The sequence below is a fragment of the Streptomyces sp. NPDC042100 genome (genome assembly GCF_055582325.1).
The window spans coordinates 755902-810393 of the sequence record NZ_JBVJDK010000001.1 but is presented as its reverse complement, the minus strand read 5'-3'; the positions used below and the strand labels follow the sequence as shown (position 1 = coordinate 810393).

Genomic DNA, 54492 nt, shown 5'->3' with positions numbered 1-54492 from the left:
GAGCATGGCGCTCGATGAGCTGAAGGCCGCCGTCCCGGACTTCGCCAAGGACCTGAAGCTGAACCTCGGCTCGGTCATCGGCAACAGCGACCTGCCGCAGCAGCAGCTGTGGGGCACGGTGCTCGCCTGCGCCATCGCCTCGCGCTCGCCGAAGGTGCTGAAGGAGCTGGAGCCCGAGGCCCAGGCCAACCTGAAGCCCGAGGCGTACCAGGCCGCCAAGTCGGCCGCCGCGATCATGGCGATGAACAACGTCTTCTACCGGACCCGGCACCTGCTGTCGGACCCGGAGTACGGGACGATGCGCGCCGGTCTGCGGATGAACGTCATCGGCAACCCGGGGGTCGACAAGGTCGACTTCGAGCTGTGGTCGCTGGCCGTCTCCGCGATCAACGGCTGCGGCCAGTGCCTGGACTCGCACGAGCAGGTCCTGCGCAAGGCCGGGGTCGAGCGCGAGACGATCCAGGAGGCCGTGAAGATCGCCGCGGTCATCCAGGCGGTCGGCGTCACGCTGGACGCCGAGGCGGTCCTGGCCGAGTAGGTCCGGTCCGCACGCACGACGAGAAGGGCCCCGGGGCGCAGCACGCCCCGGGGCCCTTCCGTCATGCCGTGGACCTGAGCGCCGCCAGCAGCGCGTTCATGTCCTCCAGGAGGTAGGTCCTGGTCGCGGCGGGATCGAGCCGAGGCGGCTCCTTGGGCGGCCCGTCGCCCTCGTGGACCAGCTCCGGAGTGAGCGCCAGCTCGACGACCGCCTGCCCGTCCAGGACGCTCAGCGTCATGTCGCCGGTGGCGCCCTCGTCGCGCAGGTAGGCGAGCTGGCCCGCCCCGGAGACGCGGTCGCCGATCTCCCGGAAGGGATCGTTCATCCGCGCCTCGAACTCGGGCCGGGGGTCGGTGACCCGGTGCAGGGTGTACGAGACGGAGAGCCGGTACGGGACGGGCTCGGCGGCCAGGGTGACCGAGCACTCCGCCCGGAACAGGCCCGGATGGTCCAGGACCATCGGGTTGGTGGCCTCGCCCTTGGGCCCGAAGGCGGCGGTCAGGCCGGGCAGCGCGGCCCGACGGCAGGGCTCGTCCTCGGCCCGGTAGCCCTTGAAGTCGGGCCCGTCGGGCCCGCTCCGCTCGTACGCGAGGAGTCCGGCGCCCCACACCGCCGAGGCGGCGGCGGCCCCGCCGAGCGCCCACAGCCAGGGGCGGCGGGGTCCGCGCGGGCCCCGCTCGGCGGGCAGCGGCTCCAGCGCGGCCGGGTACCCCGTACCGCCGACGAGCTCCGGCTCCGAGATCAACCGTCCACCCGCTCGGCCGCGCCGGGCGCCGGGGTCGGGGCCACGTCGTGGGCGGTGGCCCCGCGCGGCTCGGGCGCGGCCCGCAGGGCCTGCTCGTGGCTGTACGCGCGGAGGTAGCCGACCACTGTGTTGGCGACGGCGACCAGCGGGACGGCGACGACGGCGCCGCCGATGCCCGCGGTGAGTCCGCCGGCGGCGACGGCGAGGACCACCGCGAGGGGGTGCACCCGCACGGCCCGGCCGAGGATGAAGGGCTGGAGGACGTGGCCCTCGATCTGCTGCACGGCGAGCACCACGACGAGCACCATCAGGGCGGTGAACACCCCGTTGGTGACGAGCGCGACGACGACGGCGAGGGCGCCGGAGAGCACCGCGCCGACCATCGGGATGAAGGCGAACAGGAAGATGAAGACGGCGAGCGGCACCGCCATCGGCACGTCGAGGAAGTAGAGCCCGAGGCCGATGAAGACGGCGTCGATCAGGGCGACGAGCACCGTGCCCCGGACGTACGCGGTGAGGGTGATCCAGGCCCTCGGACCGGCTCCGGCGACGCCGGGCCTGGCCTGCGCGGGCACCAGCTTCAGCGTCCACTCCCAGACCTTCTTGCCGTCGTAGAGCAGGAAGAGGGTGGAGAACATGGCGAGCAGGATGCCGGTCATCGCCTCGACGACCACGGTCACGCCCTGGAGCCCGGCGGAGGTGATCTGCTCGGCGTTGGCGCCGATGGTGTCGCTGAGGTTCTTGGCGATGTCGTTGATCTGCGACTCGGTGACGTGGAACGGGCTGTCGAGGAGCCAGCGCTTGAGCTCTTCGATGCCGTCGCGGACCTGGTCGGACAGGTTGTCGATGTTGTCCATCACCTGCCAGACCACGAACCAGCCGACCAGCCCCATCACGACGAAGCCGGAGACGGCGGTGACGGCGGTGGCCAGCCCGTGCGGCAGGCCCTTGCGGCGCAGCAGGACCACGATGGGCTGGAGCAGCGCGGTGATGAGGAGCGCGGCGGCGAAGGCGAGCACGACGAGCTGGACGGAGCTGATCACCTTCATCAGCACCCAGACCGTCCCGGCGAGCACGAGCAGCCGCCAGCCGGCCTCGGCGGCGACCCGCATCCCCCACGGGATCGCGGCCACGGGGTCGGGCCGGGCGGCGACCGCGGGCGCGTAGGCGGGCGGCGCGGGCACGGAGGCGGCGGGGTCGGCGCCGGCGGGCGGCACCGCGACGGGCTCCTTCACGACGGTGACCGCCGGTTCCGGCGGCTTCGGCGGCGGCACGGGGGGCACGGGCGGCACGGGGGGCGGGCCCAGTGGGTCCTCGCGTTCGGCCTCGGCGCGGCGCTCGTCCAGGCGCTCGCCCATCCGGCTGACGCTCGCGCCCAGCCTGTTCAGCCATCCTGGCAGTCTCGACATGCTGTTTCCCTCTCCCCCTCCGAATCCCCCCGAACCTACACGCACGCAGCCCCCCACCGTAGGACGGCGAGGGGCTGCGCGAAGTTGAGAGCGGTGCCGGTACTAGTACCAGCGGTTGGCCTGCCAGAAGGACCAGGCGCCGCACGGGCTGCCGTAGCGGCCGTCCATGTAGCTGAGACCCCACTTGATCTGGGTGGCGGGGTTGGTCTGCCAGTCGGCGCCGGCCGAGGACATCTTGGAGCCGGGGAGCGCCTGGACGAGGCCGTAGGCGCCGGAGCCGGCGTTGACCGCGCGGTAGTTCCACCCGGACTCGTGGTCCACGATGTTGCTGAAGCACTGGAACTGGTCCGCCGGGATCATCTGGCGGGCCATCGCCTTGACCTCGGAGACGCTGTAGGAGCCCTGGGCGGAGAAGCTGCTCGCGTCGCGCAGCGCGGAACGGCTGGCGCGGTCGGCCTCCTCCTTGCGCTCCTTCTCGGCCTTGTCGGCGGCCTTCTTCTTGGCCTCGGCGTCCTTGGCGGCCTGCACGCGGGCGGCTTCCTCGGCGGACTTGCGCACGAGGGAGTCGGCGGCGGCGGCCTGCACGTCGGCCTGCTCCGCGAGGGTGGAGACCTGTACCTTGGCCTGCTCGCCCGCGGGGATCTCCGCGAGGAGCGTGGTGTCGGCCGCGGTGGCCTCGAAGTTGTCGTCGGCGGGCTGCGCGGCGTTGCCCGAGGCGACGCCGACGACGGCGCCGACGGTGGTGACCGCAGTGGCCGAAGCCACCGCGAATCCCCGGACCGAGATCCGGCTCACACGGTTTCCTTCCAGCATCGCCCGCACAGGTGACCAAGCGGGCGAAATCGTGCCCCTGGCGCTGGTCTCCGAACTGCTGGGTCACAGAAGACACGGGCCCGTGGTGCTGTGGGCGGCATACGGCTGACGGCTGTTCAGTTGTGTGGTGCCGCACCCCTGAGGGTGCACGTGTGCCGTATGCGGGGCCTGACGGAAGCAAGACTTTGCCGGACGCCCGTACCGCAAGGCAATTCCGTACCGCGTGTGAAAGCTCACACCCGAACAGGCGCACGGGATTTGGCCGATACGGCGGACAGCAGGGCGCCGCCCGGCTAAGCTCCTGCGCTTCGCCGGGCGGCGCCAACTGGGGTGTGAAACGGGTCAGATCTGCCCGTCCTCCAGCATTTCGGTCACGAGCGCGGCGATCTGCGAGCGCTCGGAGCGGGTGAGCGTGACGTGGGCGAAGAGCGGATGCCCCTTCAACTTCTCGACGACGGCCACGACTCCGTCGTACCGCCCGACCCGCAGGTTGTCGCGCTGGGCGACGTCATGGGTGAGCACCACCCGGGAATTCGCCCCGATCCGGGACAGAACGGTCAGCAGGACGTTCCGCTCCAAGGACTGGGCCTCGTCCACGATGACGAAGGCGTCGTGCAGCGAGCGGCCCCGGATGTGGGTGAGCGGCAGCACCTCCAGCATCCCGCGCCCCAGCACCTCCTCGATCACCTCGCGCCCCGCCACGGACGAGAGGGTGTCGAAGACCGCCTGGGCCCAGGGGCTCATCTTCTCGGCCTCGGTGCCCGGCAGATAGCCGAGCTCCTGGCCGCCGACGGCGTACAGCGGGCGGAAGACCATCACCTTCTGGTGCTGGCGCCGCTCCAGGACCGCCTCCAGGCCCGCGCAGAGCGCGAGCGCCGACTTGCCCGTGCCGGCCCGGCCGCCCATCGAGACGATGCCGACCTCCTGGTCGAGCAGCAGGTCCAGCGCGATCCGCTGCTCGGCGCTGCGGCCCCGGATCCCGAAGGCCTCCCGGTCGCCCCGCACCAGCCGGATGCCGCCGTCGGCGGTGACCCGGCCCAGCGCCTTGCCGCGCTCGGACTGGAGCACGAGACCGGTGTGCACGGGCAGCTCGGCCGCCTCGGGCACGTACAGCCGCTCCTGGTCGTACAGGATGTCGACCTGGTCCGCCGAGAGGGCCAGCTCGGACATGCCGGTCCAGCCGGAGTCCGTGATGGCGAGCTCGGCCCGGTACTCCTCGGCGAGCAGCCCGACCGAGGACGCCTTGATCCGCAGCGGCAGGTCCTTGGAGACGACCGTGACGTCGTACCCCTCCGCCTGGAGGTTGCGCGCGACCGCGAGGATCCGGGAGTCGTTGTCCCCCAGCCGGTAGCCGGCCGGGAGGACGCCGGGGTCGGAGTGGTTGAGTTCGACGCGGAGCGTCCCGCCCACGTCCCCGATGGGGAGGGGGGCGTCGAGGCGGCCGTACCGGACCCGGAAGTCGTCCAGGTGGCGCAGGGCCTGCCGGGCGAAGTAGCCGAGCTCGGGGTGGTGCCTCTTGGCCTCCAGCTCGGTGACCACGACGATCGGGAGCACGACCTCGTGCTCCTCGAAGCGGGTCATCGCGCTGGGGTCGGCCAGCAGGACGCTGGTGTCGAGAACATAGGTGCGCCTGTCGGACAAGCGGCGCTTCGTGCTGGTCACCACGGAAGGACAGACCCCCTTCGAGCACCCCTGTGAGGTCGGGGTGCGACGGCTCCGCCCGCGGGGGAACCGCCGTCGCTGCGGAATGGGACCGGGCTCAGGCCGCGATGCGCGGGCCGAGCTCCGGCCCTCCGCTTCGTCCGTACAGACACTGCACGGTCGTCCTGGTGCAAAGGGCCTCCCGGGTGGCGGTCTCCGTGCCGCTCACTTCACCAGGGATATGCCCTCGAACACACGCCGTCATGCCGAGGCATATGACGGCGTGTTCATGAACAAGGGGTGACCGGAGACACCGGAGGGACCGGGGGTGTCCGGGAGGTCCGGGGATGCCCGCGGGGCGCCGGGGCGCCGGGGGTCAGGAGCCGAAGCGCCGGTGCCGCGCCGCGTAGTCGCGCAGCGCGCGCAGGAAGTCGACCTTGCGGAAGGCCGGCCAGTGCACTTCGCAGAAGTAGTACTCGGAGTGCGCGCTCTGCCACAGCATGAATCCGGACAGGCGCTGCTCGCCGCTGGTGCGGATCACCAGGTCCGGATCGGGCTGGCCGCGCGTGTAGAGGTGCTCGGAGATGTGCTCGACGTCGACGATCTCGGCGAGCTCCTCGAAGCTGGTGCCCTTCTCCGCGTGCTCCAGGAGCAGCGAGCGGACCGCGTCCGCGATCTCCTGGCGGCCGCCGTAGCCCACGGCGACGTTCACGAGTATCCCCGTGTTGTCGTGGGTGGCCTGCTCGGCCTCCTTCAGCACGGACTGGGTGCGGGCGGGCAGGAGGTCCATGGTGCCGACGTGGTGCACCCGCCAGCGGCCGTCGGAGGCGAGCGCGCGGACCGCGTCCTCGATGATCGAGAGCAGCGGGACGAGCTGCTCCTCGGGACGGTTCAGGTTGTCGGTGGACAGCATCCAGAGGGTGACGACCTCGACGTCCGTCTCGGAGCACCAGCCGAGCAGTTCCCTGATCTTGTCCGCGCCCGCCTTGTGACCCTGCTCGGGGGTGCCGCCGGCGGCCTTGGCCCAGCGGCGGTTGCCGTCGAGGATGACACCGATGTGCTTGGGCACCTGGGCGTGGTCGAGTCGGCCTTCCACCCGGCGTGCGTACAGTCCGTACACCAGGTCGCGCAGGTTCACCGTTCTTTACCCCTCCATGAGCGTCGGCCCCCCGAAGCCGCCACATTACTGCGCACCGGTCACGGCCTCCCAGCCCGGGACTGTCACAAGTCCGTGATAAGCAGAGATACGTGACTGATTCCCCTCTGTACCGCGCCTCCTCGACCCGCTACGACGCCATGGAGTACCGGCGCACCGGCCGCAGCGGGCTCAAGCTGCCCGCCGTCTCGCTCGGCCTGTGGCACAACTTCGGCGACGACCGCACCCTCGGCTCCCAGCGGGCGATCCTGCGCCGCGCCTTCGACCTGGGTGTCACCCACTTCGACCTGGCGAACAACTACGGCCCGCCGCCCGGCTCCGCCGAGCTCAACTTCGGCAAGATCTTCGCGCAGGACTTCGCGCCCTACCGGGACGAGCTGATCGTCTCGACCAAGGCGGGCTACGAGATGCACCCCGGCCCGTACGGCGAGTGGGGCTCCCGCAAGTACCTGATGTCGTCGCTCGACGCGTCGCTCAAGCGGATGGGCCTCGACTACGTCGACATCTTCTACTCGCACCGCTTCGACCCGGAGACCCCGCTGGAGGAGACGATGGGGGCGCTCGCCTCCGCCGTCCAGCAGGGCAAGGCGCTGTACGTGGGCGTCTCCTCGTACACGAGCGAGCAGACCGCCGAGGCGGCGCGGATCCTCAAGGAGATGGGCGTCCCGGCCCTGATCCACCAGCCCTCGTACTCCATGATCAACCGCTGGACCGAGGAGGACGGGCTCCTCGACACGCTGGAGGCGGCCGGCATGGGCTGCATCTCCTTCGTGCCGCTGGCCCAGGGCCTGCTCACCAACAAGTACCTGAAGGGCATCCCGGAGGGCTCCCGGGCCACCCAGGGCAAGTCGCTCGACCCGAACCTGCTCTCCGACGAGGTGCTGCGCCGGCTGCGCGGTCTCGCGGACATCGCCGGGCGGCGCGGGCAGTCGCTGGCGCAGCTCGCGCTGTCGTGGGTGCTGCGGGACCCGCGGATGACCTCGGCGCTGATCGGCGCGTCGAGCGTGGCGCAGCTGGAGGAGAACGTGGCGGCGCTGGCCGCGGCTCCGCTGTCGGCGGCGGAGCTGGAGGAGATCGACTCCTTCGCGGTCGACACCGAGGGCGCCAACATCTGGGCCGGCCGGGGCTGACGCGCCCCGAGGGGCGCGGGAGAAGAAAAACGGGCCGGTCCGTGGGGGGGATACGGACCGGCCCGAGGGGGGGTTTCCACCATAACCCTTCATTAGTCGTGCTGCGCGCCACCCGCGCCGACCGGAGTGTCGCGGATTCGCCGGAGGCCAAGCGGCACAAGGGCTCCGGGGGTGCGTGGCGGGTTTGCGCCCGGCGTGGCGGCGGAATCGGTACCTCCGACGGGGGACCCCCGCGCCGGATCGCCCGGTTGACGCGGCGCCGCAGGTCAGGACGGGGTGCGGGGGGCCCTCGTCCGGTGCAGCAGGGTGATGCCGTCACGGCGGGCGACCAGCTCGTAACCGTGCAGGCGCTGGGCGTCGCGCAGCTCCGCGAGCTGCTGGGGCAGCGGGTAGGGCCAGTGGCCGGGCTTGTACGGCCAGGACTCGGGGGTCTCGCTGTCGTGGACGATCCACTCGGCGGTCGGCGGCGGGACCTCGCGGGGGTAGTCGTAGAGCCGCCCGCCGACCGGGAAGGTCGGGAAGAGGACCACCGCGCAGCGGGCGGTGAGCTGGGGCGCGAGCCGGTTGGAGGCGGCGACGGTGGCGCCGTCGGGGATCTCGGCGAGCAGCGCGCGGGCGGCCCGTACGTGCGCGGTGGTGTGCCAGGTGGCCCGCTGGGCGAGCTGGGCCAGCGGGAACGAGGGCAGCAGCACCGCCGTCACGGCGAGCACGGTGGCGAGCGGGGCGCGGCGGCGGCGCGGGTCGGGCTCGCGGGCGAGGACGTCGACGAGGGCGGCGAAGACGACGGGCATCAGGATCGCGCTGTAGTGGAAGGCGGTCCCCCAGTGGAAGCCGTTCTCCGAGGCCATCCGCCAGCCGAGGGTGGGCAGCGCGATCAGTGCGAGCGGGGAGCGCAGCGCGAGGAGCGCGGAGGGGGCGAAGACGAGCACGAGGGTGGTGGCCTTCGTCTCCGGACGCAGCAGGTCGAGCGGGGCGTGCGCGAGGGCGCCGAGGAGCGAGCCGTGCGCCGCCGCGAGGTTGCCGCCGTGGGCGTAGCCGCCTGCCGGGGCGAGGGCCGGCAGCACCCTCGTGATCTCCAGGAACGAGCCGAGCAGGCCCGCGGCGGCGGTGGCGAGGCCGAGCCGGAGCACGCCTCGGTCGGCGCGGCCCTTGAGGACGAGGTAGCCGCCGACGGCGGCGAGGGTGAGGCCGAGGTCCTCCTTGACCAGGAGGAGCGGCGCCGTCCAGCCGACGGCGGCCCGCCAGCGGCGGGCGCCGAGCGCCTCCAGGCCGAAGGCGAGCAGCGGCACGGCGAGGCTGACCTCGTGGAAGTCGAAGGCGGCGGCGGAGGCGACGCCCCAGCTCAGTCCGTAGCCGGCGGCGACGCAGTGGGCGGCGCGGCGGCCGAGCGCGCGCAGGGCCCAGCGGGCGAGCGGGACGACGGCGAGCGCGAGGAGCGCGGACTGGGCGACGAGCAGGGTGAGGGGGGAGGGGAGGAGCCGGTAGAGCGGGGCGAGGGCGGCGAGCAGGGGGTGGAAGTGGTCGCCGAGGAGGTTGAAGCCCTCGCCGCGCAAGGGGGCGACGGGGGCGCGGAGTTCGGCGTAGGCGCGGACGGCCTGTTCGAAGATGCCGAGGTCGTAGCCGGTGGTGCGCAGGAGCTGGTGGCGGCGGACCGCGACGGTCGAGTAGAGCAGGCACAGGCCGAGGGCCCAGGCCCAGGGCAGGACGCCGGGGCGCCGGTACCAGGGGGTGGGGGCGGGCGGGGCCGCCCCCTGCGTGGCTGATGCCGGTTTTTCGACGATTGTCCGCATATGGGGTGATGCTAGGGCGGCCCGTTCAGGGGGTGGCGGTGAACGCGCCGAGGAGCAGGCCGAGGAGGGCGCCGCCGAGCATGAAGGGCCCGAAGGGGATCGCCGAGCCCCGGCCCGCGCGCCGGGCGAGGACGAGCCCGAGGCCGTACAGCGAGCCGAGCAGGAAGCCCGCGAAGGCGCCCGTGAACAGCACGCCCCAGCCGTACCAGCCGAGCGCGGCGCCGAGCGGCACGGCCAGCTTCACGTCGCCGAAGCCGAGCCCGGCCGGATGGGTCAGGTGGAGCAGCAGATAGCCGCCGCCGAGCACCAGCGCGCCCAGCAGGGCGTGGCGCCAGGACCCGGCCGCGCACGGCAGCAGGGCGGCGGCCCCGAGCAGCGGTGGGAGCGCCGCCGCGAGCGGCAGGGTCAGCGGGTCGGGCAGCCGGTGCGCCCGCGCGTCCACCCAGGCCAGCAGGGTGCCGAAGGGGGCCGCCAGCAGCCAGACCGCGAGCTCCGGCCGGGGCCCGCCGGCGGCCGCCGCGAGCGCCGCGCAGACCAGCGCCGTGACCAGGGGTGCGACGGACGGCGCCCGGGTGGTGGCGCAGCCGGCCCGGCCCGGTCCGCCCAGCCAGCCGCGGGCCGGACCGGCGAAGGGGTGCCCGGCGGGGCAGCGGTCCCGCCACGGCTCCCCGGCGGGGACGGCGAGCCGGTACGCGGCCCGGGGCACGAGGAGGCCCGCCGCCGCGCCCCACAGGGCGGCGGCGACGACGAAGGCGAGCGAGACGGGGTCCACCCGCCGACCCTAGAACTAGGGTCGGCGCCATGGGGAGACCAGAGGGACCGGGAGGACGGCGGCTTCGGCTGCCGGGCCGGGTGTGGCGGGACGGGGCGGCGACGCTGGGGACGCCGGGCGGGGCGGTGCCGCTGGAGATCGCCGCCTCCTACCGCGCGCGGCGGCGCGGGCTGCTCGGCCGGGACGGGATCGCGGGGGCGCTGTTCATCACCCCGACCAACAGCGTGCACACCTTCGGGATGCGCTTCCCCCTCGACGTCGCCTATCTGGACCGCTCGCTGACCGTCCTCGCCGTGGTCGCCATGCGGCCGGGCCGGCTCGGCATGATCCGCCCGCGCGGACGGCACGTCCTGGAGGCGGAGGCGGGCGCGATGACGGCGTGGGGGCTGCGCCCGGGGGTGCGGGTCACGGTGGACCGGACCCCAGCAGGGTGAAGGCCCCGTAGACCGCGGAGGCCAGCGCGAGCAGGGCGAGCACCGGGACGGCGGTCCGGGCGCGCAGCCGGGCCAGGGCCGCCGCGGGCGGCAGCAGCAGCCCGAACGCGGGCATCATCAGGCGCGGCCGGGAGCCGAAGTAGGCGGCGCCGACCAGGGAGATCAGGACGACGGTGGCCGTGTAGACGAGCAGCGGGAGCGGCTGCCGCTGCCGCACGCACAGGACGAGCAGCCAGCCCAGCAGGGCGAGCGCGGCGCACAGGCCGAGGGCGGCGGGCCAGGGCAGCCCGGCGATGAAGCGGGCCAGAGCGACGCCGCCGTCGATGGAGTTGCCCCAGGCGGCCTGCACCTCGAAGTAGGCGGTGGCGCTGCCCTGCCGGACGCCGGCGTAGACGATGTACGCGAGCCAGCCGAGCGGCGCCAGCAGCGCGCCCGCGAGGACCGGGGCCCGCAGCCGCCGCTCCCGTACGACCGTGACCAGGGCGGTGATCCCGATCGCGGCGATCAGCGCGGCGGCGGTCGGCCGGGTCAGGCCCGCGAGCACGCACAGCGCGCCCGCGAGGATCCAGCGCCCGCGCAGCACGGCGAGCACCGACCAGGCGGCGAGCGCGGTGAACAGCGTCTCCGTGTACGCCATCGACTGCACGAACGCCGTCGGGTACACCCCCCACAGCACCGCGAGCACCAGACCGGCGCGCCTCCCGGCCACGTGGGCGCCGACCTCGTGGATGCCCCAGGCGGCGGCGAGCGAGGCGGTCCAGGAGACCAGCAGCCCGGCGGTGGGCACGTCGACGGGCAGCACGGCGGCGACGGCCCGTTCGAGGGCCGGGAAGAGCGGGAAGAACGCCAGATCGGAATGGACGGCGCCGTCGGGGAGGGTGACCTGGTAGCCGTAGCCGTGCTCGGCGATCCGGGCGTACCAGACCGCGTCCCAGCGCCCCGAGAGCCGGTGCGGCCCGTCCTTGCCGGTGGCCGCCGCGACGACGGCGAGCACGGCGAGGCCGAGCAGACGGGTGGCGGCGTAGGCGCCCAGGGCGGCCCAGGGCGGCCCCTGGCGGGGCGGGGCGGGGGTGCTGCGGGACATGCGGTCGATTATGTCCGCAGCATCCGGCGGGACCGGCCCGGCGCCGGTCGGGCCCGGCCCGGGGCGGTCGGGGCTGGCCCGGGGCGGTCGGGCCCGGCCCGGGGCGGTCCCGGGGCGGTCGGGGCGGTCCCGGGGCGGTCGGCTCAGCCAGGCGGGCGGAGCCGGAGGTACTTCGCCGAGAGCACCGGGCCGAGCTGCCCCGCGATCTCGTGGCCGGGCTCCGGCGGCTTGGGCAGGTCGCCCAGGAACGAGGTGACGATCACCTCGTCGATGCCGAGGACGCCCCGGCGGCACTGCTCCTCCAGGAAGTCCAGAGTCCGGCGCCAGCGGTCCTGGTCCGCGAGGAAGGAGCTGACCGTGCCCTGGACCACGTCCCAGAAGAAGACGTGCGGCAGGACACCGCCCTGGCTGAAGACGTGCGACTCGTACGCGTCACGGAACTCGGGGATCCGGTCGACGAGGTCGCTGACCAATTGGACACTCGGTGTCGTGGTCGTCATGGGCTGCCCATTTCGGACTTCGAAAGCGCTCTGTAGTTGATGCTCTTCCGACCAGGATGCTCCTCCTGAAGTGCCCCGTCCCGTCACTTTTGCGCTTTCCTGACGACGTCTTATGCACGGTTTTCCACAGGGGGTGCGAAAGATCCCCCATCCGTGGATCCTTGCGCGTATGTACGAGTTGGCGAGGCTCGCGAGGGGCGGGACGCTCCTCTCGGTGTGGGCGCTCGCGGCCGGCTGGCCGCGGGCGCGACTGGCCGCGCGGCTGCGCGGGGAGGGCTGGCAGCGGATCTGCCGGGGCGCCTGGGCGGTCCCGGGGAAGGAGGTGGACCGGTGGGTGCGGGCCGGGGCGGTCCAGCTGCTCCGGCCGGAGCTGGTGTGCAGCCACCGGACGGCGGCGGCGCTGCACCGCATCGAGCTCCCGGCGCCCGGCCGGGGCGGTACGGGTGGGGCGCTCGGTCCTGACGGGGCGGAGCCGCTGGAGTTCACCGGGCCCGGAGGCGGCTCCACGGGTGGCCGGATACGTGTGCACGGGACCGCCTGCCTGACGGACCGTGACCGGGCGGTGCGGCGCGGGCTGCGGGTGACGAGCCCGGCGAGGACGGTCGCCGACCTGATACGCGCCGCCGCCACGCGCGAGGAGGCGCTGATGGTCGCGGACTCGGCGCTCTCCCGCCGCCGGGTGGGCGGCCGGTGCCGGGATCCGCTCGTGGACCGGGAGGCGCTGGCGGCGGCGCTCGCGGTGCCCCACCGCCCGGGCGGCCCTCGGGCCCGGCGCTGGCTGCCGCTGGCCGAGCCGGGCGCGGGCTCGCCCGCCGAGACGGTCGCCCGGCTGCGGCTGCGGGACGCGGGCCTGTTCCCCGAGGTGCAGCCGGTGCTCCGGGCGCCCGGCGGGCAGGCGCTGCGCCCGGACTTCTACTTCCGCGCCGAGGGGCTGGCCGTGGAGATCGAGGGCTTCGCCTTCCACGGCACCCGGGAGGCGCACGAGCGGGACGTGCGGCGGTTCAACGCGCTGGGGGGCTGCCCGGGGGTGCGGCGGGTGCTGCGCTTCACGGCACGGGAGGTGTTCGAGCGCCCGGACCGGATGACGGCCTCGGTCCGGGCGGCCCTCAGCTCTCTCGGGACGCCGCCGCGTGCCGACCCCGGGGCCGCCGCCGCCCCATGACGAAGGGCCAGGCGCCGAGGCCCGCGACGAGGACGGTGCCGGTGCCGATCCCGGCGAAGCCGAGCGCCCGGAGCGCGGGATCGGGCACCCGGCCGGAGGTCCCGCCGCCCCCGCCTTCGTCCCCGTCCCCGTTCCCGCCCCCGTTCCCGCTCCCGTCCCCTGCCCCGTCTCCTGCGGGCAGACGGGCGAGTTCGAGGTCGAGGGCGAGGGGGGCGGGCGCGCCACGGTCGAGGGTGAGCTGGACGTAGTACGCGCCCGCGAAGCGCATCGCGCTCACCGCGTCCGTGGCGCCCTCGTTCCGCTGGGCGTAGGCGGCCGGGGCGGTGGCGAGGAGCAGGTCGGCCGGGGCGCCGGTGTACAGCGCCTTGCGCTCCTCGACGGCGCCGCGCGCGGGGTTGTAGAGCGCGAGCCGGAGCCCGTCGGGGAGGGCGGACCGGCCCGGCGGGGGCGTGCCTTCGGCGAACCGGGCCCGCACGAAGAGCTGCTGGCCCCAGGCGACCGGCACCCGGTAGAAGCGGCTCTCCCCCGGGCGCAGTTCGTCGCGCCAGGTGCCGTCGGCGACGGGGGCGGCGTCGTTGAAGCCGGTGCCGCCGCGGGCCGTGCCGCGTACGGGGCCGGTGCCCAGGGCGGCGGGCGGGGCGGTGCTCCAGCCGGTGGGGGCGGGGCCCGCGCCGTCGGGGGCGGCGTCGGCGACGTAGCCGAGCTCGACGGTCCGCCGCCGGACCGCGCCCAGCGAGCGGCCGACGCCCTCGACCACGAGGACGTACTCCCCCGGCTCCTGGCACGGGCGCCCGGGGCCGATCCGGCGGGAGACGTAGTCGGCGACGGGGCGGGCGGTGTCGCCGTAGAAGCGGATGTCGTTGGGCGGGCCGCAGGGCGCGCCGGATGCGGAGCGCAGGGCGAGCGAGAGGCCGTCGACGACGTCGACGGGGTCGCCGGGCTCAGGGGCGAGGACGGCGGAGAGGAAGACGTCCGAGGTGCCGTCGAGCCGCAGCCGGTACGTGTGCGTCTCGCCGCGCGCGAGGGCGTCGGTGTAGGTGCCGGGGCCCGGCAGCGCGGCCCCGGAGCGGACGGGGCGGGCGTCGGGAGCGGTGCGGTAGCCGGGCGGCACGGCGGGGCGGGGCGCCGCGGTGCCGCCCAGCAGCGCTGCGGCGAGCAGGGCGGCGAGGAGCGGGGGCACCGGCGGCTACCCGGTGGTCCGGGGGAAGGAGACCTCGACCCGGCGGTTCTTCTTCCGCCCCTCCTCGGTGGCGTTGTCGGCGATCGGGTAGTCCTCGCTGTAGCCGCGGATCTCGAAGGTCGTGCCTGCGTCGAGGTTCTTCGCGAGCTCCTGCTGGACGGCGTCGGCGCGCGCCTTGGAGAGCTTCAGGCCGTGCTCGTAGGTCCCGAGGTCGTCGGTGAACCCGAAGACACGGACCCGGCCGGAGCCCTGCTTGTTGATCTCCACGGCGATGGCGGCGATCCGGGCGGTGGCGGCGGGGCTCAGCTTGGCGCTGTCCTTGCCGAACAGGACCTCGGCCTGGAGCGCGAAGGTCACGTCGACGTTGGTGTCCTCGCGGCGCTGCTCGCCGCCCTGCTCCTCGACGATCTGCTTGATGTCGAGGATCTTCGCGGGGGCGAGGGTGGCGCCGTCGGGGAGCATCAGCTCGGGGGCGTTCGCGTCGATGGCGGGCGGCGGCGACGCGCTCCCGGCCGCCCCGGGCGGATCGTCGGCCCGCGCGCTCCCGGCGACGACGGTGCCGGACAGCAGCACGAGACCGGCGGTGAGAGCGGCGAGTCTGCGGGATGTCGTCGTCATGGCTGCGCCCTCAGGAGAGCTTGATGGTGGCGGGATCGAAGGTGGGGAGCTGGAGCGAGACCTCGGTGGTGGTGGGGGGTGGGGCGGGGAACTGCATGAAGACGGAGGTCCAGGCGCCGGCGGCGAGGCTCGACAGGTCGGTGGTGGTGAGCGGCCGGCCGTCCGTGTCGCGGAGGACGTAGTAGCGCTTCTTCCCGACGGAGTCGACGAGGGTGGCGCCGCCGAGGGAGTTGCCGTGCTTGATGATCTCGGTCTCGTCGCCGCCGAGCTGGGCCGGGATGACGCCCATGGCATCGGACTTGTTCGTCAGCCTGCCCTTGACGGTCAGGAAGCCGCCACGGTCGCGCTTCGCCTCGAACACCGAGAGTTCCAGGCCCTCCTGCCCCTTGAGGACGGCGATGGGCTCGGCGGGCTCCTCAGACTGCGGCCGGGAGTCTCCGCCGCCGCTCTTCGGGGCGCTCGTGGTCGCCCCGGGCTTGCCCTGCGGCGGCTTCTCCTCACCGCCGCAGGCTGCGAGACCCAGTGCCAGTCCGGCCGCGATGACCACCGCGGCCATCCCTCTTCCGGCCTTCTTTGCGTGCCGCACACTCATCAGAACAGGGTCCTTCGCTCGTCAGTCGGCCAGTCGGACGGAGAAGAGGTCAGCCGCGTCGGGCAGCCTCGGGCGCTCGGGGTCGATGGTCCACTCGACGCCGTCGCAGACGAGGCCGGTGATGGGTTCCGGTTCGGGGCTCGGCGTGGGTGTCGGCTCGGGCGTCGCCGTGCCGGTGGGTGTGGGGGTGCTGGGCGTCGGCGGAGGCGTGGGCGGAGGCTCTTCGAAGACGCAGCGCGGTTCGAGCACGGCGGTCGCGCTCGCCACCGCGTGCTGCTTGGCCGCCCCCGGCAGGCCCACGGCTTCGAGGGTGCGGATCCGCACCCGGAAGCCGGACTCCAGGGGGGTGCACCCCGTGTCCCAGAGCTCCGCGCCGTTCTTCGACGCGAAGAGGTCCGCCCGCTCGCAGGCGCGCCCGGCGTCGTACTCCTCGCCCCGCAGGTATCCGCCCCACGCGCCGGGGTCGAGGATCACGTCGAGCCAGCCGTCCCGAAGCTGCTCCCGGGCGTCCTGCGCCGCGGCGAGCGCGGCGGCGTCGGCCGCGGTCTGCCCGCCGTTGCGGGTGGCCGCCGCCTGTCCGACGGCGAAGTACACGAACGCCAGGAAGAGCAGACCGGCGATCACCGCCACGTAGACGGGAAAGGCCTGGCCCGCGTCGCCCGCCGGGCGGCCGGCTAGTGCCCGCCGCCCTGGCCGCCGCCGCCGCCCGTCAGTTCGCCGATCTTCCTGGAGATCGCGTTCTTGATGTCCTGGCCGATGCTCGTGCCCGTGATCGCGACCACGATCGCCACCACCACCACGATGATCCCCAGGTACTCCACCGCCGTCTGCCCGCGGTCCCCGCGCCTGCTCGACCAACTGCTCGCCTGTACGCGGGCCTTGGTCAGGAGCCTCAGCAGTGCGTCGTTCATGGTGTTCCCCTCCGTGTCCGGCGACGCGGGCAGGGTACGCCTCCGGGGCGGGATGTTCACAGGGTCCGTAGGCCCAATCACGGTGGGTAGTCATGACGCCGTCCTCGTGCCGAGCCAGGAGGCGATGGCCTCGCCACGGGTGGCGCTGTCGAGTTTGGCGAAGATGCGGTTGATGTGGTTCTTCACCGTCTTCTCCGAGATGGAGCAGCTGGCGGCGATCTGCTGGTTCGTCATGCCCGACGCGATCAGGTCCATCACCTCCGCCTCCCTCACACTCAGGCCGAAGCGTCCCACATCTGGTTGCACATGCGAAGCAGGATTCCTGAAACGCAATATGTTCGAGACAGTTGAGCTTCCGCCGCCATGTGCAGTCGCACGCATCACCCGTAAGAGCTCCGCCACCGTGAACGCCCCGTGGACCAGGTGCGCGACCCCCTCCGGCACCCCCGCCCCCGGGTGGGCCAGCAGCAGGACCGGCGCCGTCGCGGTCAGGGCCGGCGGGGCCGTCGCGGCGTCCAGGAGGATCAGGTCCGGGGCCGTGCGGCGGGCAGTCGCCACGGTCTCGCGGGCGTCCGGCGACTCCGCGACGGCCACCACCCTCAGCCCGAGGAGCGCCGTGAGGCCCGCCCGTACCACCGGGTTCGCGCTCACCACCAGGACTCTCATCGCGTCTCTCACCCGCCCTCACTCGCCCGTGATCGAGCCGAAGTCGGTGCCCGTGCCGAGGAACAGGCCCGCGCCCAGCAGGATCATCGTCGCCGGGACCATCAGGGTCGTGATCACCATCGTCGCCTTCGGCACCGCCTTCGCCGCCTTGCGCCGCGCGTTCTGCGCGTCGGTGCGCCGCATGTCGTTCGCGATCTGGATCAGCGTGTCGACGATCGGCGCGCCCAGCTCCTCGCCCTGCTGGAGCGCCGTGACGAACTGCGCCACCTGCTCCGAGTCGTTGCGCCGCCGCAGCTCGTCGAAGGCCTGGCGGCGGCTGACGCCCATGTCCATCTGGCGCAGGGTGATGCGGAGTTCGTCCGCCCACGGTCCCTCGTACCGCTCCGCCACCCGCTCCAGTGCCTGCCGGAAGCCGAGCCCGGCGGAGACGACGACGGCGAGCACGTCCAGGAAGTCCGGGAGGGTCCGCTCGATCTGGTCCTTGCGGATCCGCACCGCCGACCAGATGCCCACCTCGGTCCAGAACGCGCCGAAGGCGAACAGCAGCACCGCGACCAGGAACGAGCCCCTGGTCAGCATCAGCAGCCCGCCGAACACCCCGAGGAAGCCGTAGACGGCCCGCCGCGCCCCGTACCGGTCGATCGTCAGCCCCCCGGGGTTGCCGGCCAGGTCGATCCGGCGCCGCACCGAGCTGACCCGCTTGGGCCCCATCAGCCGCAGCACGGCGGGCGACCAGCGCATCCCGAGCCGGTCCACCAGCGAGTCGACGGCCCCGGTCCGGGTCGCGCCGACCTCCAGGGCGAGCTGGAGGTCCGAGGGCAGCTTGGCGTCCGCGCGGTAGAGCCGGACGCCGTAGCAGACACCGGCGACGGAGAGCCCGGCCAGCAGGGCGAGGAGGAGGTCCACGGTCGTCACACGCCCTTACACGTCGATCTTCGAGAAGCGGCGGATCGCGACGAAGCCGAGCCCGTACAGCGCGATGGCGATCACCACCGCGAGCTGTCCCAGGCCCGAGCCGGTCATCCGGTCCAGCGCACCGGGCTGCATGTTGTCGATGAGCAGCAGCGAGCCGACGCCGATGACCGGCACCGCGTACGCCGTGAGGCTCACCTGCGAGAGCTGGGTGCGGACCTCGCGCCGGGTCTCCTTGCGCTCCTCCAGCGTGTCGGTGAGGTTGCGCAGCGAGGAGACCACGGTGCCGCCCGCCCGGTTCGCCAGGACCAGCGTCGTGACCAGGACGACGAGTTCGCGCGAGGGCAGCCGCTCGGCCAGCTCGCCGAGCGCCTCGTCGATCGAGGTGCCGACGGCGAGCTGCTGGGCGACCTTCTCCAGCTCGTCGCCGGCCGGGGACTCCAGCTCGTCGGCGGCGAGCGAGAGCGCCATCCGCAGCGCGAGTCCGGCCTGGGTGGCGTTGGCGAGGATGCGGGAGAGCTCGGGGAGCTGGTTGATGAACTTCTCGATCCGCTTCTGCCGCTGCCAGTTGAGGAAGCCCATCGCCACCCACACCCCGAGGAAGCCGCAGATCGGGCCGAAGAACGGGGAGAGCAGGGCCTGGCCGACGACCCACAGGACGACGACCGTCGCCGTCATCGCGGCCACGAACTCGCCCGGTGTGACGTCGAGCCCGGTGGCCGAGATACGCCGCTCCAGCCGCCGCCCGAAGGCGGTGCGCCGGACGCGCCGGTCCAGGCCCCGGAACGGACGGCGACGCCCGCCCGGACCGCCGTCCCCGCCCTCGCCCGCGTCGGCGGACAGGCGGGCGATGAGCGCGGCCTTCTGGGCGGCCCCGCTCGCGTACGTCCGGATGCCGAGCACCGCCAGCACGCAGCAGACCAGCGTCGCGCCCACGGTCAGCAGCGTCGGATTCACGTCGGTCATCCTTTCCCTCTACGCCTTCGCCTACTTCGCCTGCTTCGCTTACTTCACGCACTTCGCGCACTACGTCTACTTCGGCTACTTCACGTACTACGCCCGCTTCGGCTACTGCGCCTACTTCGCTTCCCGCACGGCCAGTTGCTCCTCGTGCGCGGCCACCCCGAAAGCCTGCGGGAGCGGCTGCCCGGCCATGTACAGCCGCTGGGCGACCCGGCGCGGCAGCGGGTGGTAGACGAACTCCCCGTACACCCGCCCGTCGGCCGCCAGCGGCTGGGCCAGGAACCGGCAGACGGTGGCCAGCAGGTAGCGCTCGCGCCCGTCGGAGGCGAGGATCGCGATCTCGGTGACCCGGCGGGTGCCGTCGGGGTGCCGGGTGAGCTGGACGAGGACGTCGACGGCGCTGTTGATCTGGTCGCGCAGCGCCTCGAAGGGCACCTTGACCTCCGACATGGAGGCCAGGGTCTGGAGCCGCATCAGGGCGTCCTCGGCCGAGTTGGCGTGCACGGTGGCGAGCGAGCCGTCGTGGCCGGTGGACATGGCCTGGAGCATGTCCAGGGTCTCGCCGCCTCGGACCTCGCCGACCACGATCCGGTCGGGGCGCATCCGCAGCGAGTTGCGGACCAGGTCGCGGATGGTGACCTGGCCCCGGCCCTCGATGTTGGGCGGGCGGGCCTCAAGCCGGATCACGTGCGACTGCTGGAGCTGGAGTTCGGCGGAGTCCTCGATGGTGATGACCCGCTCGCCGTCGGGGATCAGCCCGGACAGGGCGTTGAGCAGCGTGGTCTTCCCGGTGCCGGTGGCGCCGGAGACGATGATGTTGAACTTCGCCTGGACCAGCCCGGAGAGGAGCAGCAGCATCTGCTCGTCCAGGGAGCCGAGGCCGACCATCTCGTGCAGGGTGTACGCGCGGGGGAAGCGGCGGATGGTGAGGGTGGCGCCGGTGAGCGAGAGCGGCGGGATGATGACGTTGACGCGCTCGCCGGAGGGCAGCCGGGCGTCGACCATCGGGTTGGACTCGTCCACCCGCCGGTTGACCGTGGACACGATCCGCTCGATGGTCTGCATCAGCTGCTCGTGCGAGGCGAAGCGCAGCGGCAGCAGTTCGACGCGTCCCGCCCGCTCGATGTAGATCTGGTCCGGGCCGTTGACCATGATCTCGGTGATGGAGGCGTCTTCGAGGAGTGGTTCGAGGACGCCGAGCCCGAGCGCCTCGTCGACCACGCGCCGGATCAGCTGGGCCCGTTCCGCGGTGGAGAGGACGGGGCCCTCGCGGCTGATGATGTGCCCGAGGACCCGCTCCAGACGGGCCCGGCGCTCGGCGGCGGCGAGCGCGGACATCTCGGTGAGGTCGATCTCCTCCAGGAGCTTGGCCCGGAAGGACGCGACGAGGTGTCCGTCCTCCCGGCCGCCGCCCGCGGCGCCGGTCTCCTCGGGGTGGCCGATACGGGACCTGAGACTCACGGCCGGTCCTCCTGGGGGGCGTCGGGCAGGGGCATGACGGCGGTCCTTGACACGGGGTCGAAGCTCGCGAAGGGGATGAGGGAGGGGATGGAGACGGTCACGGTGGCCGTCCCGCCGGACACCTCCACGCCCGTGATGCGGCTCGCCGTCCAGCCGCTGACCGACGCCCTCGCCACGGCCTGCGGCCCGGGTACGGAGTCGGGGTCGTCCACGCTCGCGGCCCGTGCCGCCGCCCGCGCGGCCGTGCCCGCCTGCTGGGCGGCGTACGCGGCGATGCCGAACTGCACGCCGACGAGGCCGACGAGGAGCAGCAGCGGCAGGAAGCCCAGGTACTCGACGGCGACCTGGCCCCGGTCGCGCGGCCGTCGCGCGAGGCCCCGCCCGCCGGTCCGAACGGGCCGGGGCGGCCGGGTACGCCGGGCCCACCACGAGCACAGGGGGCTCGCCGGCCGTCGTCTCATCGTCCCTCCCCCTCCCATACGGCTCCGGCCTCGCCGGTCACGTCGAACGGGAAGCTGACCGCGCCCGGGAAGAGGACCGGCACGCGCAGCTTCACCGTCGCCCGGTACAGCCCGCCGTCCCGCCCGCAGTCGGCCGTGGCCTTCGCCGCCCACGCCCCGTCCAGGTGCCGCTTCGCCGCCGCCGCGCAGTCGCCGTCCACGGCCCCGGCGCGGGCGCCCTCATCGGCCGCGTTCCCGGCGAGGGTGAAGGTGTAGCCGATCAGCACGCACTGCCACAGGAGCACGAGGGTGAGCAGGATCAGGGGCAGCATCCCGACGAACTCGACGGCCACCTGCCCCCTGTCGTCCCGCCCGGCGCGTCCCATGTCAGCGGCGCGTCCCATGTCAGCGGCCCGCCCCGCGCCGCCGCAGCCCGAGGGCGCCGCGCTCCCCGCCCCGTACCAGCTCCTTGCCCTGGGCCGGGGCGCCGGTCTTGACCAGGCCCAGTTCGCCCGCGAGCGCCCACAGGGCCTGCTTGACGGTGGAGCGGGCGTCGAGGTCGTGGAGGCGGCCCGCGTCGACGACGGCGGCGAGCTCCTTGAAGTGGGCGGGGACGGTGACGCCGGCGATCCGGGTACCGGTGATCTTCTGGACCAGGGGCGGCTGGATCTCGGCGGAGCGCTGGTGCCGGTTGACGAGCAGGGTCGTCTCCTCCGGCTTGCGGACCTGGAGGCGGTCCCACATGCGGACGGCCCGCTTGGCGGCCCGGACGGCGACGACGTCGGGGGTGGTGACCAGCAGGGCCGTGTCGGCCATCTCGACGGCGGCGGCCCCGGCGCTGTCGAGGTGGGTGCCGCAGTCGATGACGACGATCTCGTGGCGGCTGCGCAGGGCGCTGACGATCTGGCGGGCGGAGCGGTCGGTGACCTCCTCGGCGCGCTCGCCCTCGGCGGGGGCCAGCAGCAGGCTGACGCCGGTCTCGTGGACGTACACGGCGTCCTGGAGGACCCGGGGCGAGATGTCGTCGACGGCGGCGAGGTCGGCGAGCGAGCGGCGGAACTGCACGTCGAGGTAGGAGGCGATGTCGCCGCCCTGGAGGTCCATGTCGACGAGGGCGACGGTGTGGCCGGAGGCGCGGGCGGCGAGGGCGAGGTGGACGGCGGTGACGGTGGTGCCGACGCCGCCCTTGGCGCCGCTGACGGTGACGACCCGGCCGCCGGGTCCGGTGAGGGCCTCGGTCCCGGCGCCGAGGTGGCGGCGGACGCCGGTGGACCACTGGGCGGCGGCCTGGACGCGGCTGGCGAGCTCCTCGTAGCCGAGCGGGAGGGTGACGAGGCCTCGGGCGCCGGAGTCCATGGCGGCGGAGAAGAGCACGGGGCTGGCGTCGGCGGTGATGAGCACGACGCCGACGGCGGGGAAGCGCAGGGCGACCTCGCGGATCAGCTCCAGGGCGGGCACGGGGCCGATCCGCTCGTGGACGAGGACGACTTCGGGGAGCTCGTCGAGGGAGTCGGCGGCGAGCCGGGCCAGGGTGTCGACGAGCTGGGTCGAGTCGGTGACGGGGGCGGCGGGTTCGGCGTCGGGGAGCTGTCCGATGAGGGTGGTGACCGCGCGGGCCGCGTCCGCGTCGCCGACCGCCGGCAGGATCCTGGTGGTCATCCGGGCCTCACTTGTCCTTGTCGAGCGTGTAGGTGCGGTCGCGGGCGTCGGGCGCGGTGCCGCCGCCGGGGGCGACCAGGGCGAGGCGGACGTGCTCGGCGAAGGACTCGGCGTAGGCGACGCGCTGGGTGTCGACGGTGGAGAGCGCGAAGGTGATCGGGACGGCCTCGGTGGCGCGGTTGCGGTCCTCGCGGTCGGGGGTGAGGGCGGTGAGCTGCCCGACGTCGATGACCTTGGCCCCGGCGACGATCATCTTGGACTGGGCGGCCTGGCCGCCGCGTTCGCCGGCGAAGGTCGCGTAGATGTTGACGGTGGCGCCGGGGGTGATCTTGCCGGCCACGCCGGTGGCGGCGTCGATCATGATGGCGATCTCCTGCTGGCCGGGTTCGAGCGCCGGGCGCTTGACGATCATGTCGCTCTGGAGGAGCGAGCCGGCCTTGAGGGTGGTGACGGCGATCTTGCCCTCGGTCTGCGCGAGGTCGGTGACGGCGGTGGCCGGAAGCCAGCGCTCGGGCATCGTGATCTTCTCGAACCGGCCGGGGCCGAGCGGGGTGTACGGCTGGATGTCGTCCTTGACGCGGTACGCGGTGACCTCGGGTCCGACCTTGGAGTTCACGTCGCCGATCACCGAGAGCACGCCGGCGAAGGCGCCGAGGGCGCACAGGACGGAGAGGAGCAGCAGGATGACACCACGGCGCTGGCGGGAGTTCATGGCCGTACTACCTCGATCGTGGACGTGTGGCGCGACGGGCGGGCGGGGGACACGGGCGGGGGCGGGGGCATGAGCGGCGGGGCACGGGGCTAGCGGGGCGCCGGGGCGGTCGCCCGGGGCGGTTCGGCCGAGGGCAGCGGGGCGGCGCAGAAGCCGCAGCGGTCGCCGATGAGCTCCATCCGGCACCAGTGGCAGGTCTCCCGGCGGACGGAGGCGACCAGTTGGTAGAGGACGGGCAGGTCGGCCAGATGGGCGGCGAACTCGACCAGCTTCGGCGTCCCCCACCAGCGGGGCGAGGACTCGGGCAGCGCGGTCTCCTGGACGGCGCGGACCTGCCAGCGCGGGGCGAGGACGGTGGCCGGCCAGTCGCTCTGGAGCTGGCCCCGGGCCAGCACGAGGTCGGTGGTGAACTCGGGCCCGGTGAGCGTGTCGGCGCCCGATCCGACGCGTACGAGTTCGGCCGAGGGTCCGGCGAGGACGCCGAACTGGGCGCCGGGCAGCCAGCCCTTGACGTGCGAGGTCAGGCCGACGGGGACGCGGTCGAGCTTGGCGACGGAGCCGAGGACGGCGCCCGCGTAGACGTAGTGGGCGAGCAGCCGGGCGGCGGAGGCGAGGACGCCGGGGCTGAAGTCACAGCCGGAGAGCTGCCGGAGCTGGCGGACGAGGACCGCGGCGCCGAGCGGCGGCAGGGTGGTCCGGACGATCGCGATCCGGTCGGATTCGAGCAGCGCGCGGACGGTGTGCAGGCGCTGTTCGGTGGCCGGGGACGCGGCGGCGGGGCAGACCACGACGACGTGCCCGTGCCGGTCCAGCAGGAGCTGGACGTCGGCGAGGGCGGCGTCGAGCGACCGGGCCTCCGGTCCGGGCAGCACGGCGGCGGGCGGGGTCGCCGGGTCGGTGGGCGGCAGCACCAGATCGGGGCTGGTGACCGCAATCGCTGTCGGCACGCGGGCTCCCCCGATCCCTCACTGACCACTACATGCTGCGTTCGCAGCGTCACGCCTCTGCACTTTATCCACGTCCCCCGGGGTGGTGAACAGACAATCCTTCAAGCTCCGTCACTTTCTCGGCCCTCGGACGCCCTCGGCGGGGCCGTCCTGAACTGCGGCTCCTGCCAGAGGTCTTGACAACCCGATTGGTCTGGACCAGCTTGTTCCCCCGACGGTGGCCACCGTTCCGCACCTCCGTACGAAGGCGTACGGCCTCCCCTGCCCCGCCTTTCCCCGCGTCTCCCAGGCTTTCTCAGGCTTTCCCCGCCTCATCCCCGCCTTTCCCCACCTCATCCCCGCCTCATCCCCGCCCCCCCCACTCCCCCACTCCCCCACCCGGAGGCAGCAAGTGGACCGCACCACCAGAGCCGCCCTGGCGCTCGCCGTCGGCGCCGGACTCGTCCTCGTCGGCGGCACCGGCACCGCCCAGGCCGCGGACGTCAACGTGGCCAAGAACGCCGGATTCGAGAACGGCCTCGCCAACTGGACCTGCTCCGCGGGCAGCGGCACCGTCGTCACCTCGCCGGTGCGCACCGGCGCCGGCGCCCTGCGGGCCGCCCCGGCCGGCCTCGACAACGCCAAGTGCAGCCAGACCGTCACCGTGAAGCCGAGCTCCACGTACACGCTGAGCGCGTGGGTGCAGGGCGGTTACGCGTACCTCGGCGCGAGCGGCACCGGCACCACCGACGTCTCCACCTGGACGCCGGACAGCGCCGGCTGGAAGCAGCTGACCACCACCTTCACCACCGGCGCCAACACCACCTCGGTGCAGGTCTACACGCACGGCTGGTACGGCACGGCCGCCTACTCCGTCGACGACGTGAGCGTCTTCGGACCGGACGGGGGCGGCGGCACCGACCCGCAGCCGACCGTCCCGGCCGTCCCCGCCGGACTCGCCGCGGGCGCGCCCACCACCACGTCCGTCCCGCTGACCTGGGGCGCGGTCTCCAACGCGACCGCCTACAAGGTCTACAAGGACGGCGCCCTCGCCACCACGGTCAACAGCGCCTCGGCCACCGTCGCGGGGCTGACGGCCGACACCACGTACCAGTTCCAGGTCTCCGCGACCAACGCCGCCGGGGAGTCCGCCAAGTCCGCCGCCGTCTCCGTGAAGACGGCCAAGCCCACCGACCCGGGCCCCGGCCCGGCCGTGCCCAAGCACGCGGTGACCGGCTACTGGCAGAACTTCGACAACGGCGCCGCCAAGCAGAAGCTGCGGGACGTCCAGGCGCAGTACGACATCATCGCGGTCTCCTTCGCCGACTCCACCACGACGGCCGGACAGCTCGCCTTCAACCTCGACCCGGCGGTCGGCTACGCCTCCGTCGCCGACTTCAAGGCCGACATCGCGGCGAAGAAGGCGGCCGGCAAGTCCGTCATCCTCTCGGTCGGCGGCGAGAAGGGGAACGTCACCATCAACAGTGACGCCTCCGCGACCGCCTTCGCCACCAGCGCGTACGCCCTGATGCAGGAGTACGGCTTCACCGGTGTGGACATCGACCTGGAGCACGGCATCAACTCCACGTACCTCACCAAGGCGCTGCGCCAGCTCTCCGCCAAGGCGGGCTCCTCGCTGGTCATCACGATGGCCCCGCAGACCATCGACATGCAGTCGACCGGGACCGAGTACTTCAAGACCGCGCTCGCCGTGAAGGACATCCTCACGGTGATCAACACCCAGTACTACAACAGCGGCGCGATGCTCGGCTGCGACGGCAAGGTCTACAGCCAGGGCTCGGTGGACTTCCTCACCGCGCTCGCCTGCATCCAGCTCCAGGGCGGCCTCGACGCCTCCCAGGTCGGCCTCGGCGTGCCCGCCTCGACCCGCGGCGCGGGCAGCGGCTACGTGGACCCGCAGATCGTGAAGAACGCCCTGGACTGCCTCGCCAAGGGCACCTCCTGCGGCAGCTTCAAGCCCGCCCAGACCTACCCCGGCATCCGTGGCGCCATGACCTGGTCCACCAACTGGGACGCGACGGCCGGCAACGCCTGGTCGAACGCGGTCGGCCCGCACGTCCACGGCCTGCCGTAGCCGCACCGCCCCCCGTAACCCCTTCGGGGGAAAACGCCCCGCAGCGCCGCCGCTCCCCCGGCGGCGCTGCGCCGTTTCCCGGGTCCGGGGCCGGAAGAATGTGGCCGAACCCCACGCCTTGACCGGTCCATGTCACGGCCGCACCATGTCAGCACCGCACGGCCGTCTGTCGCACTCCCCCACACTCCCCACCCAGGAGACAGCATGCGACTTCGTATCCGCGGAAGAAGGTCCGCCGCGCTGGCGGGCCTCCTGGCGCTCGCCCTCGCGGCGCCGCTCTCCGCGCTCGCCACCCCCGCCGGGGCCGACCCGGCGCCGACCGCCGCCGCCCGCGGCGGGGAGGAGGTCATCCGGCAGTACGAGATCGCCGGACCCGCCACCCCCGCCGAACGCACCGCCCTCGCCGCCACCGGCGTCTCCATCGACGAGGTCGACGCCGGCCACGTCGTCGTGAGCGGCAACGCCCAGCAGGCGGCGCACCTCAAGAGCCTCGGCTACCGGCCGGTGGCCCTGCCCGCGCCGCCGGACCGGGGCAAGTCCGCCGCCAGCGCCCTCGGGCCGCTCGACTTCCCGTCCGCCGACGCGAAGTACCACAACTTCGCCGAGATGAACGCGGAGATCGACCAGCGCCTCGCCGCCTACCCCTCGATCATGAGCAAGCGGGTGATCGGCAAGACGTACCAGGGCCGCGACATCATCGCGATCAAGGTCAGCGACAACGTGGGCACCGACGAGAGCGAGCCCGAGGTCCTCTTCACCGCCCACCAGCACGCCCGCGAGCACCTCACCGTCGAGATGGCGCTGTACCTGCTGCGCGAGCTGGGCGCCGGCTACGGCTCGGACGCGCGGGTCACCGACATGGTGAACAACCGCGAGATCTGGATCGTGCCGGACCTCAACCCGGACGGCGGCGAGTACGACATCGCCAGCGGCTCCTACCGCAGCTGGCGCAAGAACCGGCAGCCCAACTCCGGCTCCACGTACGTCGGTACGGACCTCAACCGGAACTGGGACTACAAGTGGGGCTGCTGCGGCGGCTCCTCCAGCTCCAAGAGCTCCGAGACCTACCGCGGCGCGGCGCCCGAGTCGGCGCCCGAGGTGAAGGTCGTCGCCGACTTCGTCCGCTCCCGGGTCGTCGGCGGCAAGCAGCAGATCAAGACCGGCATCGACTTCCACACCTACAGCGAACTGGTGCTGTGGCCCTTCGGCTGGACCACCGCGGACACCGCCACGGGCATGACCCAGGACGACCGCGACGCCTTCGCCGCGGTCGGCAAGAAGATGGCGGCGAGCAACGGCTACACCCCCGAGCAGTCCAGCGACCTGTACATCACGGACGGGTCGATCGACGACTACCTGTGGGGCACGCAGAAGATCTTCGCGTACACCTTCGAGATGTACCCGACCGACTCCTGGAGCGGCGGCTTCTACCCGCCCGACGAGGTGATCGAGCGGGAGACCAGCCGCAACAAGGACGCCGTGCTCCAGCTCCTGGAGAACAGCGACTGCATGTACCGCTCGATCGGCAAGGCCGCGCAGTACTGCTAGCCGGCCTTGGCGTCCTCGTCGAAGTAGGCGTCCAGCACCGCGTCGAGCTGTGACTCCCACTCCGCGACGCGGCCCCTGGCCGGCGCGTCGATCTCGATCGGGTACCAGCGCCGGTCAGGGGTGTGCACGGTGACGGTGAACCGCTTGCCGAAGCGCCCCGACGCGGTCTCGACCGCGCCGATCTCGTCCCAGCGGAACTCGCACTCCTCCTCGTCGAGGCTGAGCCGCACGCCCGAGCCGTCGGCCGTGATCCGGGCCCGCCGGTCGGCGGCCTCGAAGACGGGCCCCTCGGGCGCGTCGGCCTCCTCGGGCGCGTCGGCCCCCTCGGGCACGGCGTCCTCGACGGTCTCCGCGGCCTCGGATGCCTCACCGGCCTCCGAGGTCTCCAGGGCCTCCAGGGCCTCGTCCGTCGCCACCGGTCCGGCCGCCGCCTCCGGGCGTGGCCCCGTGATCCCGGGGACGAACGCCGGATCGGCCGCGGCGCCCTGGAGGGGCGGAATGCTGCTGGTTCCTGAGTTCTTCTCCACGGGGGAAGTATGGCCGACGATGCTGTGAGCGGGGCAAGTGGGCCCGGCTGCCCGGCTAGACGACCAGACTGAGCGCCGCCGCGATCACGAACCCGGCCAGGGACAGCACCGATTCGAGGACCGTCCAGGACTTGAGGGTGTCCCGCTCCGAGATGCCGAAGTACTGGGAGACCATCCAGAAGCCGCCGTCGTTGACGTGCGAGCCGAAGATCGAGCCCGCCGAGATCGCCATGATGACCAGGGCGAGGAAGGCCTGCGAGTGGTCGCCGCCCTCGACGAGCGGGAGCACGATGCCGGCCGTGGTGACGATGGCGACGGTGGCCGAACCCTGGGCGACCCGCAGCACCAGCGAGATCAGGTAGGCGAGCACGATGACCGGCAGGCCGACGCCGTCGAAGGTGTCGGCGAGGGCCTGGGCGACCCCGCTGGCCTTGAGGACCGCGCCGAAGACGCCGCCCGCGCCGACCACGAGCAGGATGTTGCCGACCGGCTTCAGGGACGAGGTGGACACCTGCTCCAGGGACTTGCGGCTCCAGCCGCGCCGGATGCCGAGCAGATAGTACGCGAGGAGCAGGGCGATCGTCAGGGCGACGAAGGGGTTGCCGAAGAACTCGACCACCGAGCGGAGGGTGGACGGGTCGAGGGCGATCGAGGAGAAGGTCGAGGCGAGGATGAGCACCAGCGGCGTGCCGATGATGAAGAGCACGGTGCTCAGTGGTACGGGCGCCTCCGAGGTGCCCTCGCGCTCCTCTGCGACCCGGCGCCTGGCCTCCTCGGCGGCGTCCAGCATGTCCTGCGGGACCTCGACGAAGATGCGCTTGCCGATCCAGGCGGCGTAGGCCCAGGCGGCGAGGACGGCGGGGACGCCGACGACCACGCCCATGAAGATGACCCAGCCGAGCGAGACGTGCAGCAGGCCGGCGGCGGCGACCGGGCCGGGGTGCGGCGGCAGGAAGGCGTGGGTCATCGAGAGGCCCGCGAGCAGCGGCATACAGTAGAGCAGGATCGACTTCCCGGACCGCTTGGCGGCGGCGTAGACGATCGGCGCGAGGACGAAGATGCCGACGTCGAAGAAGACCGGGATGCCGAAGATGAGGCCGGTGAGGCCCATCGCGAGCGGGGCGCGCTTCTCTCCGAAGAGCCCGAGCAGCCGGGTGCTGAGCACCTCGGCGCCGCCGGAGACCTCCAGGATCGCGCCGAGCATGGTGCCGAGGCCGATGATGATGGCGACGCTGCCGAGGACGCCGCCCATGCCGTCCTGGATCACGGAGGCGGCGGCGGACTTCTGGACGGTGCCGAAGAGTTCGGTGACCGAGAGACCGGCGGCGAGACCGACGGCGATGGAGACGGCGAGCAGGGCCACGAAGGGCTGGAGCCTGACTCTGATGATCAGGAACAGCAGCAGCGCCATACCGAGCAGGGCGACCGTCAGCAGGCCGGCGGTGCCGGGTATCAGGTTGAGCAGGCCGCCGGTATGAGGAGGGACTGCGGGCGCGTCGGCGGCGAAGGCGGTGAGGCTCATGGAGGGGGACCTCGGTTCTGTGGGGGTTCCGTGTCTCGTTTCCGGGCAGGGCGGGGTGCGGCACGGCGTTCCCTGGTGAACGCCGTGCCGCGGGACGGCAGGTGGAGCGGAACGGTCAGCTCAGGACCGCCAGCGCGTCGATCTCGATGAGCAGGCCCTTGGGCAGGCCGACGTAGACCGTGGTGCGGGCCGAGGCGGGGGCCTTGAGGCCCTGCTCCTCGAAGTAGGCGTTGTAGATCTCGTTCATCTCGGCGAAGTGGTCGACGTCCGTGAGGTAGACGCGCATCATCATCACGTCGTCCCAGCTCGCGCCGCCCTCTTCGAGGATCGCCTTGACGTTGGCGAAGGTCTGGAGGGTCTGCTCGCGCAGGGTCGGGCCCGCGGGCGTCGGGGGCTGGCCCTCGACGGCGGGCAGGAAGCCGACCTGGCCGGCGACCTGGAGGATGTTGCCCTTCTTGACGCCGTGGGAGAACTTGGCGGGCGGGGCGGTGTGGGTGGCGGGGACGAGGGCGGTCTTCTCGGTCATGCGGTCCGTTTCCTAACTGTCTTTCCTGGTGGTGTTTCCGGAGTAGTCGCGGCTGATGTCGTCGGCGGTGCGGCGCACCAGCGGGAGCAGGGTGAGGAGCTCCTCGGCGGTGACCACCACGTTCGGCGCGGAGACCGACATGGCGGCGACGACGCGGCCGTCCGCGCCTCGGATGGGCGCCGCGATGCAGTTGATCGACTCCTCGTGGCCACCGAGGTCGGTGGCCCAGCCCTGTTCGCGCACGGTCGCCAGCTCCTTGAGGAAGGCGGCGGCGTTGGGCGTCGAACGGGGCGTGTACAGGGGGTAGTCCAGCTTTCCGGCGAGGGAGCGGCGCTCGGACTCGGAGAGGTCGGCGAGGAGCAGCTTGGCGACGGCGGCGACGGTGAGGGCGACGGGCTTGCCGATGCGCGAGTACATCCGGACCGGGTAGCGGCTCTCGACCTTGTCGATGTAGAGCACCTCGCCCTCCTCGTGGACGGCGAGGTGGACGGTGTGGCCGATGTGGCCGTTGAGGGCGGCGAGGTGGGGGTGGGCGACCTCGCGGATGTCGAGGTTCTCGACGGCTTCCTGGGCGAGCGCGAAGAGGCGGGCGCCGAGGCGGTAGCGCTGGTCCTGCTGCCGGTAGACCAACCCGTGTTCGTGCAGGGTGCGGAGCAGGCGCAGGGCGGTGGACTTGTGCACGCCGAGCCGGTCGGCGACCTGCCCGAGGTCGGCGGGCCCCTGTGCGAGCAGCGGCAGGATACTGAGCGCGCGGTCGACGGTCTGGCTCATGGCGTACGTACCTCCTGGTCGTCCCCCGTCCACCCGGGGCCGAGGTGCAGTCTCCCCCAGGCGGCGTCGTCGAGTGCGGCGAGCCGGTCGGCGCGGGCGCGCCGGGGCGGCTCGGCGAGGTCGCCGGGGACGGTGAGCGCGGCGGCGGCCGTCAGGTGCCCGTGCCGCACCCGGGCGGCGGTGCCGAGCCCGCGCAGCGTCCCGGAGAGGAACCCGGCGGCGAAGGCGTCCCCGGCGCCGACGGGGGCGACGACGTCGACCCGGGGGGCGGGGACGGAGACGACGAGATCGGGCGCGGCGGCCTCGCGCGCACCGGCACCGGCGGCCCCCGGGGCCGGCACGGCGCCGCGCTCGAACACGGTCGCCCCTTCGGCGCCCCGCTTCACCACGAGCACCGCGGGCTCCGGCAGCAGCGCGCGGATCGCGTCCGGCTCGCCCACGCCCCAGGCGTCCTCCGCCTCGTCGGCGCCGACGAAGACGAGGTCGGCGCCCCGGGCCAGCTCCAGCAGTACCCGGCCGCCCTCGGCCGGGTCGTCCCACAGCCCGGGACGGAAGTTGACGTCGAAGGAGACGAGGGGCCGGCCGGGCCGGGGCGTGCTGAGCTCGCGCACGAGGGCCAGGCAGGAGGCGGAGAGCGCCGGGGTGATGCCGGAGAGGTGGAGGATCCGCCCGTCGGCGACGGAGGCGTACGGCACGGTCTCGGGCGACATCGCGGAGGCGGCGGATCCGGCCCGGTAGTAGACCACCTCGTGCGCGTCGCTCGCCCGGTCGGTGGCGGTGCGGAAGTAGACGCCGGTCGGCCGGCGCGGGTCGGTCCGGACGGCGGTGACGTCGACCCCGTACCCCCCGATCGCCTCGACCAGGTGCTCCCCGAAGCCGTCCCGGCCCACCCGGCCGACCCACTTGGCGCGGTGTCCGGCGGCGGCCAGCGCGCAGGCGACGTTGGACTCGGCGCCGCCGATCGCGCGGCTGAAGGAGGGCACCTCGGCGAGGCGCCCGGGGCGCTCGGGCACGAAGGTGACCATGGACTCGCCGAGGCAGACGACCTCCGGCGCTTCGTCCGCGGGAGGCGGGGTTCCGGTCACCTTCGGGCTCCTTCACGCTGGTGCGGCGGGGGCGGTTCGACTCCGGGCGCATTGACCCGGCCTTGGCCCGGATGTTAGACAGCCTTAAGCGATATGCGCAACGGGCGTTGCAGAGAGTGCAACAGCAACGCCTTTCGCGCCGGAACCCTCAAGGAGGAGGACCCATGCCGGACCTGGCGAACGAGGTCGTCGACCACCGCTTCAAGGCCCTGCCGCCGGACGCCGCGGGACTGACCGTGCGGGAGCTCGCGGCCCAGCGCCGCAACCTCTTCACCGGCGGCTTCACCACCCCCGTCCTCGCCCTCTCCGCCGAGTCCGTCGAGCACAACCTGCGCCTCCTGGAGGAGTACGCGGAGCGCCACCACCTCGTCTTCGCCCCGCACGGCAAGACCTCCATGGCCCCCCAGCTCTTCGAGCGCCAGCTCGCCCACGGCGCCTGGGGCATCACCGCCGCCGTCCCCCACCAGGCCCGCGTCTACCGCGCCCACGGCATCGCCCGGATCTTCCTCGCCAACGAGGTCGTCGACCCCGTCGCGCTGCGCTGGCTCGCGGGCGAGCTCGACGCCGACCCGGACTTCCGCTTCGTCTGCTACGTCGACTCGGTGCGCGGCGTCGAGCTCATGGACGAGGCCCTGCGCGCCGCCTCCGCCCGCCGCCCCGTCGACGTCGTCGTCGAGCTCGGCGCGGGCGACGGCGCCCGCACCGGCGCCCGCACCGAGGCCGACTGCGCCGCCGTCGCCGACGCCGTCGCGGCCGCCGGCACCCTCCGGCTCGTCGGCGTCGCCGGCTACGAGGGCGAGGTCCCCGGCGCCGACCCGGAGAAGGTCCGCGCCTGGCTGCGCCGCCTCACCGCGCTCGCCGCCGACTTCGACAAGGCCGGCCGCTTCGGCCCGGCCGTCGGGGAGATCGTCGTCAGCGCGGGCGGCAGCGCCTGGTTCGACACGGTCGCCGAGGTCTTCGCCGAGATCCCCGCGCTCTCCCTGCCCGTCCTGAAGCTGCTGCGCTCCGGCGCCTACGTGAGCCACGACTCCGGCCACTACCGCGAGCTCACGCCCTTCAACCGGGTCCCCGAGGAGGGCGCGCTGGAGCCCGCCTTCCGGCTCTGGGCGCAGGTCGTCTCCCGCCCCACCCCCGAGCAGGCCTTCACCAACGCGGGCAAGCGCGACGCCGCCCACGACCTGCACCTCCCCGAGGCCCAGGTGGTCCGCGACGCCCGCACCGGCGAGATCCGCCCCGCCGACGGCGTCACCGTCACCGGCCTGTCCGACCAGCACGGCTGGCTGCGCACCGGCCCGGACGCCGACGTCGAGGTCGGCGACTGGATCGGGATGGGCCTCTCCCACCCGTGCACCGCCTTCGACAAGTGGCAGCTGATCCCGCTCGTCGAGGCGGACGGCACCGTCGTCGACTACGTCCGCACCTTCTTCTGAGCCGCCGAGAGGAGCCCCGACCATGGATCTCGTCTTCCGCGACGCCGAGGTCGTCGACGGCGCCGGCGCGCCGTCCTACCGCGCCGACGTCGCCGTCACCGACGGCCGGATCGCCGCGATCGTCAAGGAGGGCGCGGCGGCCGGCTGCCAGCGCCCCACCGCCCGCCGGGTCGTCGACGCCGACGGCCTCGTCCTCTCCCCCGGCTTCATCGACATGCACGCCCACAGCGACCTGGCGCTGCTCCGCGACCCGGACCACAGCGCCAAGGCCGCGCAGGGCGTGACCCTGGAGGTGCTCGGCCAGGACGGCCTGTCGTACGCGCCGGTCGACGACCGGACCCTCGCCGAGGTCCGCCGCGCCATCGCCGGCTGGAACGGCGACGGCTCGGACATCGACTTCGACTGGCGCACCGTCGGCGAGTACCTGGACCGGCTCGACCGGCAGGGCATCGCCGTCAACGCCGCCTACCTGATCCCCCAGGGCACGGTCCGGATGCACGCCGTCGGCTGGGACGACCGGCCCGCCACCGACGCCGAGCTGGACCACATGCGGCGGCTGGTCGCCGAGGGCCTGGAGCAGGGCGCGGTCGGCATGTCCTCCGGCCTCACCTACACGCCGGGGATGTACGCGCCCGACGCCGAGCTCACCGAGCTGTGCCGGGTGGTCGCCGCCCACGACGGCTACTACTGCCCGCACCACCGCTCCTACGGGGCGGGCGCCCTGGAGGCGTACGCGGAGATGGTGCGGCTGACCCGGGACGCGGGCTGCGCCCTGCACCTGGCCCACGCCACGATGAACTTCGGCGTCAACGAGGGGCGGGCGCCGGAGCTGCTGGCCCTCCTCGACGCGGCGCTCGCCGACGGCGCGGACATCAGCCTCGACACGTACCCGTACACCCCCGGCTGCACGACGCTGGTCGCCGTGCTCCCGAGCTGGGCGCACGAGGGCGGCCCGGAGGCGCTGCTGGACCGGCTGCGCGACGACGCGACCGCCGAGCGGATCCGGCACCACCTGGAGGAGCTCGGCTCGGACGGCTGCCACGGGGTGCCGGTCGAATGGGACACCATCGAGATCTCCGGGGTCACGGACCCGGCGCTCGCCGGCTCCGTCGGCCGGCGCGTGTCCGGCTGGCCCGCCGCCCGCGAGCTGCTGCTGGCCGACCGGCTGGGCACGACGATCCTCCAGCACGTGGGCCACGAGGAGAACGTCCGGGCGATCATGCGCCACCGGGTCCACACGGGCGGCTCGGACGGCATCCTCCAGGGCGCCAAGCCGCACCCCCGCGCCTACGGCACCTTCCCGGAGTACCTGGGCCGGTACGTGCGCGAGGAGGGCGTGCTGTCCCTGGAGGAGTGCGTCGCCCACCTGACCTCCCGCCCGGCGGCCCGGCTGCGCCTGCCGGACCGCGGCCTGGTCCGCGAGGGCTACCGCGCGGACCTGGTCCTCTTCGATCCGGCGACGGTCGCGGCGGGCTCCACGTACGCGGCGCCCCGCACCCTGCCGACCGGCATCCCGCACGTCCTGATCGACGGCCGGTTCGTGATGGAGGACGGCAAGCGCACGGACGTCCTGGCGGGCCGCTCGGTCAGGAGGACGACCGGCTGACCCAGGGCAGCCGCCGCCCCCGGGCCCCGGTCCCGGTCCCGGCGTCCGTCCCGGCGTCCGTCCCGGCGTCCGTCCCCGCGTCCGTCCCCACGTCACCGCGGCGGCGCTCCCGCGGCGCGGGGACGGACGGCAGGCCCCCGCCCGGGGGCGCCGTCCGCCGCAGCCACACCGCGCCGACCGCCAGCACGAGCCCCATCAGGGCGAAGCCGTACCAGGGCGTGCGGCCCGACGGGGCCGTCTCGTAGGCGAGCGCCCCGCAGAGCACCGCGAGCCACCGCCCCCACGGCCCGTCCCAGGCGACCGCCGCCACCGCGCAGACCCCCCACAGCGCGTACCAGGGCTGCACCATCGGCGAGAGCGCGACCAGCGCCAGCAGGGAGAGGCCGAGGCCGAGCACCGGGTCGGTCCGGCCCTTCCAGACCCGCCACCCCAGCGCCGCGATGATCCCGAGGGCCGCCAGCAGGCCCAGCTTCTGGACGACCGCCTTCACCGGCTCCGGGTCGTCCGCGACGAGCAGCCCCAGCCCGAGGCCCAGGTCGCTGGTGACGGAGAGCGCCGTGTGGATGGTCCCGGCCACGCTCTGGGTGCGCAGCCAGCCGAAGCCGGTCCCGGCCGCCACCGTCGCGCCCGCCGCGACCGCCGCGGCGACGGCCCCGGGCAGCAGCCCCTTCAGCACGCCCCGGACGCCCCCGCCGGCGCGCCGCGCCACGAGGATCCCGACGAACAGCAGCGCCACCGCGGCCGGCGACTTCACCATGACCGCGAGCCCGACCAGCACGCTGCCGGCCACCCACCGCCCGCGCACGGCCAGCAGCAGGCCGCCGAGCATGAGGCCGGTCATGAGCCCGTCGTTGTGCGTCCCGGCGACGACGTGGATGAGCAGCAGCGGGTTGAGCGCGGCGAGCCACAGCGCGCCGGGCCGCCCGTCGGAGAGCCCGCGGACCGCCCAGACGATCAGGGCGAGCGCGCCGACTCCGATCAGCCGCATCCCGAGGACGGCGGGCACGACGGCGCCGCCGGTGAGCTTCACGACCGCCTGCGCGAGGACGAGGAAGACCGGCCCGTAGGGCGCGGGGGTGTCGGTCCAGTGGCCGCCGACGCTGGCGGCGGCGTCCCAGCCGAGCTCGCCGGGGCCGAGGACGGCGGGCCCGGCCCCGTACACGTCATGGCCTTCGAGGACCATCGCGCCCTGGGCGATGTAGCTGTACACGTCGGCGCTGTAGAGCGGCGGCGCGAGCAGCAGCGGCGCCGTCCAGCAGGCGAGGGTGACGCCGATCCGGTCCCGCGCGCCGTCGGCGTACAGGCGCCCGTAGCGCCACCAGGCGGCGACGAGCAGGGTCAGGCCGAGGTACGCGAGGACGGCGCCGGCCACGGTGACGGCGGAGCCGCGCGGCTCCCACAGGCCCCAGCCGCCGCGCTCCGGCAAGGTTCCGGCGGCCCAGCCGCCGACGGCGACGGCGAGCGCTCCGGCCGCCCCGAGCCACCGGCACCCGGCGGTACTGAAAACCCACATGACGGACCAACCTACCCGCGTCCCGGCCCGCCCCCGTCACTCTCCCGGGTGCCCCCGCCCCGACGTGGCACAGAACACGGGGCACGCCGACCGGCCCGGCCGTAAGCTCGCGTCATGCAGGTGATCCAGTCCACGAAGCTGTCCAACGTCTGTTACGAGATCCGCGGCCCGGTGCTCGAAGAGGCGATGCGGCTGGAGGCAGCGGGCCACCGCATCCTCAAGCTCAACACCGGCAACCCGGCCGCCTTCGGCTTCGAGTGCCCCCCGGCCATCCTTGAGGACGTGCTGCGCAACCTCGCCGACGCGCACGGCTACGGCGACGCGAAGGGCCTGCTGTCCGCCCGCCGCGCGATCATGAGCCACTACGAGACCAAGGGCATCCCGCTCTCCGTCGAGGACATCTACCTCGGCAACGGCGTCTCGGAGCTGATCCAGATGTCGATGCAGGCGCTGCTCGACGACGGCGACGAGGTGCTGGTCCCGGCGCCGGACTATCCGCTGTGGACGGCGGCGGTCTCGCTCGCGGGCGGCACCGCGGTGCACTACCGCTGCGACGAGCAGGCGGACTGGATGCCGGACCTGGCCGACATCGAGCGGAAGATCACCGACCGCACCAAGGCGCTCGTCCTGATCAACCCGAACAACCCGACCGGCGCCGTCTACGACGACGAGATGCTCCGCTCGCTGACGGACATCGCCCGCCGCCACAACCTGGTGGTCTGCTCGGACGAGATCTACGACAGGATCCTCTACGACGGGGCCACCCACACCCCGACCGCCGCGATCGCCCCCGACCTCCTCGTCCTCACCTTCAACGGGATGAGCAAGAACTACCGGGTGGCGGGTTTCCGCTCCGGCTGGCTCGCGGTCTGCGGTCCGAAGCACCACGCCTCCTCGTACATCGAGGGGCTGACGATCCTGGCCAACATGCGCCTGTGCGCCAACATGCCGGCCCAGCACGCGGTGGCCGCCGCGCTCCAGGGCCGCCAGTCCATCGAGGACCTGGTGCTGCCGGGCGGGCGGCTGCTGGAGCAGCGCGACACGGCGTACGAGCTGCTGACCGCGATCCCCGGTGTGACCTGCGTGAAGCCGAAGGGCGCGCTGTACCTGTTCCCGCGCCTCGACCCGAACGTCTACAAGATCAAGGACGACCGGCAGATGGTCCTGGACCTGCTGCGGGCCGAGAAGATCATGGTCGTGCACGGCACCGGCTTCAACTGGCACGAGCCGGACCACTTCCGGATCGTCACCCTGCCCGCCGCCCCGGACCTGGCGGACGCGGTGACCCGGATCGGCACCTTCCTGGACGGCTACGGCCAGCACTAGGGCCGGTCCGGCGGATCGACCCCGACCCGATTCGGACAGCACTCAACTTTAGATTGAATCTAAGCTAGGATGCCTCCAGAGCAATCAGGAGGCCGTCCCATGTACGAACCGATCCGCACCAAGTCGGTCCACCGGATGGCCGACGACGACCACACCGCGTACCCGCACCGCTCCCGCGAGGAGGAGCTGGACATCCAGCTCGCCGGACACCTCGCCGCCCTGCTCGCCGTCACCGACGAGCTCGGCGACGGCGAGGCCGGCGAGCTGATCGCCCGGCAGGTCGCCCGGCTCCGCGGCGCGCCCCCCGCGCGCCACGCGGGCCTCAGCGGCTCCCCCGCCGAAGCGCTGCACCGCAGGGCGCACGCCCTCGCGGGCCGCGCCCTGGTCGTCGCCGCCTCCCGGGCCGACACGGCCGCCGCGATCCTCGCCGCCGAGCGCATGGACGCGCACACCGCGGCGCTCACCGGGGAAACCCTGGTCGGCGCCCCCTGACGGCCCCGGTCCGCGCGGCCACGACACCGCGCGGACCGGGCGCCACCCACCCCGGACGCCACCCACCCCGGACGCCACCCACCCCGGACGCCACACCGCCCCGGACGCCACCCACCCCGGACGCCACACCGCCCCGGGCGCCACCCCTCCCTTCCGGCCGCCCCGGCCCGGACGTCACCCGTCCGGTTCCCTACCGGGATCGTGGCTTCACCCCCCGTACACCCGACTCCCCCTGGAATGTGGGTTTCCGCGAGCACGCTGCCCGCGTGAGACGCATTCTGGGAATCGTCCTCGCCGTCCTGCTCCTGGGCGGCGTGGCCGCCGTCCTCGTGACGGGCGGCGACCAGGACGACAAGGGCACGGCAACGAAGACCGTGCGAGGAGTGATCGGGTCGGAGAAGGCGGAGTTCTTCGCCGATCCCGAGGTCGTGAAGGCCCTTGCCGCCAAGGGCCTCACCGTACGGACGGAGACCTCCGGGTCCTGGGACATGGAGCGGCTGCCCCTCAAGGGCTACGACTTCGCCTTCCCGTCCGCCAAGGCGCCCGCCGACGAGATCAAGGCCCGGACGAAGGCGAGCGGCACCCCGCTGCGGCCCTTCTACTCGCCGCTGGTCGTCGTCGCGCACAGCGCCGCCGCCAAGGTGCTCGCCGCCAACGGGCTCGCCGCGCTCGGCCCCGGCGGCCGCACCGGCACCCTGCGCATGGCGGCCTATCTCGACGCCGCCCGCGCCGACCGCACCTGGCAGCAGCTCAAGGGCTCCGCCGGGCACGCCGAACTGAGCGGCACCCTGTTCGTCACCACCACCGACCCGCTGTCCTCCAACTCCGGCGCCCTCTACCTGGCCGCCGCGAGCTACGTCGCCGACGGCGGCCGGGTGGCCGGGGACCGGGCCGCCGTGGACCGCACCGCCCCGCTGCTGCGCAAGCTCATCCAGGTCCAGGGCGCCCAGCAGTCCAGCTCCGACGCCCCCTTCCGGGACTTCGTCAGCGGCGTCGGCAACCCCCTGGTCCTCGTCTACGAGTCGCAGGTCGCCGCCCAGCTGATCGCCAAGCGGGACCCCGGCGACCTCGTCGTGCTCTACCCCGACACCACCGTCAGCAGCGACCACACCCTCGTCCCGCTCACCGAGGCCGGCCGGACCCTCGGCGAGCTCCTCTCCGAAGACCCGGAACTGCGCCGGCTCGCGGTCCGCCACGGCTTCCGGCCGCAGGGCGCCCCCGCCGAGTTCACCGCCGCCACCGCCGGACTCACCGGCTATCTCGACCAGACGCTCACCGGAGTCCGCCAGGCACCCGTGCCCACCTCCGCGGTGCTGCACCGGATGGCCCTGCGGGCCCGCGACCAGGGGGACACTCCATGACCACGCCCAGCGCACCGGACGGCCCGCTCGTCCTCACCCCGCCCGAGCCGGTCGCCCCGGTCCGCGCGGAACAGGCGAAGACGCTCGTCCCGGTGGACGACACGGTCCGCGCCGAGATGGCCCGGCGCGCCGACGAGTACGTCGGCTCGCTCGCCGGACTCGACGCCCGCTCCCCCGAGTTCGCCGGCCGGATCGACGAGATCACCGGTCTCGGCGGCGGCGAACTGCGCTCCGCCGCCCAGCAGTCCAACCGGATGCTGGACCGCACCGTCCGCTCCCTCGGCTCCGGCGGCGGCGACCCGGCCTCCCGGGTCGGCGACTCGCTCGTCGCGCTGCGCCGCACCGTGGAGGACCTGGACCCGCGCGACACCGCCGCCAAGGGCGTCCGGGGCCTGCTGGCCAAGCTGCCCGGCGGCAACCGGGTCCGCGACCACCTCGCCCGGTACGCCTCCTCGAAGGCCACCCTCGACCGCATCCTGGACGCCCTCGACGGCGGCAAGGACGAACTGCGCCGGGACAACGCGGCCCTGCGCACCGAGCGGGCCAGGCTGTGGGAGACCATGGGCCGGCTCCAGGAGTACGCGGTCCTCACCGAGGCGCTGGACGCCGCCGTCGAGGAGCGCCTGGCCCGCACCGGCGACCCCGCCGAGGCCGACGCGCTCCGCGCCGACGTGCTCTTCCCGCTCCGGCAGAAGCACCAGGACCTGCTGACCCAGCTCGCCGTCTGCGCCCAGGGCTATCTGGCGATGGACGTGGTCCGCCGCAACAACGAGGAGCTCATCAAGGGCGTGGAGCGGGCCGCGACGACCACCGTCACGGCGCTGCGGATCGCGGTGATGCTGGCCTCCGCCCTGGACCACCAGAAGAAGGTCACCGAGCAGGTCACCGCCCTGCGCGGCGCCACCGAGAGCCTCATCCAGCACAACGCGGACGCGCTCTCCGGCCAGTCCGGCGACATCCAGCGGCTGGCCGCGGAGCCCGCGGTGGGCCTGGAGACCGTACGCAACGCCTTCCGGCAGATCTACTCGACGCTCGACGCCATCGACACGTACAAGATCCGGGCGACCGAGTCCATGGCGCAGACCGTCGACGCGCTCGGCGCCGAACTGCGCACGGCGAGCGCGCACCTGGAGCGCACCCGCGCCGCCGACGGCGGGCCCGGGATCCTCGAAGGAGGCCGTGGATGAGAACCCCGGCACGCGCCCCGGCACCCGCCCGCGCCCTGCGCGCCCTGACCGCCGCGCTCGCCCTGGCCCTCGCCGCCACCGGCTGTGCGGGCGGCGCCGCCCACGACGGCCCCGCCCCGGACGACCGCGCCTACCGCCCCGGCACCCTGCGGATCCTCGCCTCCTCCGAACTCGCCGACATGGCACCGGTCCTGGAGGAGGTCCGCAAGACCACCGGCGTCACCGTGCGCCCCACCTACACCGGCACCCTCGACGCCGTCCGGCGGATCGCGTCCGGCGAGGCCGACAAGGAGTTCGACGCCGTCTGGCTGTCGTCCAACGCCTATCTGCGGCTGCGCCCCGACACCGCCCGCCGGATCACCGGCGAGACCCCCGTGATGGCCTCCCCGGTCGCCGTCGGGGTGCGGCCCGCCGCCGTCGCCCGGCTCGGCTGGGACCCGGCGAAGGTCACCTGGGCCCAGCTCCACCGGGCCGTCGCCGACGGGAAGCTCGGCTACGGCATGACCGACCCGAAGCGCTCCAACTCCGGCTTCGCCGCGCTGGTCTCCGTCGCCTCGGGCCTCTCGGGCGCCCAGTCCGCGCTCACCGAGCGGGACGTGAAGGCGGCCACGCCGAAGCTCAGGGAGTTCTTCGCGGGGCAGAAGCTGACCTCCGGCTCCTCCGGCTGGCTCGCCACCGCCTACACCCGCAGGACCGACGTCGACGCACTCGTCAACTACGAGTCGGTGCTGCTGTCGATGCCCGGCGAGCTCACCGTGATCCGCCCCGCCGACGGGGTCGTCACCGCCGACTACCCGCTGACCTCGCTCACCGCCGCGCGCCCCGAGGCCAGGGACGCCACCCGCCGGCTCGCGGACCGGCTGCGCTCCCCGGAGGTCCAGCGCCTGATCACCGAGCGGACCCTGCGCCGCCCGGTGGTCCCGGGTGTCGCCCCGGCGTCCCGGCTCGCCGCCGGGCCCCGCCGCGAACTGCCCTTCCCCGGCAGCCGGGCGGTCGCCGACGGACTCCTCGACGCGTACGACAACACCCTGCGCCGCCCCTCCCGCACGGTCTACGTGCTGGACACCTCGGGCTCGATGGAGGGCGCCCGGCTGGACCGGCTGAAGGCCGCGCTGGCACAGCTGACCGGGGACTTCCGGGACCGCGAGGAGGTGACCCTGATGCCCTTCGGCTCCTCGGTGAAGGGCGCCGAGGTCACCACCCGCACGGTCGACCCTGCCGCCCCGAAGACCGCGCTCGACGCGCTGCGCGCGGACGCGGGCCGGCTGTCGGCCTCGGGCGGCACCGCGATCTACTCCAGCCTGAAGGAGGCGTACGCGCGCCTCGGCGCCGACGCCTCGGACGGCGCCTTCACCTCGATCGTGCTGATGACGGACGGCGAGAACACCGACGGCGACCCGGCCGAGGCCTTCGACTCCTTCTACGCGGAGCTCACCCCCGCCCAGAAGCGCACCCCGGTCTTCCCGATCCTCTTCGGCGACTCCGACCGGTCCGCGCTCACCCACATCGCCGAGCTGACCGGCGGGCGCCTCTTCGACGCGACCCGGGGTTCGCTCGACGGAGCCTTCGAGGAGATCCGTGGCTATCAGTGACCGGCTGCTGCGGTACGCGGAGTCCCGCAAGAACCTCACGGGCTGCGTGGCCGGCCTGGCCGGGGTGGGTCTCGCCCTGACCGGCGCGGCGGGCCCGCTGTGGCCACTGGTGGTCGCGGGCCTGTACGGGGCGGGGGCGCTGATCGCCCCGCCCGAGCGCCCGGCTGCGCCCGGCTTCCCGGACCCGGCCGAGCAGCTGGACGCGCTGCGGGCGGACCTGGCGACGCTGCGCGGCTATCTCGCGGAGGTGGAGCTGCCGCCGGCCGCGCACGGGCGCCTGACGGAGCTGGACACGCTGCTGGGCGCACTCCTGGAGCCGGGCTGGGTGAGCGAGTCCGCGCACCTGCGGCTGCTGGGGCGGGCGGTGCGCCAGGACGTGCCGGAGGCGGTGGACGCCTTCGTGCGCAGCCGCTGGTGGGACCGGGCGGTGCCGGGCAAGGAGCCGCCGGAGCGGCACCTGGAGCGGCAGCTCACGGCACTGCACACGGAGCTGCGGACGGTCGCGGAGGCGCTGCACGAGGCGGAGGTGCGGCGCCAGGAGACCCACACCCGCTATCTGGAGGACCGGGGCCGCTGACCACGCCGAGGGAGCCGGGACGTGCGCCGGCCCCCGTAGCCGTGAGGGGGCTCCGGGGGCCGGATGCGTCGTGGCGGACCGTCGTGACCCCACTGGTCAGGGCGGTGTTTCGGGGCAGCCCACCACGAGTCTTCGGGATGCCGCTACGGGATCAGCCCAGGCGCTCGACGAGCGCGCGGTACTCGTCCCACAGCTCCTTCGGGGTGTGCTCGCCGAAGGTCTCCAGGTGCGCGGGGACCAGGGCGGCCTCCTCGCGCCAGACGTCCTTGTCGACGGTGAGCAGGAAGTCCAGGTCGGCCTCGGGGAGGTCGAGCCCGTCGGTGTCGAGGGACTCCCGGGTCGGCAGCACGCCGATGGGGCTCTCGACACCTTCGGCCTTGCCGTCGAGGCGCTCGACGATCCACTTGAGGACGCGGCTGTTCTCGCCGAAGCCGGGCCACACGAACTTCCCGGCGTCGTTCTTGCGGAACCAGTTCACGTAGTAGATCTTCGGCAGCTTGGCCTGGTCCTTGTCGGCGCCGACCTTGACCCAGTGGGCCATGTAGTCGCCCATGTTGTAGCCGCAGAACGGCAGCATGGCGAAGGGGTCGCGGCGCAGCTCGCCGACCTTGCCCTCGGCGGCGGCGGTCTTCTCGGAGGCCACGTTGGCGCCGAGGAAGACGCCGTGGTTCCAGTCGAAGGACTCGGTGACCAGCGGCACGGCGGAGGCGCGGCGGCCGCCGAAGAGGATCGCGGAGATCGGGACGCCCCTGACGTCCTCCCACTCGGGGGCGATCGTCGGGCACTGCCCGGCCGGCACGGTGAAGCGGGCGTTGGGGTGGGCGGCCGGGGTCGTCGACTCCGGCGTCCAGTCGTTGCCCTTCCAGTCGGTCAGGTGGGCGGGCGCCTCCTCGGTCATGCCCTCCCACCAGACGTCGCCGTCGTCGGTGAGCGCGACGTTGGTGAAGACCGAGTTGCCCCAGAGGGTCTTCATGGCGTTGGCGTTGGTGTGCTCGCCGGTGCCGGGCGCGACGCCGAAGAAGCCGGCCTCGGGGTTGATCGCGTAGAGGCGGCCGTCCTCGCCGAAGCGCATCCAGGCGATGTCGTCGCCGATGGTCTCGACCGTCCAGCCGGGGACGGTCGGCTCCAGCATGGCGAGGTTGGTCTTGCCGCAGGCGGACGGGAAGGCGGCGGCCACGTACTTCGCCTCGCCCCGCGGCGGGGTGAGCTTGAGGATCAGCATGTGCTCGGCGAGCCAGCCCTCGTCACGCGCCATGACGGAGGCGATGCGCAGCGCGTAGCACTTCTTGCCGAGCAGGGCGTTGCCGCCGTAGCCGGAGCCGTACGACCAGATCTCGCGGGTCTCGGGGAAGTGCGAGATGTACTTGGTGGAGTTGCACGGCCACGGGACGTCGGCCTCGCCCTCGGCGAGCGGCGCGCCCAGCGTGTGCACGGCCTTGACGAAGAAGCCGTCGGTGCCGAGCTCGTCGAGGACGGCCTGTCCCATGCGGGTCATGGTGCGCATGGAGACGGCGACGTAGGCGGAGTCGGTGATCTCGACGCCGATGGCGGAGAGCGGGGAGCCGACGGGGCCCATGCAGAACGGGACGACGTACATCGTCCGGCCCTTCATCGAGCCGCGGAAGATGCCCTGGTCACCGGCGAAGAGGTCCTTCATCTCCGCGGGGGCCTTCCAGTGGTTGGTCGGGCCCGCGTCCTCCTCCTTCTCGGAGCAGATGAAGGTGCGGTCCTCGACGCGCGCGACGTCCGTCGGGTCGGAGGCCGCGTAGTACGAGTTCGGGCGCTTGACCGGGTCGAGCTTCTTGAAGGTCCCCTTGGCGACGAGCTCCTCGCACAGGCGCTCGTACTCGGCCTCGGATCCGTCGCACCAGACGATCCGGTCGGGCTGAGTGATCTCGGCGATCTCGTTGACCCACGAGATCAGTTCCTTGTGCTGGGTGGGGACGGTGGAGGGAGCCGCGTTGTCGCGCGCCACGATTGCTCCTTGTTGAGGGGTTTGTGAAGATGTCTGCCCCTTGGGGGCTGCGACCCGGATGCGTCGTAGGCGCTCATCCGGTGCCGACCGCACTCATTTGATCATCCGATGCTACCGCCCATATGTCCAGAGGGCCTCACACGTGAGCATCGCCACTCATATCCGGTACCTACGGAGGCGTAGGTAGCATTCGGTGTCATGACTGCAGCCACGCCGGAACTCACGCCGCTCCCCCTCAAGCCGCGCCTCAGGGGCTGGCTGCACGCCGGCATGTTCCCCGCGGTGATCGTGGCCGGACTCGTCCTGGTCGCCCTCTCGGACTCGCCCCGCGCCCGGATCGCCTGCGGGATCTACGTCCTCACCGCCTGCCTGCTCTTCGGCATCAGCGCCCTCTACCACCGAGGCAACTGGGGCCCGCGCGGCGAGGCGGTGCTGCGGCGCCTCGACCACGCCAACATCTTCCTGATCATCGCGGGCACCTACACCCCGCTGACCCTGCTGCTGCTCCCGGACTCCACCGGCCGCCCGCTCATGTGGGCGGTCTGGGCCGCGGCCGCCGCCGGCATCGCCTTCCGGGTCTTCTGGGTCGGCGCCCCCCGCTGGCTTTACACGCCCTGCTACATCGCGATGGGCTGGGCCGCCGTCTTCTTCCTGCCCGACTTCATGCGCACCGGCGGCATCGCCGTCCTCGTCCTGGTGATCGTCGGCGGCCTGCTCTACAGCGCGGGCGGCGTGATCTACGGCATCAAGCGCCCCAACCCCTCACCCCGCTGGTTCGGCTTCCACGAGGTCTTCCACTCGCTGACCCTGGCCGCGTTCATCGTCCACTACGTGGGCATCTCGCTCGTCGCGTACCAGCACTCCTGACCCGGCGGGCCCGCCCGGCCGGGCACAATGACGGCCATGCCCCCCACCCCCGAGCGCCCCGGCCTGCGTGAGCGCAAGAAGCTCAGAACCCGCGCCGCGATCCGCCGCGCCACCTTCCGGCTCGTCGTCGAGCAGGGGTACGAGGCCACCACCGTCGAGCAGATCGCGGCGGCGGCAGAGGTCTCGCCCTCGACCGTCGCCCGCTACTTCCCGGTGAAGGAGGACATCCTCCTCACCGACGACCAGGACGCCCTCCTCGAAGCCCGGCTGCGCGCCCGCCCGGCCGGCGAGGAGCCCCTGGAGTCGCTGCGGGCCGTCGTCCTCGACGCCGTCTCGGCCGCCCTCACCCACGAGCCGGAGGAGATCCGGCTGCGGGCCCGCCTGATGACCGAGATCCCCGCGATCCGCGCCCGGCTCACCGAGACCACCGCCGAGAGCGGCCGGCGGCTCTCCCGGGCCGTCGCCGAGCGCACCGGCCGCGCCCCCGACGACCTGGAGGTGCGGGTCTTCACCGCGGCCGTCCTCGGCGCCCTGCGCGAGGCCACCCTGCACTGGGCCGAGCACGGCCAGGGCGACGACCTCGTGCCGCTCCTCGACCGGACCGTCGACACCCTCAAGGCCGGCCTGACGCTCCGCCCGCCCGCCCCAGCGCGCCCCTGAGCACCTCGCCCGAGGCCGGGTTCTCCGCACAGCCCCACACCCCGTGCGGGCAGTAGTCGGTGAAGGTCTGGTAGACCGGCCGGTGCCGCGCGAACCAGTCGAGCATCCCCCGCACGTACGCCGGGTTGTCCCCGTTGCGGAACAGCCCCCACTCCGGGAACGACACCGGCTTGCCGCGCGCCGCCGCGAAGGCCGCGTGGTGCGCCAGCCCGTACGGCTCGGTCACCTGCTCCTCGAAGGACAGCCCGGCCGGCTGGTCGTACGCGTCCATCCCGATCACGTCCACGTACGCGTCCCCCGGGTAGCAGCGCGGCCAGGCGATCGCGTCCAGCCCCCGGCTCGGCGTGAAGTCGAAGCGGAAGCGCTGCCCCGGCACCTCCCGCAGCACCCCCACCACCCGGCGCCAGTACGCCTTCCAGGACTCCGGGTCGGGACCGCAGCGATGGCTGTACGTCGTTCCGTTCATCTCCCAGCCCAGCACCAGCACCGCGTCCGCCAGCCGGTACCGCACCAGCCGCTCCCCCAGCGTCCGGAAGTGCCCGTCGTACGCCCCGGCCGCCCCGCTCCGCAGCCCCGCCCGCACCTCCCCGTCGGCGAGACCGGCCTCGCTGCGGTCGAGCAGCGGCACGTTCAGCACGAACAGGCGCCCCGGCCGCTCCTCCTTCCAGCGCGCCCACGGCTCGAACAGCGCCGGATGGCCCTCGATGTTGGACCACCGGTCGCCCGGCAGATAGGTGTGGCCCACGCTCAGCGGCGCCCCGCCCAGCCAGCGCTCCACCCCGGCGATCCGCCGCACCCCGGCCTCGTCCGAGCCGGTGAAGAAGCCGGCCGGCACCCCCGGCGACGGCGGTGGCGGCACGGCCGGGTCCGCCGGAGCCGCCCGGCCGCCCGGCGCGAGCCCCCCGTGCGGCGGCAGAAGCGCGAAACAGGCCGCGAGCAGCAGCGTCAGCGCCACTCGCGGCCAGGAGGAGAGGGGAAGGCGCACGTCAGCTCGTCCAGAACTCCCACCAGCGGGTCAGGACCAGCATCCCGATGATCCCGATGTGCAGCACCGGCAGCGCGAACGTGAAGTCGCCCAGGAAGCCCCGCACGGCGGCCGGCGCGGGCAGCGACCCGTGCCGCACGTTGTGCGCGGTGACGTACCAGAACATCGTGATCGTCGCGCACCAGGCCAGACAGCACCACAGGCACAGCGAGTTGATCTCGTACAGCGACTGGTACATCAGCCAGGTGCAGAAGCCGACCCCGAACAGCATCCCGGCGTTGAGCCCGAGCCAGAACCAGCCCCGGTAGCGGGCGCCGGCCAGGATCCCGGCGCCCGCCGCGACGACCACGGCGTACGTGACGAGCCCCAGCATCGGGTTCGGGAAGCCGAACACCGCCGCCTGCTCGCTCTTCATGATGTTGCCGCACGAGACGACCGGGTTGAGGCTGCACCCCGGCTGGAAGCCCGGGTCCTCCAGGAGCTTGAACTTGTCGATCGTGATGACCCAGCCGGACAGCACACCGGCCGCGCCCGTCACGATCAGCATCCAGGCGAAGGCCCGGCTCGCGCCGGTCCCCGCTCCGCCCGTCCGCCCGTCCTCCTGCTGCTGCCGCTGACCCGGTACCGCTCCCCGTACGTTCACCGTCGCCATGACGCCGCCCCCCGTCCGCTCAGCCCTGGATCCGGCTGACCGGCACCGCGACGTGACCGGTGTTGCGCACGACGTCGTCGGCGGAGACGAATGCCTTCAGCCGGTCCTCGTCGACCGGGGCGCCCGGCTCCGCGTCCGGCCACGGCACGACCGGGACCTTCACGATGACGTGGCCCGTCTCGTACGCCGCCGCCTGCCAGTCCGCCGAGACGGGGACCTGGGCGTTCATGAACGGCAGCGTGAGCACCGCGCGCTCCGCCTCGACGAGCAGGTGGGCCCCGATCCCGCGCTCCTGGCCGGCGTCGACGACGATGTCGCCGATCGGCACGCCCATGCCCTCCAGGGTCTCCCGCAGCTCCGCCTCGCCGGCCTCGCGGCCGTGCAGGCCGTCGCCGACCGAGTACACCATCAGGAACGGGGTGGCGGGCATGTCGTCGGTGGGCCCGAGGGTCCACGAGATGACGCTGAGCGTTCCCATCGTGTGGGCGCTGTGCTCCGCGGAGAGGACGTTGGAAGTGGTCATGGTTCCGGATGCTAGGGGACGAACACCGGCCCCCCTGCGCCGAATTCACTCATTCGGCCGACATTCCAACCGACCGCATTTCCGGCGCAACGAACCGCGGTTTACATCGTTGTGCCCAGAGGGCATCAGCCGACCTCAGGAGATCGCACATGATCGTTCCGCGTCGTGCCGCTTTGCGGTCCCTCCTCGCGTTGGCCGTCACCGCTTTCACGGGCGGCGCACTGGCCAGGATCGCGGCGAGGGAACCGACCCGGCCCGCCCGCCCCGGCCCCGCGACCGCCGCCGGCCCCGCCGCGGCCCCCGCCTCATCCGCCGCCCTGTTCGACGAGATGTACGCCGGGCGGCGCATCCAGGGCCTCCCCGGTCCGGACGGCGAGCCGCTGGCCCTCGTCGACGGCCGGCCGCTGCACCTGATGCGGTGCGCCGACGGCGGCTTCGTCACCCCGATCGACCACTACGAGTCCTGTCCGACGCCGCTGGCGGCCGTCCGCGCGGCCGTGGACGGGCTGGGCACCGCCCGGCTGTCCCGGCTCGCCGCCGCCCACGGCGCCCACCCGGGAGGGAGCCCGCGTGGCGTACACGCGTAAGAACCAGCGCGACCTGACCAGCGCCGAGCGCAAGCGCTTCGTCTCCGCCGTCCTCGAACTCAAGCGGACCGGCGGATACGACGACTTCGTCCGCACCCACATCGACCACTACGTCGCCGACGGCGAGGGCAAGCGCCGCGAGGCGCACATGTGCCCGAGCTTCCTGCCCTGGCACCGCAGGTTCCTGCTGGAGTTCGAGCAGGCGCTGCGCCGGATCGACCCCTCGGTGACCGTGCCCTACTGGGACTGGACCCGCGACAACACGCCCGCCGCTTCCCTGTGGGGCGAGGACTTCATGGGCGGCAACGGGCGCCGGGGCGACCTCCAGGTGATGACCGGCCCCTTCGCGTACGCGGGCGGGCGCTGGACGGTCAAGCAGAACATGACCGAGGGCGCCTTCCTCACCCGGGACTTCGGGCGCCCCCGCGACCCGATCACGCTGCCGACGGCCGCACAGGTGGAGGAGGTCACCGGCGAGCGGGTGTACGACGTGTCGCCGTGGAACTCGACCAGCTCCTCCGGTTTCCGCAACGGGATGGAGGGCTGGGGCGGCGGCCAGGGCAACGCCCGCTACCGGCTGCACAACCGGGTGCACCGCTGGGTCGGCGGCCTGATGCTCGGCGGCGCCTCGGTCAACGACCCGGTGTTCTGGCTGCACCACTCCTTCGTGGACCTGCTCTGGTCGCGCTGGCAGCAGCGCAACCCGGGGGCCGGCTACCTCCCGAAGGACCCGCCGCCGCTGGGCGATCCGCAGTACCGCAAGGTGGTCTCGCTCAACGAGCGGCTCGGCCCGTGGAACGTGACCCCGGCGGAGCTGCTCGACCACAGCGGCATCTACCGCTACGCATGACGGAGTCCCCCCGGCCCATCGGGCCGGGGGGACTCCGTCGGGGCGGGGTTCAGCCGCCGTAGCCGCCCTCACCGTGGCCGCCGTCGACGTTCGCGCACTGGTTGCCGAAGGTCGGGTTCAGCAGGCCGATGACGCTGACGCTGTTGCCGCAGAGGTTGACCGGGACGTGGACCGGGACCTGGACGACGTTGCCGGAGGCGACACCGGGGGAGTGGGCGGCGACGGCCTCGGCGCCGGAGTCGGCGACGGCCATGCCGGCTCCGCTGAGGGCAACGGCACCCGTGCCGGCGAGGACAGCGGCGGCCTTCGCGATGCGAGACATGAAGAGCTCCTTGAACGTGGAAAGCGACCGCGAGAATCACGGTCACGTGGTTCTTCAACGGCGAAACGGCGTGCGGGTCACGGCCATTGCTCCGAATGGAGACCACAGGGGAGAAGACGGAGGAGATGGCCCGCGAATCACCCGTCCGCCCGCCGTCGGATTACGGCGGAAAGGACCGGGACCCGCGGGCCGCGGCCATGCGACAAGCCTTCCTCTGCAACGAGCGGTGACCCCTCGGGTGGCGGGAAGAATCGTGTCTTCACCCGCCTGGTCAACGCTCGTACAAAGGAACGCCGTCCGGCCGGCTACGGCGCCAGGCCGAGCTGGGGGTCCAGCGCGCCGTTCAGCGCGGGGGTGAGGACGCCGACCTCGGGGGCCTTGAGGCCCGGCAGGATCTCCCCGGGGCGGGGGGCGCCGAGCACGTTGCCCACGGTGGCGCCGGGGGTGACGGCGTTCATCTCGGACCGCGGGCTGGTGAGCTCGGCCGTGCCGGGCTCGCTGTCCCGCAGCACCTCGGGCAGCGGTGCGGCGATGTCGGTCCGCGACAGGGTGCTGTCGAGCGGGATGCGGGGCAGGGTGAGGTCCGGCAGGCTGCCGACACCCTGGTGGAAGCCGGTGGGCGCGCCCGGGACCGGCGTGGGGACACCGGTCTCCAGGGTGGGGGCGTCCATCGGGAGCACCGGCTCGAGCCCCTGGAGCGGGACCACCACGGGAGCGTCCGCGGCGGCGGGGGTCGCCAGGGCGGCGGAGGCGAAGGCGGTGGCCAGGAGGCCGAGAGCGGCGTGAGAGCGCAGATTCATGTCCTGCGAACGAGTCCGGGGCGGGGAACGTGACGAGATTCCCCTGAGTGCAGCAACGCCGGGGGCCCGCACCGGTGAGCGGTGCGGGCCCCGGTTGACCGGATGTCAGCCTTGGCTGCCGTACGGGCCGTTCAGTGGCGGCCGCGGACGAGCCGGCCGCCGCGCAGGTACATCACGCTGCCGCCGACGAGGAGCGCGGCGCTGATCGCGGCGGCGCCCATCAGCGCGGTGGAGTCGCTGCCGGTGTCGGGCAGGTGCGGCGGCTGGCCGGGCGGGGTGGTGGGGCCGCCGGGCTCGTCGGGGTTGGTCGGCGGCGGGGTCTCACCCCCGGGCGGGGTCGGGTGGCCGGGCGGGTTGGTGTGCCCGGGCGGGGTCGGGCCGCCCGGCGGCGGGGTGGTCGGGGTGCAGTCGGGCCCGGTCTGGCCGTCCTCGCAGTCGCCCGGCTCGTCGGGGTTGGTCGGCGGCGGGGTCTCGCCGCCCGGCTCGCAGTACGGCCCGGTGTGCCCGTCCTCGCACTCCCCCGGCTCGTCCGGGTTGGTGGGCGGCGGGGTCTCGCCGCCCGGGGTGCACCAGGGGCCCGTCTGGCCGTCCTCGCAGTCGCCCGGCTCGTCGGGGTTGGTGGGCGGCGGGGTGCTCGGCCCGCAGTCGGGCCCGGGGTGCCCGTACTCGCACTCCCCCGGCTCGTCCGGGTTGGTGGGCGGCGGGGTCTCGCCGCCGGGCGGGGTCGGGTGGTCGCCGGGCGGGGTCGGGTGGTCCCCCGGCGGCGTGGGGTGGTCGCCGGGCGGCGTCGGGTGGTCTCCCGGCGGGGTCGGGTGGTCGCCGGGCGGGTGCCCCTCGTCCCCGTAACCACCGGGTTCGTCGTCCCCGTAGCCCTCGGGGTCGTCGGCGGCCGACGTGACCGCCTTGGCGCACAGTTCGCTGACGGCCGCCCCCATCGCCCCGAGGTGCGCGTGGTCGCCGCAGACCTCGGCGGCGGCGGGCATCCGGGGGTGGCCGCCCGGACCGGGCGAGTCAGCCGCGGCGCCGGTGGAGTTCGCCATGAGGGCGAAGCCGCCGGTCAGCGAGAGAATGCCGGTCGCCGCCGCGGTGGTCAGCATTTTCCTGGTGATGATGGATCGCATACCGCTCTTCCTCTGGAAAGGGGAGACCGGCGAGGATCCCCCCTCGCTCCGACCGGCCCGGGTACCCCGCCGTGCGACGGCTTGGGGATGGCGAGAGCGTATGGAGCGGGCGCCGCGCAGGGGCGACCCCACGCGACGCGTGATCCGAAAATCATTCAATCGGACTCAAAAGGGAGACACGGGAAGGCCCCGGCGGGGAAGGTCCGCCAGGGCCGGGTACCGCGAGGGACTTTGACAGTCCGTCAGCCCGCGAGTCCGCCGAGCGGGACGCCGCCGAGCAGGGAGCCGGCGCCGCCCTTGCCGACCTGGTTGAGCTGGCCCGCGGTCTCGGTCACCTTCTGGACGGGCGAGCCGTCCGTGGTGCTGCTGAGCGCGTCGGACTTCAGGCCCTCACCGGTGAGCGATCCGAGGCCGCCGTCCAGGCTGGTGGGAACCGCGGCCATCGCGGGCGCGGCGATACCCAGGGCCATGACGGAACCGGCGATGACCGCGGCCACCTTGGTGGGCTTCATGAATAGGGTCCTTCCTTCTGGCGTGCACGTGTCGGCGCAGGCAACTGGCCTGCCGCACAGGCTTCTTGGGAGATTCCCGTGCGTCTTTCTGCCTCTGTAACGAGGCGTGCGCCCGCCGGAAACTCCAGGAGGGGGGAATTCTCGACACTGCACCCGAATGATGCGGGCCGGTGCGATCTACCGATGGAATGACCCGCGAGCGGCCGTGCCCGCCCGGGAATCCCGGGCGGGCACGGCCTCGTGGCGGACGGTCAGCCCACCGGGAGCGGCGGCTTGACCGGCAGGGCGCCGGTGACGCCGGTGACGCCGGTGTCGCCGGTGTCGACAGGTGGCTTCACGGGCGCCTCGACCGGCAGTCCGGGCGCGGCCAGGCTCGGCAGCGCGGGCAGCCCCGCCAGGTCCGGGGCGGGCAGGCCGCTGCCGAGGACGGTCGCCACGGCCAGGTTGACCAGCGAGGTCAGGGTCGAGGTGACCTGCGGGACGACCTTGCCGGCGTCACCCGAGGTGACGGCGGCGAGCAGGCCGGCCACCGCCGTCTGGACACCCGCGAGCGCGTCGGCGACGACGTCGGCGGGCGCCGCGGCCCGGACCCCGGCCGCGACGGGCAGCCCGGCCGGCGTACCCACGGCGGGCAGCCCGGCGGGCGGGGCGACGGCGGGAAGTCCGGCGGCGGGCGGGGCGACGGCCGGGAGGCCGGCGGCCGGGGTCGGCACGGCCGGGAGGCCGGCGGCCGGGGTCGGGGCCGCGGGCGGGTCCACCGCGGGGGTCCCGGGGACCGGGACCTCGGGGACCGGGGCCGGGGCGGCCCCCTTCGCCGCGTCCACGGCGGTGTCGATCTTCTTCTTGAGCGTGTCCGCGTCGGCGGCGGGCAACTGCCCGTCGTCGGCCTTGAGCGCCGCGGTGATCAGCTCGGTGACCGGGGTGCTCACGGAACCGAGGTCGCCGAGGGCTTCGGCCTGGGCGAGGAGGGCGGCGGCGTCGGGGAGGGGTGCCCTGCTGCCGGCGTGGGTGGCCGGACGGGCGGGAGTGGCTTCGTCGGCGAGGGCGGGTCCCGCCGTGCCGAGGGTGAGAGCGGCGGATATCGCCAGGACGGTGAGGCGGGGTACTGCGTGGGGACGCATATGTGTTCCTTTTCCTTATGCGTCGGACAACTGCCCCCTCACCGTGCCTGCGGGTATAGCGGTACGCAACCGCAGAACTACTGAGCGCCACGTCTCCGTTCGAGTGAATCCAGCCTCCGACCTGCCCCTCCCAGGGGCGTACGCC

General features: G+C 73.4%; 56 protein-coding genes and 1 pseudogene (1 of these 57 only partly in view). 19 read left to right on the top strand and 38 right to left on the bottom strand.

Annotated elements, in window-relative coordinates:
- A protein-coding gene (locus ACZ6J5_RS03905; protein WP_362472773.1) for a peroxiredoxin crosses the window boundary here: on the top strand, positions 1-2 show a 2-nt sliver of it. Its footprint begins 553 nt before the window's first position; just 2 of its 555 coding nucleotides fall inside the window; the start codon falls outside the window, past its left edge; the stop codon is cut by the window's left edge — 2 of its three bases fall inside, at positions 1-2.
- Between the two features lie 2 nt (positions 3-4).
- The gene (locus ACZ6J5_RS03900) at positions 5-538 is read left to right on the top strand and encodes an alkyl hydroperoxide reductase (RefSeq protein ID WP_362472776.1); all 534 of its coding nucleotides are present in this window, start codon (positions 5-7) and stop codon (positions 536-538) included.
- Between the two features lie 61 nt (positions 539-599).
- Here the strand turns inward: ACZ6J5_RS03900 and ACZ6J5_RS03895 are convergent, their stop codons facing one another.
- The 5 genes from ACZ6J5_RS03895 to ACZ6J5_RS03875 form a co-directional block, all read right to left on the bottom strand.
- Positions 600-1283, bottom strand: a complete 684-nt coding sequence (locus ACZ6J5_RS03895) for a hypothetical protein (RefSeq protein ID WP_469387278.1) — start codon at positions 1281-1283, stop codon at positions 600-602.
- Positions 1280-2692 (bottom strand): AI-2E family transporter, encoded by a 1413-nt coding sequence (locus ACZ6J5_RS03890; protein ID WP_469387276.1) that lies wholly within the window; start codon positions 2690-2692, stop codon positions 1280-1282. The genes ACZ6J5_RS03895 and ACZ6J5_RS03890 overlap by 4 nt, the downstream gene beginning before the upstream one ends.
- A 102-nt stretch (positions 2693-2794) precedes the next feature.
- Positions 2795-3487 carry an aggregation-promoting factor C-terminal-like domain-containing protein gene (locus tag ACZ6J5_RS03885; RefSeq protein WP_469387274.1) on the bottom strand — a complete coding sequence of 231 codons (693 nt, stop codon included), beginning with the start codon at positions 3485-3487 and terminating at the stop codon, positions 2795-2797.
- Positions 3488-3847: 360 nt separating this feature from the next.
- A complete protein-coding gene (locus ACZ6J5_RS03880; RefSeq protein ID WP_469387271.1) occupies positions 3848-5170 on the bottom strand; it encodes a PhoH family protein in 1323 nt (440 codons plus the stop codon).
- 352 nt (positions 5171-5522) lie between these two features.
- Positions 5523-6284, bottom strand: a complete 762-nt coding sequence (locus tag ACZ6J5_RS03875) for an isoprenyl transferase (protein WP_469387269.1) — start codon at positions 6282-6284, stop codon at positions 5523-5525.
- Positions 6285-6394: 110 nt separating this feature from the next.
- Between ACZ6J5_RS03875 and mgrA the strand changes: the two genes are divergently transcribed.
- Positions 6395-7432: an L-glyceraldehyde 3-phosphate reductase gene (gene mgrA, locus ACZ6J5_RS03870; RefSeq protein WP_469387267.1), complete on the top strand. Its 1038-nt coding sequence runs from the start codon at positions 6395-6397 to the stop codon at positions 7430-7432.
- 266 nt (positions 7433-7698) lie between these two features.
- Here mgrA and ACZ6J5_RS03865 read toward each other — a convergent pair whose 3' ends face one another.
- Together ACZ6J5_RS03865 and ACZ6J5_RS03860 are read right to left on the bottom strand one after the other, a co-directional pair.
- Positions 7699-9222, bottom strand: a complete 1524-nt coding sequence (locus ACZ6J5_RS03865) for a DUF2079 domain-containing protein (RefSeq protein WP_469387266.1) — start codon at positions 9220-9222, stop codon at positions 7699-7701.
- Between the two features lie 25 nt (positions 9223-9247).
- Entirely contained in the window at positions 9248-9994 is a 747-nt protein-coding gene (locus ACZ6J5_RS03860) for a prepilin peptidase (protein ID WP_469387264.1), read from the bottom strand.
- A 29-nt stretch (positions 9995-10023) separates the two neighbouring features.
- On the opposite strand from ACZ6J5_RS03860, the gene ACZ6J5_RS03855 reads away from it, so the two are divergent.
- Positions 10024-10428 (top strand): DUF192 domain-containing protein, encoded by a 405-nt coding sequence (locus ACZ6J5_RS03855; protein ID WP_469387262.1) that lies wholly within the window; start codon positions 10024-10026, stop codon positions 10426-10428.
- On the opposite strand, the gene ACZ6J5_RS03850 is transcribed toward ACZ6J5_RS03855, so the two are convergent.
- Positions 10400-11512 (bottom strand): hypothetical protein, encoded by a 1113-nt coding sequence (locus tag ACZ6J5_RS03850; RefSeq protein ID WP_469387260.1) that lies wholly within the window; start codon positions 11510-11512, stop codon positions 10400-10402. The genes ACZ6J5_RS03855 and ACZ6J5_RS03850 overlap by 29 nt on opposite strands.
- A 143-nt stretch (positions 11513-11655) precedes the next feature.
- Positions 11656-12012, bottom strand: coding sequence for a DUF7674 family protein (locus ACZ6J5_RS03845; RefSeq protein ID WP_469387258.1), 357 nt, complete (start codon positions 12010-12012; stop codon positions 11656-11658).
- A 169-nt stretch (positions 12013-12181) separates the two neighbouring features.
- On the opposite strand from ACZ6J5_RS03845, the gene ACZ6J5_RS03840 reads away from it, so the two are divergent.
- Positions 12182-13174 (top strand): endonuclease domain-containing protein, encoded by a 993-nt coding sequence (locus tag ACZ6J5_RS03840; RefSeq protein WP_469387256.1) that lies wholly within the window; start codon positions 12182-12184, stop codon positions 13172-13174.
- Here ACZ6J5_RS03840 and ACZ6J5_RS03835 read toward each other — a convergent pair.
- The 14 genes and pseudogenes from ACZ6J5_RS03835 to ACZ6J5_RS03770 all read right to left on the bottom strand — a co-directional run bounded on the left by ACZ6J5_RS03835 (position 13119) and on the right by ACZ6J5_RS03770 (position 24235).
- Complete coding sequence (locus ACZ6J5_RS03835; RefSeq protein WP_469387254.1) at positions 13119-14354, bottom strand: hypothetical protein; 1236 nt, start codon at positions 14352-14354, stop codon at positions 13119-13121. The genes ACZ6J5_RS03840 and ACZ6J5_RS03835 overlap by 56 nt on opposite strands.
- A gap of 6 nt (positions 14355-14360) precedes the next feature.
- The gene (locus ACZ6J5_RS03830) at positions 14361-14972 is read right to left on the bottom strand and encodes an OmpA family protein (protein ID WP_469387252.1); all 612 of its coding nucleotides are present in this window, start codon (positions 14970-14972) and stop codon (positions 14361-14363) included.
- 10 nt (positions 14973-14982) lie between these two features.
- Positions 14983-15528, bottom strand: a complete 546-nt coding sequence (locus tag ACZ6J5_RS03825; RefSeq protein ID WP_469387250.1) for a hypothetical protein — start codon at positions 15526-15528, stop codon at positions 14983-14985.
- A 57-nt stretch (positions 15529-15585) separates the two neighbouring features.
- Positions 15586-16203, bottom strand: a pseudogene (locus ACZ6J5_RS03820) (pilus assembly protein TadG-related protein); the annotation flags it as partial.
- A 35-nt stretch (positions 16204-16238) separates the two neighbouring features.
- Complete coding sequence (locus ACZ6J5_RS03815) at positions 16239-16475, bottom strand: Flp family type IVb pilin (RefSeq protein WP_469387248.1); 237 nt, start codon at positions 16473-16475, stop codon at positions 16239-16241.
- A gap of 90 nt (positions 16476-16565) precedes the next feature.
- Complete coding sequence (locus ACZ6J5_RS03810; protein WP_469387246.1) at positions 16566-17126, bottom strand: response regulator transcription factor; 561 nt, start codon at positions 17124-17126, stop codon at positions 16566-16568.
- Positions 17127-17159: 33 nt separating this feature from the next.
- Positions 17160-18047 carry a DUF5936 domain-containing protein gene (locus ACZ6J5_RS03805; RefSeq protein WP_469387445.1) on the bottom strand — a complete coding sequence of 296 codons (888 nt, stop codon included), beginning with the start codon at positions 18045-18047 and terminating at the stop codon, positions 17160-17162.
- Between the two features lie 15 nt (positions 18048-18062).
- The gene (locus ACZ6J5_RS03800) at positions 18063-19019 is read right to left on the bottom strand and encodes a type II secretion system F family protein (protein ID WP_469387244.1); all 957 of its coding nucleotides are present in this window, start codon (positions 19017-19019) and stop codon (positions 18063-18065) included.
- A 111-nt stretch (positions 19020-19130) separates the two neighbouring features.
- Positions 19131-20477, bottom strand: coding sequence for a CpaF family protein (locus tag ACZ6J5_RS03795; RefSeq protein WP_469387242.1), 1347 nt, complete (start codon positions 20475-20477; stop codon positions 19131-19133).
- Positions 20474-20938, bottom strand: coding sequence for a TadE/TadG family type IV pilus assembly protein (locus ACZ6J5_RS03790; RefSeq protein WP_469387240.1), 465 nt, complete (start codon positions 20936-20938; stop codon positions 20474-20476). The genes ACZ6J5_RS03795 and ACZ6J5_RS03790 overlap by 4 nt, the downstream gene beginning before the upstream one ends.
- The gene (locus ACZ6J5_RS03785; protein ID WP_469387238.1) at positions 20935-21321 is read right to left on the bottom strand and encodes a TadE/TadG family type IV pilus assembly protein; all 387 of its coding nucleotides are present in this window, start codon (positions 21319-21321) and stop codon (positions 20935-20937) included. The genes ACZ6J5_RS03790 and ACZ6J5_RS03785 overlap by 4 nt, the downstream gene beginning before the upstream one ends.
- A gap of 1 nt (position 21322) precedes the next feature.
- Positions 21323-22576, bottom strand: coding sequence for an AAA family ATPase (locus tag ACZ6J5_RS03780; RefSeq protein WP_469387236.1), 1254 nt, complete (start codon positions 22574-22576; stop codon positions 21323-21325).
- Positions 22577-22583: 7 nt separating this feature from the next.
- The gene (cpaB, locus tag ACZ6J5_RS03775; RefSeq protein ID WP_469387234.1) at positions 22584-23288 is read right to left on the bottom strand and encodes a Flp pilus assembly protein CpaB; all 705 of its coding nucleotides are present in this window, start codon (positions 23286-23288) and stop codon (positions 22584-22586) included.
- Positions 23289-23377: 89 nt separating this feature from the next.
- Positions 23378-24235 carry a hypothetical protein gene (locus ACZ6J5_RS03770; protein ID WP_469387232.1) on the bottom strand — a complete coding sequence of 286 codons (858 nt, stop codon included), beginning with the start codon at positions 24233-24235 and terminating at the stop codon, positions 23378-23380.
- A gap of 391 nt (positions 24236-24626) precedes the next feature.
- Between ACZ6J5_RS03770 and ACZ6J5_RS03765 the strand changes: the two genes are divergently transcribed.
- A complete protein-coding gene (locus tag ACZ6J5_RS03765; protein ID WP_469387230.1) occupies positions 24627-26309 on the top strand; it encodes a chitinase in 1683 nt (560 codons plus the stop codon).
- Positions 26310-26513: 204 nt separating this feature from the next.
- The gene (locus ACZ6J5_RS03760; RefSeq protein ID WP_469387228.1) at positions 26514-27857 is read left to right on the top strand and encodes a M14 family metallopeptidase; all 1344 of its coding nucleotides are present in this window, start codon (positions 26514-26516) and stop codon (positions 27855-27857) included.
- Here the strand turns inward: ACZ6J5_RS03760 and ACZ6J5_RS03755 are convergent.
- The 5 genes from ACZ6J5_RS03755 to ACZ6J5_RS03735 all read right to left on the bottom strand — a co-directional run bounded on the left by ACZ6J5_RS03755 (position 27854) and on the right by ACZ6J5_RS03735 (position 32288).
- Positions 27854-28384 carry a hypothetical protein gene (locus tag ACZ6J5_RS03755; protein ID WP_469387226.1) on the bottom strand — a complete coding sequence of 177 codons (531 nt, stop codon included), beginning with the start codon at positions 28382-28384 and terminating at the stop codon, positions 27854-27856. The genes ACZ6J5_RS03760 and ACZ6J5_RS03755 overlap by 4 nt on opposite strands.
- A gap of 55 nt (positions 28385-28439) precedes the next feature.
- Complete coding sequence (locus tag ACZ6J5_RS03750; RefSeq protein WP_469387224.1) at positions 28440-29906, bottom strand: GntP family permease; 1467 nt, start codon at positions 29904-29906, stop codon at positions 28440-28442.
- Positions 29907-30021: 115 nt separating this feature from the next.
- Positions 30022-30432 carry a RidA family protein gene (locus tag ACZ6J5_RS03745; RefSeq protein ID WP_469387222.1) on the bottom strand — a complete coding sequence of 137 codons (411 nt, stop codon included), beginning with the start codon at positions 30430-30432 and terminating at the stop codon, positions 30022-30024.
- Positions 30433-30444: 12 nt separating this feature from the next.
- Positions 30445-31203 (bottom strand): IclR family transcriptional regulator, encoded by a 759-nt coding sequence (locus ACZ6J5_RS03740; RefSeq protein ID WP_469387220.1) that lies wholly within the window; start codon positions 31201-31203, stop codon positions 30445-30447.
- A complete protein-coding gene (locus ACZ6J5_RS03735) occupies positions 31200-32288 on the bottom strand; it encodes a sugar kinase (protein WP_469387218.1) in 1089 nt (362 codons plus the stop codon). Before ACZ6J5_RS03735 ends, ACZ6J5_RS03740 begins: the two co-directional genes overlap by 4 nt.
- A 164-nt stretch (positions 32289-32452) precedes the next feature.
- On the opposite strand from ACZ6J5_RS03735, the gene ACZ6J5_RS03730 reads away from it, so the two are divergent.
- Together ACZ6J5_RS03730 and ACZ6J5_RS03725 are read left to right on the top strand one after the other, a co-directional pair.
- Positions 32453-33718, top strand: coding sequence for an alanine racemase (locus ACZ6J5_RS03730; protein WP_469387217.1), 1266 nt, complete (start codon positions 32453-32455; stop codon positions 33716-33718).
- A 22-nt stretch (positions 33719-33740) separates the two neighbouring features.
- Positions 33741-35324 (top strand): N-acyl-D-amino-acid deacylase family protein, encoded by a 1584-nt coding sequence (locus ACZ6J5_RS03725; protein WP_469387215.1) that lies wholly within the window; start codon positions 33741-33743, stop codon positions 35322-35324.
- Here the strand turns inward: ACZ6J5_RS03725 and mptB are convergent.
- On the bottom strand, positions 35305-36837 hold the full coding sequence (gene mptB, locus ACZ6J5_RS03720; RefSeq protein WP_469387213.1) for a polyprenol phosphomannose-dependent alpha 1,6 mannosyltransferase MptB: 1533 nt from the start codon (positions 36835-36837) through the stop codon (positions 35305-35307). The genes ACZ6J5_RS03725 and mptB overlap by 20 nt on opposite strands.
- A gap of 114 nt (positions 36838-36951) precedes the next feature.
- Here mptB and ACZ6J5_RS03715 point away from each other — a divergent pair, with 114 nt between their 5' ends.
- The 6 genes from ACZ6J5_RS03715 to ACZ6J5_RS03690 all read left to right on the top strand — a co-directional run bounded on the left by ACZ6J5_RS03715 (position 36952) and on the right by ACZ6J5_RS03690 (position 43372).
- Positions 36952-38163: a pyridoxal phosphate-dependent aminotransferase gene (locus tag ACZ6J5_RS03715; RefSeq protein ID WP_469387211.1), complete on the top strand. Its 1212-nt coding sequence runs from the start codon at positions 36952-36954 to the stop codon at positions 38161-38163.
- 99 nt (positions 38164-38262) lie between these two features.
- Positions 38263-38655 (top strand): SCO4983 family protein, encoded by a 393-nt coding sequence (locus ACZ6J5_RS03710; protein WP_469387209.1) that lies wholly within the window; start codon positions 38263-38265, stop codon positions 38653-38655.
- Between the two features lie 239 nt (positions 38656-38894).
- A complete protein-coding gene (locus tag ACZ6J5_RS03705; RefSeq protein WP_469387207.1) occupies positions 38895-40016 on the top strand; it encodes a hypothetical protein in 1122 nt (373 codons plus the stop codon).
- Complete coding sequence (locus tag ACZ6J5_RS03700; protein ID WP_469387205.1) at positions 40013-41203, top strand: toxic anion resistance protein; 1191 nt, start codon at positions 40013-40015, stop codon at positions 41201-41203. The genes ACZ6J5_RS03705 and ACZ6J5_RS03700 overlap by 4 nt, the downstream gene beginning before the upstream one ends.
- Positions 41200-42795: a substrate-binding and vWA domain-containing protein gene (locus tag ACZ6J5_RS03695; protein WP_469387203.1), complete on the top strand. Its 1596-nt coding sequence runs from the start codon at positions 41200-41202 to the stop codon at positions 42793-42795. The genes ACZ6J5_RS03700 and ACZ6J5_RS03695 overlap by 4 nt, the downstream gene beginning before the upstream one ends.
- Positions 42782-43372 carry a hypothetical protein gene (locus ACZ6J5_RS03690; protein ID WP_362472881.1) on the top strand — a complete coding sequence of 197 codons (591 nt, stop codon included), beginning with the start codon at positions 42782-42784 and terminating at the stop codon, positions 43370-43372. Before ACZ6J5_RS03695 ends, ACZ6J5_RS03690 begins: the two co-directional genes overlap by 14 nt.
- Before the next feature lie 151 nt (positions 43373-43523).
- Here ACZ6J5_RS03690 and ACZ6J5_RS03685 read toward each other — a convergent pair whose 3' ends face one another.
- A complete protein-coding gene (locus tag ACZ6J5_RS03685; protein WP_469387200.1) occupies positions 43524-45347 on the bottom strand; it encodes a phosphoenolpyruvate carboxykinase (GTP) in 1824 nt (607 codons plus the stop codon).
- 198 nt (positions 45348-45545) lie between these two features.
- Here ACZ6J5_RS03685 and trhA point away from each other — a divergent pair, with 198 nt between their 5' ends.
- The gene (gene trhA, locus ACZ6J5_RS03680; protein ID WP_351664399.1) at positions 45546-46214 is read left to right on the top strand and encodes a PAQR family membrane homeostasis protein TrhA; all 669 of its coding nucleotides are present in this window, start codon (positions 45546-45548) and stop codon (positions 46212-46214) included.
- 27 nt (positions 46215-46241) lie between these two features.
- Positions 46242-46874, top strand: a complete 633-nt coding sequence (locus ACZ6J5_RS03675; RefSeq protein WP_469387198.1) for a TetR/AcrR family transcriptional regulator — start codon at positions 46242-46244, stop codon at positions 46872-46874.
- Here ACZ6J5_RS03675 and ACZ6J5_RS03670 read toward each other — a convergent pair.
- Genes ACZ6J5_RS03670 through ACZ6J5_RS03660 form a run of 3 tightly spaced genes read right to left on the bottom strand, consistent with a single transcriptional unit; the run spans position 46828 to position 49034 of the window.
- Positions 46828-47859, bottom strand: coding sequence for a glycoside hydrolase family 26 protein (locus ACZ6J5_RS03670; protein WP_469387196.1), 1032 nt, complete (start codon positions 47857-47859; stop codon positions 46828-46830). The genes ACZ6J5_RS03675 and ACZ6J5_RS03670 overlap by 47 nt on opposite strands.
- Position 47860: 1 nt before the next feature.
- The gene (locus ACZ6J5_RS03665) at positions 47861-48511 is read right to left on the bottom strand and encodes a vitamin K epoxide reductase family protein (RefSeq protein WP_469387194.1); all 651 of its coding nucleotides are present in this window, start codon (positions 48509-48511) and stop codon (positions 47861-47863) included.
- A 19-nt stretch (positions 48512-48530) separates the two neighbouring features.
- On the bottom strand, positions 48531-49034 hold the full coding sequence (locus ACZ6J5_RS03660; RefSeq protein ID WP_469387192.1) for a DUF5949 family protein: 504 nt from the start codon (positions 49032-49034) through the stop codon (positions 48531-48533).
- Positions 49035-49183: 149 nt separating this feature from the next.
- On the opposite strand from ACZ6J5_RS03660, the gene ACZ6J5_RS03655 reads away from it, so the two are divergent.
- Together ACZ6J5_RS03655 and ACZ6J5_RS03650 are read left to right on the top strand one after the other, a co-directional pair.
- A complete protein-coding gene (locus ACZ6J5_RS03655; protein WP_469387190.1) occupies positions 49184-49621 on the top strand; it encodes a tyrosinase family oxidase copper chaperone in 438 nt (145 codons plus the stop codon).
- Positions 49605-50471 (top strand): tyrosinase family protein, encoded by an 867-nt coding sequence (locus tag ACZ6J5_RS03650; protein WP_469387188.1) that lies wholly within the window; start codon positions 49605-49607, stop codon positions 50469-50471. The genes ACZ6J5_RS03655 and ACZ6J5_RS03650 overlap by 17 nt, the downstream gene beginning before the upstream one ends.
- A gap of 49 nt (positions 50472-50520) precedes the next feature.
- Here the strand turns inward: ACZ6J5_RS03650 and ACZ6J5_RS03645 are convergent, their stop codons facing one another.
- The 5 genes from ACZ6J5_RS03645 to ACZ6J5_RS03625 form a co-directional block, all read right to left on the bottom strand.
- Positions 50521-50793, bottom strand: a complete 273-nt coding sequence (locus tag ACZ6J5_RS03645; protein WP_362472906.1) for a chaplin — start codon at positions 50791-50793, stop codon at positions 50521-50523.
- A 305-nt stretch (positions 50794-51098) separates the two neighbouring features.
- Positions 51099-51593 carry a hypothetical protein gene (locus ACZ6J5_RS03640; RefSeq protein WP_469387185.1) on the bottom strand — a complete coding sequence of 165 codons (495 nt, stop codon included), beginning with the start codon at positions 51591-51593 and terminating at the stop codon, positions 51099-51101.
- 131 nt (positions 51594-51724) lie between these two features.
- Complete coding sequence (locus ACZ6J5_RS03635) at positions 51725-52714, bottom strand: LPXTG cell wall anchor domain-containing protein (RefSeq protein ID WP_469387184.1); 990 nt, start codon at positions 52712-52714, stop codon at positions 51725-51727.
- Positions 52715-52956: 242 nt separating this feature from the next.
- Positions 52957-53226 carry a hypothetical protein gene (locus tag ACZ6J5_RS03630; RefSeq protein ID WP_469387182.1) on the bottom strand — a complete coding sequence of 90 codons (270 nt, stop codon included), beginning with the start codon at positions 53224-53226 and terminating at the stop codon, positions 52957-52959.
- A 251-nt stretch (positions 53227-53477) separates the two neighbouring features.
- On the bottom strand, positions 53478-54347 hold the full coding sequence (locus ACZ6J5_RS03625) for a hypothetical protein (RefSeq protein WP_469387180.1): 870 nt from the start codon (positions 54345-54347) through the stop codon (positions 53478-53480).
- Positions 54348-54492 lie beyond the last annotated feature (145 nt).

What these genes read in the sequence shown, in the direction of transcription:
- ACZ6J5_RS03625 (WP_469387180.1), bottom strand. Translation starts at nt 54,347, where the DNA reads ATGCGTCCCCACGCAGTACCCCGCCTCACCGTCCTGGCGATATCCGCC.
- ACZ6J5_RS03700 (WP_469387205.1), top strand. Translation starts at nt 40,013, where the DNA reads ATGACCACGCCCAGCGCACCGGACGGCCCGCTCGTCCTCACCCCGCCC.
- ACZ6J5_RS03825 (WP_469387250.1), bottom strand. Translation starts at nt 15,528, where the DNA reads ATGGCCGCGGTGGTCATCGCGGCCGGACTGGCACTGGGTCTCGCAGCC.
- ACZ6J5_RS03635 (WP_469387184.1), bottom strand. Translation starts at nt 52,714, where the DNA reads ATGCGATCCATCATCACCAGGAAAATGCTGACCACCGCGGCGGCGACC.
- ACZ6J5_RS03760 (WP_469387228.1), top strand. Translation starts at nt 26,514, where the DNA reads ATGCGACTTCGTATCCGCGGAAGAAGGTCCGCCGCGCTGGCGGGCCTC.
- ACZ6J5_RS03695 (WP_469387203.1), top strand. Translation starts at nt 41,200, where the DNA reads ATGAGAACCCCGGCACGCGCCCCGGCACCCGCCCGCGCCCTGCGCGCC.
- ACZ6J5_RS03710 (WP_469387209.1), top strand. Translation starts at nt 38,263, where the DNA reads ATGTACGAACCGATCCGCACCAAGTCGGTCCACCGGATGGCCGACGAC.
- ACZ6J5_RS03780 (WP_469387236.1), bottom strand. Translation starts at nt 22,576, where the DNA reads ATGACCACCAGGATCCTGCCGGCGGTCGGCGACGCGGACGCGGCCCGC.
- ACZ6J5_RS03750 (WP_469387224.1), bottom strand. Translation starts at nt 29,906, where the DNA reads ATGAGCCTCACCGCCTTCGCCGCCGACGCGCCCGCAGTCCCTCCTCAT.
- ACZ6J5_RS03660 (WP_469387192.1), bottom strand. Translation starts at nt 49,034, where the DNA reads ATGACCACTTCCAACGTCCTCTCCGCGGAGCACAGCGCCCACACGATG.
- ACZ6J5_RS03855 (WP_469387262.1), top strand. Translation starts at nt 10,024, where the DNA reads ATGGGGAGACCAGAGGGACCGGGAGGACGGCGGCTTCGGCTGCCGGGC.
- ACZ6J5_RS03840 (WP_469387256.1), top strand. Translation starts at nt 12,182, where the DNA reads ATGTACGAGTTGGCGAGGCTCGCGAGGGGCGGGACGCTCCTCTCGGTG.
- ACZ6J5_RS03900 (WP_362472776.1), top strand. Translation starts at nt 5, where the DNA reads ATGGCGCTCGATGAGCTGAAGGCCGCCGTCCCGGACTTCGCCAAGGAC.
- cpaB (WP_469387234.1), bottom strand. Translation starts at nt 23,288, where the DNA reads ATGAACTCCCGCCAGCGCCGTGGTGTCATCCTGCTGCTCCTCTCCGTC.
- ACZ6J5_RS03815 (WP_469387248.1), bottom strand. Translation starts at nt 16,475, where the DNA reads ATGAACGACGCACTGCTGAGGCTCCTGACCAAGGCCCGCGTACAGGCG.
- ACZ6J5_RS03645 (WP_362472906.1), bottom strand. Translation starts at nt 50,793, where the DNA reads ATGTCTCGCATCGCGAAGGCCGCCGCTGTCCTCGCCGGCACGGGTGCC.
- ACZ6J5_RS03745 (WP_469387222.1), bottom strand. Translation starts at nt 30,432, where the DNA reads ATGACCGAGAAGACCGCCCTCGTCCCCGCCACCCACACCGCCCCGCCC.
- ACZ6J5_RS03725 (WP_469387215.1), top strand. Translation starts at nt 33,741, where the DNA reads ATGGATCTCGTCTTCCGCGACGCCGAGGTCGTCGACGGCGCCGGCGCG.
- trhA (WP_351664399.1), top strand. Translation starts at nt 45,546, where the DNA reads ATGACTGCAGCCACGCCGGAACTCACGCCGCTCCCCCTCAAGCCGCGC.
- mptB (WP_469387213.1), bottom strand. Translation starts at nt 36,837, where the DNA reads ATGTGGGTTTTCAGTACCGCCGGGTGCCGGTGGCTCGGGGCGGCCGGA.
- ACZ6J5_RS03830 (WP_469387252.1), bottom strand. Translation starts at nt 14,972, where the DNA reads ATGACGACGACATCCCGCAGACTCGCCGCTCTCACCGCCGGTCTCGTG.
- ACZ6J5_RS03790 (WP_469387240.1), bottom strand. Translation starts at nt 20,938, where the DNA reads ATGAGACGACGGCCGGCGAGCCCCCTGTGCTCGTGGTGGGCCCGGCGT.
- ACZ6J5_RS03730 (WP_469387217.1), top strand. Translation starts at nt 32,453, where the DNA reads ATGCCGGACCTGGCGAACGAGGTCGTCGACCACCGCTTCAAGGCCCTG.
- ACZ6J5_RS03865 (WP_469387266.1), bottom strand. Translation starts at nt 9,222, where the DNA reads ATGCGGACAATCGTCGAAAAACCGGCATCAGCCACGCAGGGGGCGGCC.
- ACZ6J5_RS03640 (WP_469387185.1), bottom strand. Translation starts at nt 51,593, where the DNA reads ATGAATCTGCGCTCTCACGCCGCTCTCGGCCTCCTGGCCACCGCCTTC.
- ACZ6J5_RS03665 (WP_469387194.1), bottom strand. Translation starts at nt 48,511, where the DNA reads ATGGCGACGGTGAACGTACGGGGAGCGGTACCGGGTCAGCGGCAGCAG.
- ACZ6J5_RS03655 (WP_469387190.1), top strand. Translation starts at nt 49,184, where the DNA reads ATGATCGTTCCGCGTCGTGCCGCTTTGCGGTCCCTCCTCGCGTTGGCC.
- ACZ6J5_RS03800 (WP_469387244.1), bottom strand. Translation starts at nt 19,019, where the DNA reads ATGACCGACGTGAATCCGACGCTGCTGACCGTGGGCGCGACGCTGGTC.
- ACZ6J5_RS03845 (WP_469387258.1), bottom strand. Translation starts at nt 12,012, where the DNA reads ATGACGACCACGACACCGAGTGTCCAATTGGTCAGCGACCTCGTCGAC.
- ACZ6J5_RS03630 (WP_469387182.1), bottom strand. Translation starts at nt 53,226, where the DNA reads ATGAAGCCCACCAAGGTGGCCGCGGTCATCGCCGGTTCCGTCATGGCC.
- ACZ6J5_RS03890 (WP_469387276.1), bottom strand. Translation starts at nt 2,692, where the DNA reads ATGTCGAGACTGCCAGGATGGCTGAACAGGCTGGGCGCGAGCGTCAGC.
- ACZ6J5_RS03850 (WP_469387260.1), bottom strand. Translation starts at nt 11,512, where the DNA reads ATGTCCCGCAGCACCCCCGCCCCGCCCCGCCAGGGGCCGCCCTGGGCC.
- ACZ6J5_RS03715 (WP_469387211.1), top strand. Translation starts at nt 36,952, where the DNA reads ATGCAGGTGATCCAGTCCACGAAGCTGTCCAACGTCTGTTACGAGATC.
- ACZ6J5_RS03675 (WP_469387198.1), top strand. Translation starts at nt 46,242, where the DNA reads ATGACGGCCATGCCCCCCACCCCCGAGCGCCCCGGCCTGCGTGAGCGC.
- ACZ6J5_RS03785 (WP_469387238.1), bottom strand. Translation starts at nt 21,321, where the DNA reads ATGGGACGCGCCGCTGACATGGGACGCGCCGGGCGGGACGACAGGGGG.
- ACZ6J5_RS03740 (WP_469387220.1), bottom strand. Translation starts at nt 31,203, where the DNA reads ATGAGCCAGACCGTCGACCGCGCGCTCAGTATCCTGCCGCTGCTCGCA.